This window comes from Rhizobium sp. SVR5-2C, assembly GCF_056755115.1.
In genome coordinates, this window is the sequence record NZ_JBNDHT010000042.1 from 1 (window position 1) to 47,712 (window position 47,712).

Sequence of the window (47,712 nt, forward strand, 5' to 3'; positions counted from 1 at the left end):
GAGAGGATACAAAATCTTGCCCTTGGCCATCGGCCAAGGCTTAGATTTTGTTGGTGAGGGGGAGCGACCCCGCGCATAACAAACGCCGAAAACCAAGCAAAATCAATCAGCACACCGCCATTTCATCATCGCCCGCAAAATCTGTGACATCATCGTCGTCGTTCCGTCACGGATACACCGCGAGGCGTCGCGGCGAGACGGGACCGGCGCCGGTGCAGGAGAACGACGTAAGCTCCTACATTCGGGGTCCGCAGAAAATGGTCTCCCTCCGGGACGGCGGCCGGGCGCAAATGCCGGCCGGATGATTTCGGACGTGCCTGTGGGGCACACAGACGGACCGGCGGTGCCGGTACCCGAGCAGAGAGACCGGAGTTGCGGATAAAAACCGCCGAACGGGGCGCTGGGAAGCGCCATATACTTCTACTCAACGCGGCAATTTCCAGCGCCCCGTCCGAGTTGAAATGCAGATGCAAAGCACGGGTGGAATCCATCGCGTGAACGGTGCGCCATGGCCTTGACGCATCGGCGGAGCTAAATGTCGTCGTCACCATCCCCGACGCGGGCCAGCGACCCGAATACAACTTCCTGTTATGGATATCGCAAGCTTCTATAGGAAGGCAACGACTCCGAATCTTCTTACGCGCGCCGAGGCAATGGTTATGACTGACACCAACAACAGCTCTTTTCCGATAAAATTCGACGTAGGTGCGAAGGCTGAGCTAAAGGCAGAAATACCTCCTGCCAGCTCTGGCCGATTGCTTGATGCCTTAACAGACATGCTTCGGCCATTTTCAGAGGCGCGCGGCTTAAGGGCCGATCAGATAAGGCTTCAGCGGGAAGATGTTCTAATAGAGATTGCGAAAAAAGTTCGTGAACGAATGATTATCGAAGAGCAACGGCCTCATCCTATCCCATTGCGCATCATGGTGCCCCTTCTGGAAAAAGCTTCCCTGACTGATCCGGGGAGTGACGCACTTATGGATGCATGGGCGCGCTTGCTGCAGTCCGCTTCCCAAGGAGACGGGGCCAACTATGGGCTCTTTGTCGACATTCTTGCGAAACTCGATCCCGTCCATTTGCGCTTCCTAGAGCTTCTGGCGAGAGTAGGTAATAACCCTCCAGATATGTTCGCCCAACGGGAAGTCTTCTTCGTGGAGGAATTCTTGGGCGGTCTCATTTCTAACCTACAAGAGGACCCCACCCTCATCGATAGCGAGGACAAATTCGCAGAGCAGTTCGGCGTGTCGCTGTCGGAGTATTTTAACGTTGCTGGATGTGGCCTCGTCGCTGCAGGGTTGCACTTCCGCCCAGACCGAGAAGATGACGCATACTACGAAGTCGGTGAGGGCATTTCGATTTGGGAGTATCCGGAGGCAGTGCGGGATGCTCTCGAAAGTCTTAACGTCGTCCGCACACACTATGTCCGATTTGAAGCGGAGGACGTATTTGTCTGGATCAGTTACTGCGTTCTAACCTACTTCGGGCTTGAATTTTTCGACCATTGCCATCCGCCCCGCCTCGGGTCCACCGAATTGAAGAGGGAACTAGGGGAGCTGGAGAGAGGAGATTGATATTAGTTTTCGTGCGTCGACGGCGGGCGAGGCGTGCCGTGGTAGCAAGCGCCTTCAGCCTTACAAGCGAGCGCTAAGACAACGACATTATCTTGGTTTCTATTTCCAAATGAAGTTGCGCGCCGTGCCATCCGATTTTGCAGGCTACATGCCTATGCAACGTATCGAGATGACACAAATCTCGTGCTTGCAGTTGATCGCGATGGACGAACGCGGCATAGCTGCATTATGTACGTTAAGACAATCTCCGCTAAGGCCCGTCAATGGTGAACTATATCGAAGCCTCCTCCGCGCCGCCGAAGAATACCGGCGCCATCAGGCTCTACGGCCCCGAGGCCTTCGAAGGCATGCGCAAGGCGTGCCAGCTTGCAGCGCGCTGCCTCGATGAACTCGCCGCGGTCGTCGAGCCGGGTCTTCCGACCGACGCGATCGACCGGTTCGTCTTCGAATTCGGCATGGACAACGGCGCCTATCCGGCGACGCTGAATTATCGCGGCTATACCAAATCCACCTGCACCTCGATCAACCATGTGGTCTGCCACGGGATTCCCGACGCAAAGCCGCTGCGCGAGGGTGACATCGTCAATATTGACGTCACCTACGTGCTCGACGGCTGGCATGGCGATTCCAGCCGCATGTACCCGGTCGGGCAGATCAAGCGTGCCGCCGAACGGCTCCTCGAAGTCACCCATGAGGCGCTGATGCGCGGGATTGCCGCCGTCCGTCCGGGTGCGCGTACCGGGGCCATCGGCGAGGCGATCCAGACCTATGCCGAAGCGCAGCGCTGCTCGGTCGTTCGCGATTTCTGCGGCCATGGCGTCGGCCGCCTCTTCCACGATTCGCCGAACATCCTGCATTACGGCCGCGCCAACGAGGGCCCGGAGCTTCGCGAAGGCATGATCTTCACCATCGAGCCGATGATCAATCTCGGCCGGCCGCATGTAAAGGTCCTCGCCGACGGCTGGACGGCGGTGACCCGCGATCGGTCACTCTCGGCGCAATATGAACACACGGTCGGGGTCACGGCCAATGGCTGCGAAATCTTCACGCTTTCGCCCGGCGGCCTCGACCGGCCGGGCCTGCCGCTGAACGGGTGAGTGCCGATGGCGAAGGGTCCTGTTTCTCACACGAACGACGAACTGCCTTTCGACCTGGACCACTCACCTGCCGACGAGCGGCAGTTCTTTGCCGATCAGCCGGTCAAGCCCTCCGCACTGAGGAAGCAGGCGCTTCCTGCGGCACTGTCGAAGGAGGAGCACTATCACGGCCATCGCGAGCGGCTGCGCGGCCGCTTCCGCGATCATGGCGACACCGCGCTTGCCGATTACGAAGTGCTCGAACTGCTGCTGTTCCGGCTGATCCCGCGGCGCGACACGAAGCCGATCGCCAAGGCGCTGCTCGATCGCTTCGGTTCGCTGGCTGGCGTCTTCGGTGCTCCGGCGTCGCTTCTGCAGGAGGTCAAAGGCGTCGGCGAGGCCGTCGCGCTGGACATCAAGCTGATTTCCACGGTCGCCCATCGCACCTTGAAAAGCGAACTCAAGGGCAAGCAGGTACTAGGCTCCTGGTCCTCGGTGATCCAATACTGCCATGCCGCCATGGCGCATGAGGCGCGCGAGCAGTTCCGCATCCTGTTCCTCGACAAGCGCAACGCCCTCATTGCCGACGAGGTTCAGGGCCGCGGCACGATCGACCATACGCCGGTCTATCCGCGTGAGGTCGTCAAACGTGCGCTCGAACTCTCGGCGACGGCCATCATCCTCGTCCACAATCATCCGTCTGGCGATCCGACGCCATCGCGCGCCGACATCGACATGACGAAGCTGATCGTGGAAACGGCCAAGCCGCTCGGCATCGCAGTCCATGATCACATCATCATCGGCAAGGATGGCCACGTCAGCCTGAAGGGTCTTCGGCTCATGTAAGCGCTGGGAGAGCCACCGTTCAGGTGGCTGTCAGCTTCGGCTCGCAAAGAGCTGATGCTGCCTCACCGGCAGCGTTTGCGAGCCAGAGGCAGCCGATGACCACAACGCTATTTCCGCGCCGATTTCGCCTTTACGGCAAGGCGGCGCTACGGCTCTTCGGGTTGTTTTTGCTGATCATTGGCGGTTACTACGTCTTTCTGCAGGTGACCAACAACTTTGCAACGGTGGTTGCCGGCGAAGTCTACCGCTCGTCGCAGCCGTCGGCCGAGGCGATTGCACAGTTCGAAAAGCAGTACGGCATCAAGACGATCATCAACCTGCGCGGCGAATCCGGCAAGTCAAAATGGTATGTTGACGAAGTCGAGCAGGCAAAGGCGTTGAACATCAGCCATATCGATTTCCGGATGTCCGCCGGACGAGAACTGACTGCCGAACAGGCTGAAGAACTCATCGCCATCATGCGGAATGCGCCGAAACCCCTTTTGATCCATTGTCAGGCCGGCGCCGACCGGACGGGGCTCGCCTCCGCTCTCTACCTTGCCGCCGTGGCCGGAAAGGGCGAAGCCTCTGCCGAGAGCCAGTTGTCGCTCCGCTTCGGACACGTGCCCTTCTCGTTCAGCCGCGCTTTCGCCATGGACCGGACTTTCGAGAAAATGGAACCTTCCCTCGGGTTCGGAGTTCAGGACACGAACTCATAAGACAATTTGTAACGTTGACCAGCTACGCTTGGACGACATATTGCGCTGCAATATGATTCCAAACTCCAATCCAGGGCTGAGCGATGTTCCCTTATGATCTCATTGTTGTAGGCAGCGGCCCGGCGGGGCGGCGCGGCGCCATCCAGGCCGCGAAGCTCGGCAAGAAAGTCCTGGTCATCGAACAGGGCAAGCGCGTTGGCGGCGTTTCCGTGCATACCGGCACCATCCCTTCCAAGACGCTTCGCGAGACGGCGCTTAATCTGTCGGGCTGGCGTGAGCGCGGCTTCTACGGAAGGGCCTATCGCGTCAAGCAGGAGATCAGCGCCGAGGACCTGCGCCGCCGGCTGTTGATCACGCTCGACCACGAGGTGGAGGTTCTCGAACATCAGTTCGCCCGCAACCGGGTCCAGCATATCAGGGGCAAGGCAAGCTTCATCGATGCTTCAACGCTGCAGGTGATCAAGGATGACGGCGAGGTCCTCCAGGTGACCGGAGCGAGCATCCTGCTGGCCGTCGGCACGAAGCCATTCCGCCCGGACTATATCCCGTTCGACGGCAAGACGGTCATCGACAGCGACGAGCTTCTCGACCTGGAGGAGCTCCCACGTTCCATGATCGTCATCGGCGCCGGCGTCATCGGTATCGAATATGCGACGATCTTCAGCGCTCTCGATACGGCGGTTACAGTGATCGACCCTAAACCGACCATGCTCGACTTCATTGACAAGGAGATCGTCGAGGACTTCACGTACCAGCTTCGCGACCGCAACATGAAGCTTCTGCTCGGCACCAAGGCTGACAAGGTGGAGAAGCTCGACAACGGCAAGGTGCAGCTGACGCTGGACAACGGCCGGCACATCGCCACCGACATGGTACTCTTCGCCGCCGGACGCATGGGCGCCACCGACACGCTCAATCTGCTGGCGATCGGCCTCGAAGCCGACAGCCGCGGGCGTCTCAAGGTCAATCCGGAGACGTTCCAGACATCCGTGCCGCATATCTACGCGGCAGGCGACGTCGTCGGCTTCCCGAGCCTTGCCTCCACTTCCATGGAACAGGGGCGCATTGCAGCACGCGTGGCCATCGGCGCGGTTGCTAAGGAGCCGCAAAAATATTTCCCCTATGGCATCTACGCCGTTCCCGAGATTTCAACCTGCGGTTTGACGGAAGAGGAAATGAAGGAGCGTGGCATTCCCTACGAATGCGGCATCGCCCGTTTTCGGGAGACGTCACGCGGCCACATCATGGGCCTCGACACCGGCCTGCTGAAGCTGATCTTCTCGCTGAAGACGCGGCGGCTGCTCGGTGTTCACATCGTCGGCGAAGGCGCCACGGAACTCGTCCACATCGGCCAGGCCGTGCTCAACCTCAAAGGCACGGTCGAATATTTCGTCGAAAATACCTTCAATTATCCGACACTCGCCGAAGCCTACAAGATTGCCGGCCTCGACGCCTGGAACCGCATGGGCGACATCAAGTCCGAGTTGTGATGGTCGTCGCTCAGGAGGCTTTCACGGCATACCTGCGAGACGGTGCGGCAGGTCCCGCGCCCTTAAGACGTCGAGATCCCTGAGGCGGCGCTATTGCTGTCCAGCAGAGAGCTGCTGTGGAGCAGAGATGGTCGCGGTTTTGAGCAGCACTGCGACTTGCAGCGTATCGAGGAACTCCACCACCTCAATCACCTTGCCATTGTCAAAGGTGATCTTGTCCATGATCTCGGTGTCGAAGTCCGTGGAAACATGGCGCATATGCCCCTCGCGATGGACGAGTGCGACATCGCCGTCGATATGGACGTCGACGAACTTCAGGTCCTTCATCTCCCACGTGTCGATGAAGTGCCGCATCGCCTCGCGAAGGGCAGCACTGCCGACAACCGGATCCGTCAGTTGCGCCAGATGCCGGTTTCCGGCGACGCGGAAGACGCAATTGTCACCGAAGAACGACATGAGCCTGTCGAGGTCGCCCTCACCTCTCGCCTCGTAAATCTGCTTCACAATGTCCTTTAAGTCAGCGCCGGAAGTCATCGCCAAAACCCTCCCCTGGCAGCATCCCTCAGCTTGCATCCGATTTCCCTAAAATGCAACCAGATGGTGAGTCATGCATGTGGGCCGGAACTCTGACCGCCATTCAGTTTGGCAGCACCCCTTCCGGCGCCAACCAATCCAGTTCGGTGAGCGCCGCCAGCAGATGTTGGGCGACCGCTTCGTTGCCTTCCTGCACGGCAATTTCATAGGCTGTGAGGCAGTAACGGACGAGCGGCTTGGTCAACGCCGGTTCGTCGGAAACGGGACAGATTATGCCCGCATAAAGTTTCGGGAGGCCGTTACGATCGCGGAAGCAACGGCCGAAGACCATGACATAGGAGTAGCAGCCATCGGCTTGCGCAACACGATAGCTCTGCTGCTCCGGCTGTGCAGTGTCGATCGCCTTTTGGATCTCGGCTGCGACGCCCGCGCGGTCTTCAGGGTGGATTCGCTCCAGATAAGTTTCCAGCGGCAATCCGCATTCCGTCGCCTTGCGATAAAGGCCGAACATTTCCGCGACGGCGGGATCCGCATAAACCTGATCGGTAGCCATTTCCCACGTGAAAAATCCCGATTCCGCTGCGTCGTCGTTCGGGGAATCCGATGCAAAAGCGCTGCTCTGGAACGTCAAGTGCTTCTCCCAAATCGATAAAATTTATAGCTGCAACCGAGGGGGCTGCGAGCGGTTAAAATGGCAAATCAAAAACAGCCCCGGTACGAGGTACCGGCGGCCAACAAATAAAGGCAAACAAAAAGCCCTGCCGAAAACCAGCAGGGCCGTGCTTTTTAATCGAGGCTAGCGATTACTCGGCGGCGCCTTCGGCGTCCTTCTTCTTCGAAGCAGCCTTCTTTTTCGGAGCTGCTTCCTCGCCTTCGGAAGCTTCAGCCTTGGCGGCTGCCTTCTTCTTCGGAGCAGCCTTCTTGGCGTCCTTTTCGGAGCCTTCGCCTTCTTCGTCAGCGAGCAGCTCTTCCTTGGTGACCTTCTTGTCCGTGACGTCAATCTCGGTCAGCAGGTGATCGATGACCTTTTCTTCGAAGATCGGCGCGCGGATCGAAGCAGCAGCACCAGGCTGGCTACGGAAGAACTCCATGATCTGCTTTTCCTGGCCCGGATACTGACGCAGCTGCTCGTAGATCGCGCGCTGCATCTCGTCTTCGCTCACTTCCACGCTGGCCTTTTCGCCGATTTCAGAGAGGACGAGACCGAGGCGGACACGGCGCTCAGCGAGCGTCCGGTATTCTTCCTTGGCCTTCTCTTCGGTCGTGTCCTCGTCCTCGAAGGTCTTGCCGGACTGGGCGAGATCGTTGGTCACCTGGCTCCAGATGCCGTTGTATTCGGCTTCGACGAGCGACTTCGGCGTTTCGAACTTGTACATCTCGTCGAGCTGGTCAAGGATCTGGCGCTTGACCTTCTGGCGGGTCAGCGAGCCGTACTGGGATTCGATCTGGCCGCGAACGATTTCCTTCAGCCGGTCAGCCGATTCCAGGCCGAGCTTCTTTGCCAGCTCGTCATTGATTTCCACGTCGGCCGGGGCAGCGACGTCCTTCACGGTAACGTCGAAAGTGGCTTCCTTGCCGGCCAGGTTCTTCGCCGGATAATCGGCCGGGAAGGTCACGGTGATGGTCATTTCGTCGTCAGCCTTGACGCCGACGAGCTGGTCTTCGAAGCCAGGGATGAAGCGGCCGGAGCCGAGGACGAGTTCGGCGCCCTGATCGGTGCCGCCTTCAAAAGCTTCGCCATCGACCTTGCCGACGTAATCCATCGTGACGCGGTCGCCGTTTGCAGCCTTGCCCTTCTTGCTTTCGTAGGACCGGGCGCTTTCAGCGACCTTGAGAACCTGTTCGTTGACTTCCTCGTCGGAGATATCGACGACTTCGCGGGTGATCTTGATGCCCTTGACGGACTTCAGTTCGATCGGCGGCAGAACTTCGTAGGAGAGCGTGAATTCGAAGTCCTTCTGAGCGGCGAGGATCTGTTCTGCCTCGTCCTTGTCTTCGGTCATCGCGATTTCCGGCTGCGTGGCGGACTTTTCGCCGCGCTCGGACAGGATGGCAGTTGGCTGCTCGCGAACGATCTCGTTGACGAGGTCGGCCATGATGGACTTGCCGTAGACCTTCTTGAGGTGGGCAACCGGAACCTTGCCCGGACGGAAGCCATTGATGCGCACCTTGTCCTTTACGTCGGCAAGGCGCTCGTTCATCTTGGTTTCCATGTCCTTGGCCGGGATTACGACCTTGATTTCGCGCTTCAGCCCTTCAGCGAGCGTTTCGATAACCTGCATGTCTTCCTACCTTCATTTCATGGCGGCCGTGCCCAGACGCCGTTCGTTTCGATGAGCACGACGCCGGAAAATTGCCGGGCGTGGCTTGTTCTCAATTCTTATTCATTCCACCCGAGGCGGAACGGCGCTTTTCTGCCGGGTAATCGAGGGACACCTGTTTCCGGTCCCCCGCCTGCAAGCCAGCTTTGGTGCGGGTAGAGAGACTTGAACTCCCACGCCTTGCGGCACCAGAACCTAAATCTGGCGTGTCTACCAATTTCACCATACCCGCGTTCTCAAAAACCGCATGCATATGCCTGCACATGAGGCCTTCCGGAGCGCGGCGTCTCTATATCACCCGATTTGGAGGAGGCAAAGGAAAAATGAAGGGCAAATGACAGGGATTTTAAGGGTGCACAGCGGCTTTCAGCGAAGTTAGTAGAGCGGCTCCTCATAAGATGGCTTGCCGTCCACAAGCAGGCTGCGGATCTGTGCCGTGCCATCGCCCGATACGCGGGCCGCAATCGAAACGTTGCCGTTCTGCCGGGCCTCCTCCAGCGGCTTGCCCTGGCCCTCCGGCACATAGTAGCGCTCGATCCCGTATTCGAGGCGAATGTCGTCCGTTGCATTCACAGCGTAGTTATAGAAAGGACGGCTCTTGAGCACGACGCTTTCGGCTCCTTTCGGAAGCGGTTGGAACGACGATTCGGCGATCCCCCAGAAGCCATCCGGCTGCTTTCTCAACCGGACCCACATCGTTTGCTCGCCCGCTTCGGCAGGCAGCGGGCCAACAACCGTTCGCGCCGGCACCGACGAAATTTCGTAATTTAGCACGACATAGTCGCCGCGCAGGAAATCGCGCGGATCGACAGGAGCGGTTTTCAGCAGCACTTCGGCGCCGCTGCGCAGGATCTCCGCGCGGCTTTCGATCACATAGCCCAGAATGATCGTTTGAAGCGACGCAGCGATGACTGCGGCGATGAGATAGCCCCTGGCCAACCGAAGCTTATACGAGAATTCGCTCATTGGACCACCTCGGCGGAGTTCGCGGCGAAGCGCCGCTCAAGCCGGATCACCACCCAGGCGACAACGGCCACGAGCAGCCCGGACAGGAGGAAGAGGCTTGATGTTCCGAGTATGGAGCCGACCGTCACCGAAGCAAGGTAAAAGATCTCGCCAGCGAACATGGCGTAGGCAAGATAGCGCACCGCGCCGTTGTCCCGCCCCTGAAATGCGATCGCGAGCACGGCCGCGGCAAGCGTCAGCACGCCGAGAAGCACGAGCCTCCAGCCGTCATCCGCCTGCATATGAAGCAAAAGGAGCCCGATGGCGGCAATCAGGAAGGCGTAGAAGGCTGGGGCAGCGCCGGCACTTCTGACAATACGGGAATTGCGCAGTGGCGGCACGCTGAGTGCGAGGAAGACGGCCATTCCGCAAATTGCGAAGGCAAGCGCGACGGCGATACGCTCATCCAATGTATGAAGCCAGGTGAGCCAGCCGACGACGAGCAGATAGGCCAGATGCCGGGCGCGATCAGCTCCGGTGAAGCGGACCAGCGCGATGGTGATCAATGCCATGATCGGTGGCGCCCATGGATCGACGCCAACCCAACGCGTGTCGAAGGCCGATAGATAGACCGCAAAGGAGCCCCAGGACAGAAAGCCTGCCGTGGCGGTGACGGCACTCGACCTGAACAGTGCGGCGGTAACTGCCGCAACCGCGAACCATAGATACATGACCGTCTGCTCGTCGCCCGACAGATGATACATCTGCCCGATGAGCGAGATCGCGCCGCCGAAGCTCAAGGCGCCGATAACGAGCAGGCCGCTCGCTACAGCCGACGCCCCGCGCGCCAGGAAGTACGCAGCACCGAGATAAACGGCCCAGATCAGAGCCAGGATCGCGCCGACGCGGATCAGTCGCGGGATCGCCTCCCAATTGGACGCGACAAGCAGCAGGACCGCAGCAGCCAGAAGGATTGCGGCGAGCACCATCAGCACATTGCCGAGACTGAAGCTCGCGGGGCGACTGTCATACTCCCCAAGCAACAGTTCGACCGTCGTTTCGGTTAGAAGACCCTTCTCGACCCAAAGCGAAAGATCCCGCTCCAACCGGCCCCGATACATTGCTACCTCCGTCCCAACGGCTTCCTAAATACCGTTATAAATGGCGGAGCGTCTTTCGCAATCTCCCTGCCCGAACACTCAGGACTTGCCCATGCTAAGTTGGGAGCGATTATTCATTCTGCGTTAACGAGACCGGAGCTAATATTACGGCGTAAGCTAAGGCATGCGCAGAGTGCATGACCACCATGATGATATTGCACTGCACAATAATGACTGACGCTATTATATAGATAGCTAACAAGCACGGGCGTGGCGGCCCGGCCCGGTTTACCGGAAGCCTGCGGACATAAGTCCGTAACGAAATTCGGAGAGCGCCCTCCTCCTCCCAGCGCTCCCGATAGACTGGCAACACTCCTCCTCCCAGTTGTCAGTCACTCAAACGAGCCCACCGGATCCTCCCCGGTGGGCTTTTTGTTTGGCCTCCAGGAGGGTTTTCAAGCACCACTCGCCCCAAGCCTCGGGATGGCCATTCTGCCTATTCATTGACCAGCAGGCCGCGAAACACTTCAATTCTTCTGCAGAGAATTGCGCGCCATGCATAGGTGGAATGAAATCTTGTCTCTGTTAGGTCTGTGCGGCGCAACATATATACCACTCATCCAATAGAGGTCAGCGCCGATCGGCGGCAGCTGGCAGATCGCAAGCCCTAGGAAAGGGGACCCAAAATGAACTTCGCACGCTCTTTCAATAACTGGCGCAAGTACCGTCAGACGGTTACTGAACTCGGCCGCATGACCAACCGCGAATTGCATGACCTCGGCATCGACCGTTCGGACATCCATCGCGTTGCTCGCGAGGCAGTGGCCCGCTAATTCAGGCGATCAGGGTCCTCCCAAGCTGATCTCCTTTTTCAAAAACGCCCGGTGCTTCGGCAACGGGCGTTTTCTTTTGCCGAGATTTCCGCTTCCTCGATGGTTGCGGCGAAAATTCTCCGCATGTCTACGGCTCAAGAAATGCCTCTTGCGTATTTATCGTGCACATCCTGCACAAATGCATAGCAGATGCATTTTCTTTGCACTGCACAATATCGCAGAGAGCTACTATATGAATGGCAAGCGCAGAGACGGCGATGGCGCCGTCCGCGAAGCAACATTCTAAGGAAGACGACAATGAACCCGATCCGCATTGCAAAGAGCTGGATTAGCTATCGCCGTACGATCAGCGAACTCGGCAACCTTTCGAACCAGACGCTTGCCGATATCGGCATCACCCGTTACGACATCCGCAACATCGCATCCCGCTCGTTCCGTTAATCGCTTCGAGCGTGATACATCAAAAACGGCGCCGCTTTGGCGCCGTTTTCGTTTAGACACTGCCGCGGTATATACCTTGCTATACTCTTGATGGGGCGGAGAATTACTCCTGACCAAAACATCACACTTTTTAATATACTTAAATCACTATGACTCTCTCAACGCATCCAAACTATTTAAGGTTGATGATATAGCGCATCGAGCATCATCCCCTATGCCAACGATGGGTTATTTCTAACTGATTACCCTGCTGGACCCAACGAAGTAGGTGTTTAATCCGGGTAGCAAGGGTTGTATTTCCATCTGCTTGAGCTTCGGCGCAGTCCGCCCCACGTCGGGATGGCAGGCGGACGAGAGGGTGGCTGCCGGGTTCCCCGCACGAGCAATATCCGTGGCTGTGGACGCCGGTGGCAAAGCGCCGGCATCGGTGAGCGCGGACCCTGAAATTGTTTGGATTGGACCGGTGGATCACCGGCGGGTTTGATGAGGTCGCCCGTTTCGCACGACCAGCGCTGATGGCGGAAAGACCGACGACTTAGTTCCGCCACCTGCCCGAGCCGTTAGCCTCGTTGTTGAAGAAGCGCGAGGCGGCCTCTGTACGGTTTCGTACATTCATCTTCTTGTAGATGTTTCGCACGTGCACCTTCACTGTATTCTCAGAGAGATGCAGCTCATCGGCGATAATCTTGTTTTGCGTGCCCTTGCAGATCAGATCCAGGATCTGTACTTCGCGCGTGGTGAGCGCGGAGAGATCGCCCTGGCGAAGCTTGAGCGCACCCGCTCCAGCCGCCGCAACGGACTTTGTCTCGTAGAGCGACTTCTCCGGTTGCCCGGCCTGGTTGGTGAGCCGGTTGAGCAATGCCGAAGGGAAATGCTCGCCGCCCTTCATCAGAAGGTCGACCGCCGCCATGAAAACGTCCAGGCGAAGATTGAGCGGCAGCACGCCGTCGATAACTCGCGCCTCAACAAGCCGGTTGACATAGGGCTCCAGCATGTCGATCGCTTCAATGACCAGGCCGATCGATGTCGAGGGGTGACTTTGCCGTACGATCTGAAGCGCCTCGTTAAGCTCGGAACCCGGTATATGGTAGAAGAGCACGAGCTTGGCTTCGTTGGCTTCATTCTCCAGCATGGCCTTTGAATAGCCTTTGCTGACGACTTCGCAGTCTGCAAATTTCTTTGCCAAAGCCTCTGCCAGACACTCAGAGAACAAATCTGCGTTCGCAATAACCAGTATGATGTCTCCGGCCGGGCCGAACTTTCGGCTTTGGTCGGCATCCCCCGTCTTTGACGCCGTCATGAACATTTACGCCTCCCCTGGCGCTACACGTTACAGATGCCTCTGAGCAATCGCTGCGAAGATGTTCCAATTGGTGTGGTTTCAGGTTTCTGCGGTAGTTAGTTAGACATTTCTTAATTATCGTAATATGAACAGGCCGGGAAGGAAATGGCCCAAAAGTGTTAGTTTTTGTGAATCATCAGTAATATTTCTTAGTGTTACGGTTGCATTTTGCTTATTTAAGACTGAAATCCGCGTATGTCTCTCAGTATTCTTACTAAGAAATGGTATCCGTACTGTGATAATAAATCAAAAGCTATTTTGGTATTTCGCTTGCGTCTGCATGAATTGAAGATCTTCTTACTGAAGAAGCGGCTCGCAATGTTGAGCATGTAAAACTGGCGGCTCAGCAAGGGCGCCCCTTAGAGATAACAAGAAGGTTCTGGGGTATTCCTCATCGAAACGGCACACATGCCGACGGCGTCCTCACGGAGACCAGCAGGCAAAAAACGGCCGCCCTGAGCCCTGCTTTTTTACTGCGGGAGTTTCCTGTTTTCGCCAGGCGTGATATCAGCCGCGCATGAACAAGACCTCTTCCTATACTCCCATCCATGTCGTCGGCGGCGGGCTTGCCGGCTCCGAAGCTGCGTGGCAGATCGCAACGGCCGGCGTGCCGGTCATCCTGCACGAGATGCGCGGCGTGCGCGGCACGGATGCCCATAAGACCGACGGCCTTGCCGAACTCGTCTGCTCCAATTCCTTCCGCTCCGACGATGCGACGAGCAATGCCGTCGGTGTCATCCATGCGGAAATGCGCATGGCGAATTCGCTGATCATGGCGTGCGCGGACAAGCATCAGGTGCCGGCCGGCGGCGCGCTCGCCGTCGATCGCGACGGTTTTTCGGACGCGGTGACGAAGGCGATCCATGAGCATCCGCTCATCACCATCGTGCGGGAGGAGATAACGGGACTGCCGCCGAAGGAATGGGACCTGGCGATTGTTGCCACCGGGCCGCTGACGGCCCCGTCCCTCGCTGCTGCAATCCAGGAAGAAACGGGTGCGGACGCGCTTGCCTTCTTCGATGCGATCGCCCCGATCGTCTATCGCGACAGCATCGATATGGATATCTGCTGGTATCAATCGCGCTACGACAAGGTCGGTCCCGGCGGCACCGGCAAGGACTATATCAACTGCCCAATGAACGAAGAGCAGTACAACGCCTTCGTCGATGCGCTGATTGCCGGCGACACCGTGGGCTTCAAGGAATGGGAAGGCACGCCCTATTTCGACGGGTGCCTGCCTATCGAAGTGATGGCGGAACGCGGCCGTGAGACGCTGCGCCACGGCCCGATGAAGCCGATGGGACTGACGAACACGCACAATCCGGCGGTGAAGGCCTATGCGGTCGTGCAGTTGCGCCAGGACAACGCGCTCGGCACGCTCTACAACATGGTCGGCTTCCAGACGAAGCTGAAATATGGTGCCCAGGCTGAGATTTTCCGGATGATTCCGGGCCTGCAGAACGCCGAATTCGCCCGCCTCGGCGGCCTGCACCGCAATACCTACATCAACTCGCCGACGCTGCTTGATCCGTCGCTGACGCTGAAGTCCCGGCGCGGACTGCGGTTTGCAGGACAGATCACAGGCTGCGAAGGCTATGTCGAAAGCGCCAGCGTCGGACTGCTGGCCGGGCGCTTCGCCGCCGCCGAACGCAGGGGCGAGGCGGTTTCGCTGCCTCCAGCAACGACCGCTCTCGGTTCGCTGCTCGGCCACATCACCGGCGGGCATCTCGTCACCGACGAGGAACCGGGCAAGCGTTCCTTCCAGCCGATGAACATCAATTTCGGTCTCTTCCCGGAACTGCAGCCGGGCTCCATCGTCAAGCCGGAAGGCGTCAAGCGCTTCCGCGGCAAGGACAAGACCATCATGAAGCGGCAGCTGATCGCCAAGCGGGCGCTTGCCGATTGTGCCGCATGGCTCGGCCAGAGCGTGCCTGTTGCAGAGAGCGCTTGAACGTTATTGAGTGTTGGCTGCCGGCTTTTCTGCCGGCGGCAGCGCAAGATCGGCATCGGCGACGTAGTTGCCGAGCAGCCAGAGCGCCACTTCTGAGGCTTCCTTGGCGGAAGCGAATTCCAAGGCGCCGTTGTGATGCGGGTGATCGAGGAAATCGATGACCAGCCCCCTGCCCGTTTCAGAACTGACTACCCGCACCCTGCCCGGCTCGAGCACGTGGCAGGAAAAATGCCGGTGCATGTTGCGCATGAAGCCCGCCTTGTTGTCATGCAGGCGAACGAAAACCACCTGGCCGTCGGCGGTCGCCTGGAGTTGGCGGATTGCCTCGTTTGGAAAGGCGCGGTTGAACTCCAGAATGGCGAGGCCGGTGTCTCGAAAGCCCTCCTCATCCTTGTTCCGGACAGCCATTCGGGTGGCGACGAAGGCAAGGAGAACCACGAGGGCGAACAGAATGCACCAGACGATAATGCTCAACGCCGTTTCTCCAATTCCAGCTTAGCGGTCATTCACCCCTAGCACTCCAGGCTTGCGCGAGTGTGAACAGGCTAGGGCCTGACCCTAGATCTTCCTGCGCATCAGCGCCAAGGTCATGCTCAGCTGCCGGCGCCATTGCGGCGGCTGCAGCGACTGCTCGAAGACCGAGGCACCGGCCTTTTGGGCCTTCATCAGGACCGGCCCGGCAAGCGTAGCTGGCAGGAAGGCCGGGACAACGGCCGGTGGGAGCGCGACAGCGCGGGCTCTTGCCAGATGATCGCGGCCGAGACCTGCGAAGGCTTCGATCGCGGCCGAAATGCGTGCTTTATCCTTGCCTGCGAGGAAGCTGTCGCGGTCGAGCCCCGTGGCGCTCAGGATTTCGAGCGGAATGTAAAGCTGCCCCCGATGGCGGTGCAGCGGCATCAACAGCAGCATGCCGGCGACCGCCTGCGCAACGCCCGCATGGCCCGCCGCCTCGGCAGATTTCGCGGCCTCTTCCGCTGACAGGACAAGGCTCGCAAGCTGAATCAGCGCCGATGCCGTTTCCCCGGCATAGCCTTCCAGCGACGTGCGTGTTTCCATCGGGTCGTCGTAGAGATCGAAGATGCGGGCATCGACCATGTCGACCAGCGTCTGGCGTGGCAGGCGGTGTGCCTCGATCGCGCTCAACAAGGCTGCGCCGACAGGATTGGCCTGCGTGGAGCCGTGGGCGCTACCCTCCAGGAGATCGCGCCAGTATTGCATGCGGACTTCGCCGGGCAGCGGCTCGTGCACCAGATCGCGAACGCGCGCGAGTTCGGCATTGAAGGCGTACAGGGCTGCAAGCGCACCGCGCTTGTCCTCGGGAGACAGCAGGCAGGCCAGATAGCGGTCGCGATCGCTGTCTCGCAGCATTGCCAGGCAGATGTCCTGGTTGCTCATCGGCTTGTCCGTCATTGGTCAGACCGCGATCAGAGCCGCTGCGACGGCGCGGGATTCTGCAAGCATGATGTTGAAGGTGCGGACAGCTGCGCCAGTGCTCATCGGGTCGGAAGAGATGTCCAGAGCCTTCAGCCTATCCTTCAGCTCCTGCGGCAGCCGGCGGAGCTCTGTGCCCGTGCCGACCAGCAGAACTTCAATGTCTCCAGCCTCTGCCAGCACCTTCTTGAAATTCTCGACCGAAAGCGGCTTCGACATGTCCATATCCCAGCCGTAGACGCCGGAGGGAAGGCATAGGATGGAGCCGCGATGGGACATGTCGGCAAAGCGAAAGCCGCCGTTGCCGTATGCGTCGATGGGAGCGCGGCCGGGGAAATGCGCCTCGCGGATTTCTATGCCTCTAGCCATGACTACACTGGGGCCTTTCCGGATCTTTCGTCGGCTGCCGCGTCCTCATCCTCATCGAAAGCTTTCGGCCGAAGCCTGAAGAGGATCAACACCGGCGCGGCAATATAGATGGAGGAGAAGGTGCCGACGGCAACGCCGAAGAACATGACCAGCGAGAAGGATCGAATGACCTCGCCGCCGAAGAGAACAAGCGCAAGCAGCGCAAGCAGCGTCGTAGCCGCCGTCAGGATCGTGCGCGACAGCGTCTGGTTGATCGAGGCGTCGATGAGGATCGGCAGCGGCATCTGCGGGTAGCGCCTGAGGTTCTCGCGCATGCGGTCGTAAACGACGACTGTATCGTTCAGCGAGTAGCCGACGATAACAAGCAAGGCTGCGATACTTGTCAGATTGAATTCAATGCCGGTGACGACGAAGAAACCGAGTGTCAGAATGACGTCGTGCAGTGTCGCGACGATCGCACCGATCGCGAATTGCCATTCGAAACGGAGCCAAATGTAGATGACAATGGCGGCAAGCGCGGCAAGGATGCCGAGTGTTGCAGTCTTCGTCAGCTCACCGGAAACCGCGGGGCCGACAACTTCGACGCGGCGGAAATCATATTGATCCGCGAGCTCGCTGCGCACGAGTGTTATGGCCGACTGCTCGGCATTTTCGCCGCCGCCCTGCGCTTCGATACGGATCATGGCGCCTGAGGCATCGCGGAGGCGTCTGACCTGGACTTCACCGAGGTTCAGCTCGCTCAGCCGGGCACGGATATCCTCAAGATCAGCCGGCCCCTGCTTCGACTTTACCTCTATGAACGAGCCGCCGGTAAAATCGATGCCGAGATTCATGCCGATCGTGGTCACGGCCAGCATGGCCGCGAGCGAGAGAGCCGCAAGCGCGGTGAAGCTGTAGCGGCGGATGCCTATAAAGCGGATGCGCGTGCCATCGAAGACGTCCGCGTGCACGCTCTTAGGCAAATGCCTCAAACGCCGGCGGCGCACCCAGGCAAGGACCAGACGACGCGTGAAGGCGAAAGCGGTGAATGCCGTGGTCAAAATGCCGATTGCAAGCGTCACGGCGAAGCCACGGATTGCGTCACTCCCAAGGTAGAAGAGGATTGCCGCGGCCAGGAGGGTCGTAATGTTGACATCGACGACCGTCCTAAAGGCTCTCGAATACCCCACCCGAATCGCCTGATCGACGCGCGTGCCGCTTCGGGCCTCCTCGCGGATGCGCTCGTAGATCAGGACGCTGACATCGACTGCAATGCCGATCATCAGCACGATGCCCGCAACCCCGGGCAAGGTCAGCGGTGCGCCGAGCAGCGTGAGGACGGCGAAGATCATCATGAGATTGATTGCGAGAGCGGCAGCGGCAATCACGCCGAGAACGCCGTAAAGCGCCACCATCAGGCCAACGACGAGAACGGCGCCGATAATCCCGGCGATGAGACCGGAGTGAATGGACGAGGCGCTGAGACCCGGATCGATCGTCCGTTCTTCGACGATGGTCAGAGTCGCGGGAAGTGGGCCGGAACGGAGCATCGCGGCAAGGTCCTCTGCCTCCTCCGTTGAATAGTCGAGTGGTATCAGGCCGGTATCAACTGTGATGGGTTCGCGGATAACCGGTGTCGCGATCACCTGATCGTCCAATAGAACTGCCAGCGACCGCCCGGCATTGTTCTGCGTCAGTTCCGCGAATTGCTTCGCGCCCTCGGGACTGAAGCGAAAGGTGAGGTTGGAACTGTCTTCGCTGGCTCCCGGTTGGATCTGGAAATCGCGGAGATCCGCCGACGACAGGACTTGCGCGCGCTCGACCAGATACGCGTCCGGCGGGTCATCCCCCGAATAGACGATCCGCGAACGTGCCGGCATGTTGCCGCCCATCGCATCCTCGGGTGACATGCTGCTGTCGATCAGGTGAAAGGAGAGCCGGCCTTCCTGACTTAGCAGATCCTTGAACCTCTGCGGGTCGGCAAGACCCGGCACCTGAACGGTCAACCGATCCGGCCCGCGAGTTTCGATGACCGGATCAATCCCGCCGGCCTCGATGGCGCGATGGCCGACGATATCGATCGATTGCTTCAAGGCTTCCGCGAGGTTGCGGTCGATTGCTTTGCCGGTGATCTGCAGCGTCAGCTGCCCGTCATTTGCTTTCGAGAGGGTGACATCCGGATCCCCGCCGCCAGCGGCCGGACGCGTCAATGGCGTCAAGACGCCGACGGCCTGATCGAGCTGGCTCGGATCGGTGATACGGACCTGGATGGTCTGTCCGGTGCCTGCAAGACCGGTATAGCGGATCCCGGCCTCGCGCAGTTTGCCGCGCACGCTTGCTACGGTGCTTTCGAGCCGCTCCTTGACAAGATCGGAGCGCTCCACCTTCAGCACGATATGAGAGCCGCCCTGAAGGTCGAGACCAAGCGTTACCCGCTTGTGGGGCAGCCAGCTCGGAAGCGAGGCATCCGGGACAAAATTGGGGGCGGCCACGACCGCCGCCGCCAAGACAATCAGCCAGATCAGAACGATTTTCCAACGGGAAAAATGGAGCATTATGGTCTCGACACTCTGATCCGGCTTTTCTGCCTGCCGGAACTACGCGGCGTCGGCCTTTACCGGTTCGCCCTTCACGCGAACGTCGGCGATACCGCTGCGGACCACCCTGACGCGGACCCCTTCGGCGATTTCGACCTCAACTTCCTTATCGTCGACAACCTTCGTCACCTTGCCGACGAGGCCGCCGGCCGTGACAACCTGATCGCCGCGACGGATGGCGTTCAGCGTTTCCGCACGCTTCTTGGCCTGGGCTCGCTGCGGGCGGATCAGCAGGAAGTACCACACGACCATGAGCGGCACGAACAGGATGATCATTTCGAAGCCGGAGCCGAATGGCGACGCCGCGGAGTCCGTAGCGGCCTGGGCAAATGCCGGGGTGATAAACATGATAAGCTCCTCAGATGCGTGGCGAGTATATCCGCCTATTCAGGTGGCCGGACTATAGTTGCGGCAAGAACGAATGCAACAAAAACAGCCTGAAGCCGTACCGATTCCCCTGTGTCATAACCTTTCCGCTGTGGAAAGGCCATGCTACCTCGCGTCGAAACCCCAAGGCTGGCAACCGCAACGGAATTCAGGAGACATACGATGGCCGAGGAACTGAACAGCGTCATTTTGCAGGAGCTGAAGCGGCTTGCTGATTCCGTCGAGCGGCTGGCAGGTCCAAGACCTGGCATCAACGACTGGAATGCCGCCGACTGTTTCGTATGGTCCCCCGCCCGTCTCCATCTGCAGCCCGTCCCGCGGCCGAACAGAGTGGCGCTGAAGCTCATTCGCGGCGTCGACCATGTGCGCGACATTCTGCACGAAAATACCGTGCGCTTCGCGGAGGGCTTTCCAGCCAATAACGTGCTGCTCTGGGGTGCCCGCGGCATGGGCAAGTCGTCGCTGGTCAAAGCGGTGCATGAGGATGTCCGCCGGGAAAGCGGCGTTTCCCTGAAGCTTGTCGAAGTGCATCGCGAAGACATCTCAAGCCTGCCGACGCTGCTTGACCTTCTGAAGGAAACGCCGCATCGCGTCATCGTTTTCTGTGACGACCTTTCCTTCGATCATGACGATACTGCCTACAAGTCGCTGAAGGCGGCGCTCGACGGCGGCGTCGAGGGGCGGCCGGACAACGTGGTCTTCTACGCGACATCCAACCGCCGTCACCTGCTGCCGCGGCATATGATGGAAAACGAGCAATCGACGGCGATCAATCCGTCGGAGGCGGTCGAGGAGAAGGTGTCGCTTTCCGACCGTTTCGGCCTCTGGCTCGGCTTCCACAAATGCAGCCAGGAAGACTATCTCACAATGATCGACGGTTACGCCGATTACTTCAAGCTGACGCTCGATCGCGAGAAGATGCATGCAGAGGCGCTTGAATGGGCAACCACGCGTGGCGCGCGCTCCGGCCGCGTCGCCTGGCAGTACATACAGGATCTCGCTGGGCGCATGCGCATCATCCTCGCCCGCGACTAGGCAGCCGCCACAGGCGTAGCAAAACGACAAAAGCCCGGCGGCAAGCCGGGCTTTTGCATGTTCCCGAGACGCTTGACCTACTCGAGGAATGTGATCGGATTGACCGGCGATGCGTCCTTGCGGACTTCGAAGTGGACCTGCGGCTGCTTCACGCTGCCGCTCATGCCGGAGACGGCAACGGTCTGGCCGCGCTGCACCTTCTGGCCGCGAGCGACACTCAGCGTATCGGCGTTGCCGTAAACGGTGACAGTGCCGTCGTCGTGGCGAACGAGGACGGTATTGCCAAGTTGCTTCAGGCCGTTGCCGGCATAGATGACCACACCGTTTTCAGCGGCCTTGATCGGCGTGCCCTGCGGCACCGATATGTCGATGCCGTCGTTGCGGCTGCCGTTGACGTTGGCGCCGTAGGCAGCGATGACCGCGCCGCGGACCGGCCAGCGGTATTTGCCGATGCCGGTCGATTCCGGTGCGGCGGAGGCGACATCCGCCTTCTTCTCGACTTCATCGACCGTCTGCGTGGCAGCCGGGGTGTAGGAGGCGGGCTGGGCGGAAGCCGTCTCGGCCGCAGCGGATGCCGCGGGCGAAACAGGCTTCGGTTGCGCCTTGACCGGGATAGAGGCGGTTTTCGTCTGATCGGCAGATGCGGAGCCGTTCGGAATGGTCAGCGTCTGACCGATGCGGATCGAGCTTGCGGAAAGGTTGTTCGCCGCCTTGATGTCGTCGACCCTGGCGCCTGTCACCTTGGCGATCTTGGCGAGCGAGTCGCCCGGCTTTACGGTATAGGTACCGCCACCGGCATTCGGCCCCTTGCCGGCACCGGAAGCGACCTTTCCGGTCGCGGGATCCGCTCCGGTCTGCGACTTGTCGCGCGCAGAGCCTGTGCCCGGCAACACCGCAACGTTCTGTTCGGGCACCTTCGAAGGCTGCGGAAGCTTGCCGCCCTTGGAGAAATCAGCCACCTGCGCGGAAGCCTTGGCGGCGTTGCTGCCGCCATTGAAGGTCGGAATGAGGATCGTTTCGCCCGGCTTGATGGCCGCGGCCGACTTCATGTTGTTGGCGCGGAGAATTTCCTTTTCGGGAACGCCGTAACGTCTTGCAAGCGACGCGAGATTTTCTCCCGGGCGAACCATGACGGAGGGCGCATTGGACGCAGACCAGCCGGAGGCCTTCGGAGTCGTGCCTGTTGTGATCGGATCGGGCGCGGCAAGCTTCGGAGCCGGCTGAGTGCGCCGCGGCGCTTCGGTGACCGACGGAGCGGCCGGGAACGGCTGTGCCATAGCGACCTGCTTTTCCCGAGAAGGCATCGATGGCGATGCTCCCGTCGGCGGCGCAAGGTCGGAGCGCTGGACCGAGACGGGGGCCGAAGCCATTCGGGCGTTGGACTGAACCGTTCCGGTGCTCGCTGGATAGGGCTGGTTCATAGCGACATTGCTGGAATTGTAAGACGGCTGCGTCATGCCGGGTTGAAGATCAGCGGTTGGGACTGGGTCGCTCTGCAGGCCGCTCATGCTCCGGCGCGGTACCGACCCTGTCGTCATCTGATCCTGACCAGAGCCGGCGAATAGGCCGCCGAAACGTGTCACATCTGAGCTGCAGCCGGTCGCGGCGCTCGCCAGCAGGGCCACAAACATAAGATTACCGGCCGACTTTCCGAATCTCGGCGAAACGCTGTAACGCATGACACGACCCACTATTTACTCAACCATTTGTGGGTATATTAAAGCGCGTTAGTGTTACCACCCGGTTAAGGCGCTCAAATCAAGCGGATATTTTTGAGGAATTGATAACCATAGTTTTGCGGGTGAAAACTCGCAGCTGCTGACGTCCTTGGAAACGCCGGCGTGGAAGGCTTCAGAGCTGGGACGCGAGCCGTGGGACAATCGGCAGATAAGGGACCTCGAAAAGCTCTTCGCGTTCGAACCGGCTGCCGGTCTTGGTCAGCCGGACCATACGGCATTGATCCTCGGTGATCATCAGCGGCGCGATCATCGAACCGCCCGAAACCAACTGGTCCGCGTAGAAGCGGGGCATGGAATTGAAGGCGGCCGTCACGAGGATGCGGTCGAACGTCCCCTCGCCCTGCAGGCCGTTGCTGCCATCGGCGTGGCGCACGATGATGCTGCGCAGACCGAGCTGGTCCATGCGGCGCTGCGCGTTCGTCGTCAGGGTCTTGTAGCGATCAATCGTCAGGACGCGCTCGGCCATGCGGCCAATGACGGCAGCCATGAAGCCGCTGCCGGTGCCGACTTCGAGCACGCGCTGGCCGGGCTTTACCTTGAGATGATGCAGGATGCGGATGGCGAGATCGACGCCTTCCAGGAACGAGCCGCACTCGATCGGAATCGTGCGGGTGGAATAGGCATCGTCGGCAAATTGCGGCGGTACAAACAGCGCGCGCGGCGTCTGCTCGACGGCCGTCAGAAGATTAATATCGGAAATGCCTTCGGACCGCAGCCTCAAGACGAGCGCTGCGAAACCTTCCTTCTCGACCTGCCGTACTGTCAAAGCGTTACTCCGTACCAGAAAGCGCCCGCGCCACGCGGTCCCTTACGGAATAATCGGTCAGATCCAGTTTCAAAGGTGTTACCGAAATCTTGTTATGCTTGAGCGCGTGAATATCCGTGCCGTCGGAAAAGTCGCCGGCGCGCTCGCCGAACTTCAGCCAGTAGTATGGGAAGCCACGGCCGTCGGAGCGTGCATCGACCTGCAGGTTGAAGGCGAGCTTGCCCTGGGCGGTGACTTCGACGCCCTGCACGTCTTCCGGACGGCAGTTCGGGAAATTGAGATTGAAGAAGGTGCCTTCCGGCAATTCGACATGCATCAGCTTGTCGAGAAGGGCCGGCGCATGCGCTTCGGCGACTTCCCACGGCACGATGCGCGCGCCATCGGAATAGACATAGGCCTGGCTCAGCGCAAAGGAGCGCACGCCCTGCATCGTGCCTTCGATGGCGCCGGCTATGGTGCCGGAATAGGTGACGTCGTCGGCGACGTTCGAGCCGGAATTCACGCCTGACAGCACGAGGTCCGGCTTGATGTCCATGACCTGCTTGATGCCCATGATGACGCAGTCGGTCGGCGTGCCGCGCAGCGCGAAGTGTTTCTTCGAGACCTGGCGCAGGCGAAGCGGTTCGGAGAGGCTCAGCGAATGCGCCAAGCCGCTCTGGTCCGTTTCGGGCGCGACGATCCACACGTCGTCAGACAGAGTGCGCGCAATCCGCTCAAGTGCCGAGAGACCTTCGGCATGAATGCCGTCGTCATTGGTGAGCAGAATGCGCATCGCTTCAGGCCGCCCGTTCGATCTTCGTCAAACCGCCCATATAGGGCAACAGCGCGTCCGGTATAGTAACCGAGCCGTCCTCGTTCAGGTAGTTTTCGAGGACCGCGATCAGGCAGCGGCCGACGGCGACACCGGATCCGTTCAGGGTGTGAACGAACTTCGTGCCCTTGTCGTCCTTGCCGCGGTAACGCGCATTCATGCGCCGCGCCTGGAAATCGCCGCAGACGGAGCAGGACGAGATTTCGCGGTAGGTGTTCTGTCCCGGCAGCCAGACCTCGATGTCGTAGGTCTTGCGGGCGCCAAAGCCCATGTCGCCGGTGCAAAGCGTCATCGTGCGGAAATGCAGGCCGAGGCGTTTCAGCACTTCCTCGGCGCAGGCAGTCATGCGCTCATGCTCGGCGATCGAGCTTTCGGCGTCGGTGATCGACACCAGCTCGCATTTCCAAAACTGGTGCTGGCGCAGCATGCCGCGCGTGTCCCGGCCAGCGGAGCCCGCCTCCGAGCGGAAGGACGGGGTCAGCGCCGTGAAGCGAAGCGGCAGCTTTTCCTGCTCCAGGATTTCGCCGGCGACAAGGTTCGTCAGGGTTACTTCCGCTGTCGGAATCAACCAGCGGCCATCAGTCGTTTTGAAAGAGTCTTCCGCGAACTTCGGAAGCTGACCGGTGCCGAACATTGTCTCGCTGCGCACCATTAGCGGAGAGCTGACTTCGGTATAGCCGTGCTCGCCGGTGTGAAGATCGATCATGAACTGGCCAAGCGCGCGCTCCAGCCGGGCCAGCTGGCCGGTGAGCACCGTGAAACGCGAACCGGAGAGCTTGGCGGCGCGCTCGAAATCCATGTAGCCGAGCGCTTCGCCGATTTCGAAATGCTCCTTCGGCGTATGATTCCACCGCGGCTTGTCACCGATCGTGCGCGTCAGGACATTGTCGTGCTCGTCCTTGCCGACCGGCACGTCATCGAGCGGCACGTTCGGAATGCGCGACAGTGCATCGTTGAGCTCGGCCGTCAGCTGGCGCTCTTCCTCTTCGGCCGCCGGCAGCGAGACCTTCATCTCGGCCACTTCGGCCTTCAGCTTTTCGGCAAGCTCGCTGTTCTTCTGGGCCATCGCTGCGCCGATCTCCTTGGACGCGGCATTGCGGCGGGACAGCATGTCCTGGGCCTTCTGGATGGCCGAGCGGCGCCTTTCATCAAGCGCAACCAGGCTTTCGGACAAGGGCTCGGCACCGCGCTTGGCAAGGGCCGCATCGAGCGCTTCGGGATTCTCACGGATCCATTTGATATCGAGCATTGTCGTTCCGGGGTCGTTACAAAAGACATGATCCGGCCAAAGCCTGACCGGGCCTCGACCGGATATTCTACATGCGTTCAGGAGGGAATTCCGGAGAACCGTTCAGACGCTGTCCGTCTTGGCAACATCTGCGGACCCATTCGCCTCTTCGACCGCCCGCGCCACACGTTGGCGCTCCACGAGTCGCGCCGCGTAGATGGAAATCTCGTAGAGAAGGATCGTCGGCAGTGCAAGGCCGATCTGGGACATCGGATCGGGCGGCGTCAGTACCGCGGCGACGATGAAGGCGAGCACGATCGCGAACTTGCGCTTTTCGGCGAGCCATTGCGAGGTGAGCAAGCCGACGCGGGCGAGCAGCGTCGTGACGACCGGAAGCTGGAAGACGAGGCCGAAGGAAAAGACGAGCGTCATGATGAGGCTCAGATACTCCGAGACCTTCGGCAGCAGCGAGATTGCGACATCACCCTCCCCCGGCGCCTGCTGCATGGTCAGGAAGAACCACATGACCATCGGCGTGAAGAAGAAGTAGACCAGCGCACCGCCCATCAAGAACAAGACCGGCGAAGCGATGAGGAACGGCAGGAAGGCTGCGCGCTCGTTCTTGTAGAGGCCGGGGGCGACGAACTTGTAGATCTGCGCGGCAATGATCGGGAAGGCGATCACAAGGCCGCCGAACATCGCGACCTTTACCTGCGTGAAGAAGAACTCCTGCGGAGCCGTGTAGATCAGCTGCGCCTTCGTGACATCGAGACCTGCCCACTGGACAGCCCATTTGTAGGGGTAAACCAGAGCATTGAAGAGATGCTTGGCGAAGATGAAGCAGACGATGAAGGCGACGAAAAACGCACCGATCGACCAGATCAGCCGCGTGCGCAGCTCCATCAGGTGTTCGATCAATGGCTGCGGCTTGTCTTGGATGTCACCGCTCATGCCTCGTCCTTCTTCTTGGTGGCCGTCTTCTTCGGAGCGGCTGCTGTCTTCTTTGCCGAAGCAGTCTTGGCTACCGAGGCCGGCTTTGCGGCCGCAGCGCGCTTCGGCTTTGTGACGGCTGCTGAAACGACAGCAGCGGGTGCCGGCTTTTCAGCGGCGGCAGCCGCACGCGGCTTGCGGACGGCCTTCGGCTTCTCGGCAGCAACCGGTTCTGCCGGCACAGGCGCGGCCGACGCTTCGGGTGCAGGCACGATCGGCGGAGTTTCCGGAAGGCTGAGCGATGGCGCTGGCGCCGCCACCGGCACTTCCGTCTTGTTCTCCTCCGCGGGCTTGTCGACCCTTGTCGCGTTCTGCAGGTCGGCCTTGATCTCGTTACCCATCTCGCGAAGTGGGTTCATCGCTTCGCGCAGGCTGTTGACCGGGTTGAGCCGCTGCGCGTCGCTGATCGTCTTACGCACGTCGTCAAGCTCCGCTTCCCGCAGCGCCTCGTCGAACTGGGCGCGAAACTCGCCTGCCACCTTGCGGGCACGCTGCGTCATCTTGCCGAATGCGCGGAGCATAGGCGGCAAATCCTTAGGACCGACAACCACGATCAAAACGACCGCGATGACAAGCAACTCGGTCCAGCCAATATCGAACATTCAAGGCTCCTGACGGGGAAGTGGGGCAACCACCCGTTCCCAGGCTTATTACTTGGTTTCGTCGGCCTTGTGATCGACGGTCTTTGCCGTTTCCGGGGCGTCGTCGTCGTTCATGCCCTTCTTGAAGCTTTTGATGCCCTTGGCGACGTCGCCCATCAGTTCCGGAATCTTGCCACGGCCAAACAACAACAGCACGATCGCCAGGACGATGAGCCAGTGCCACATGCTAAAGGAACCCATTCCGCATACTCCTATTGCGTTATCCGTTCGATGTAAGAGTTTCCAACACCGTTTCCAACATCGAACCTCCCTAAATTGACGCTTAATGTCATGGGTTCGCCCATGATGACAAGTCATCTGGGCCTCGAATTATGGCAATCGGCATTGTTTTCGCCCTCGGTGTCAAAACAAAGACCGAATCACATTAATCTTGAGAGGCGCCGCCAGGGGTCAGAAGGCCCAGTTCTTCAAGGTCCAACTGCGTAATCGGATCTTCGTCCTCGGCCAGTTCGTCGCTCATCAGCGGCGATGGAACATTGAAGTTTGCGGGGATACGGCCGGAGAGCAGGCCCGCCCCCTTCAGCTCTTCGAGTCCAGGCAGATCGCGAATTTCCTCGAGGCCGAAATGATCGAGGAAATCGCGCGTGGTGCCGAGCGTCACGGGCCGGCCGGGGGTGCGGCGGCGTCCGCGGAAACGCACCCAGCCTGCTTCCATCAGCACATCCAACGTGCCGCGCGAGGTCTGCACGCCCCGGATATCTTCGATCTCCGCGCGAGTCACCGGCTGGTGATACGCAATGATCGCCAGAACCTCGAGCGCGGCCCGCGACAGCTTCTTCACCTCGTTTTCGTCACGGCGAATGATGAAAGAGAGATCGGCAGAGGTGCGGAAGGCCCAGGCGTCATCCACCTGGACGAGATTGACGCCCCGCGACGCATATTGCTCCTTGAGCCTGAGCATAATGGCGCGCACGTTGAAATGCCGCGGAAGGCGATCCGCGATGAAGCCCTCCGAAACGGGCTGCGATGAAGCAAAGACCAGAGCCTCGGCGATGCGCTCCGCCTCTACCTCCGCCTGGTAATCCTCACGGGACGCGACCTCGTTGCGCATATCTTCGCTCAAATCAATCAACTGGCCTCTCCTGCTCGACCACCTGCAGGGTCGCGTGCTTCGGTCCCCGGCGCATATAGAGCGGCTCGAAGGCGCCTTCCTGGCGGATCTCCAGCTTGCCCTCGCGCGCGAGTTCAAGGGAGGCCGCAAAGGCACTGGCGATTGCGGTGACGCGCTCTTCAGGCGATGCCATGTAACGCAGCAGGTAATGCTCCAGGGCCGTCCAGCCGGCAATCTCCCCGATCATGCGTGTCAGCAGATCGCGGGCATCGGTCAGAGACCAGACATTGCGGCGCGCGATCGTCACCTGCGTCACCGCCTGGCGCTGGCGAAGCGAGGCGTAGGCGGTCAGAAGATCGTAGAGGCTCGCCTCGTAGGCGGATCGCTGCCGGTCCGGAATATGCTCGGGTGCTCCGCGGGAAAAGACATCGCGGCCGAGACGGTTGCGGTTCGTGAGCCCGCTTGCTGCCTCGCGCATGGCTTCCAGGCGCTTCAGGCGGAAAGCCAGCGTTGCGGCCATCTCCTCGCCGGAGGGGCCGTCGTCCTTGACCTGCTGCGGGATCAGCAGGCGGGACTTCAGATAGGCCAGCCACGCCGCCATCACGAGATAGTCCGCGGCAAGCTCGATACGGATGCGGCGGGCGGTTTCGACGAACTGCAGATACTGTTCGGCAAGCGCCAGCACCGAGATCCGCGACAGGTCGACCTTCTGATTGCGGGCGAGATAGAGCAGAAGGTCGAGCGGGCCTTCGAAACCGGCAACGTCGATCACCAGCGCGGGCTCATGGCTCGCGCGCTCGCCGCCGTTATCCTCCCAGAGCTTATCCATCGGCGTTGCCGCCGTCGGTGTCTGCTCCGTGCCCTTCACCGTGTTCAAGCCAGTTCCTCTTCTTCGCGCTCAGACCGATGCAAACATTCCGTCGAATTCGGCGCGGATCGCCGCCTCGTCCGCCGCATCGGCCTTGGGGAAGCCCGCCAGCACGGCATCTGCCCGTTCAAGCGAGGCGCCCACCAAGATGGGCGTGTTTGCCACGACCTGCTGCATCTCGTCCATATGGCCATTACAATGCAGCACGATATCACATCCGCCTGCAATGATATTCGCCGCCCGCTCGCCGATTGTTCCGGCCAACGCATTCATGGAGGTATCATCGGAAAGCAACAGGCCCTTGAAGCCGATGCGCCCCCGGATCACGCCGTCGATCACCTTGCGCGAGGTGGTTGCCGGATTGTCGGGATCGATCGCCGTAAAGACGACGTGGCAGGTCATCGCCATCAACTCGTCCTTCATGGCAATGAACGGCGGGAAGTCATGCGCTTCCAGCTCATTGCGCGAAGCGGCGACGACCGGCAGTTCGTGGTGGGAATCGGCGAAGCCGCGGCCATGGCCCGGCATATGCTTCATGACCGGCAGCACGCCGCCGGCCTTCAGCCCCTCAGCAGCCGCCTGCCCCATATCGGCGACGGTTTTCGGATCGCCGCCGTAGGCGCGGTTGCCGATGACGCTGCTGCTTCCCTCCACTGGCACGTCGAGAACAGGCAGGCAATCCACGTCGATGCCGAACTTGAGAAGGTCGAAAGCGTGCAGTCGCGACATCAGCCAGGCGGCGCGAAGCCCCTGCTCCCGATCCCGGCGGTAGATATCTCCGAGCGCTTCGCCAGAGGGATAATGATGCAGGATCGGCGGGCGGATGCGCTGCACGCGTCCGCCCTCCTGATCGATCAGAACGGGTGCATGCCAGCCGACGCTCTCACGCATTTCCGCGACCAGGTCGGCAATCTGCTGCGGTTCGGAGATGTTGCGCCCGAAGAGGATGAAGCCCCAGGGGCGCTCAGCCCTGTAAAAGGTCTTCTCTTCGGAGGTCAGGGACAGGCCGCTACAGCCCAGGATCATCGCTTTTGATTCGGTCATATGCGAATCATAGATGCTGGCACCGAAAAGGCGAGTAAGGTCAAGCGCCATTCACAGGAAAGCCGGCAATAAAAAACGGCGGGAGTTACCCGCCGCTTTTTTATCGAAAAGTCGACCGCTTATTTGGAAATCAGACAACTTCCACCGGCGGCACGGTACTGTCCGCAAAGAGCTGCCGCTTCGTCCTTGGAGCCGGCCGGGATACGGAGGCGGTAGAACGTCCCCTTGCCAGCTATGTCGGCCTTGCGAACTTCGAAGCTGCGGCCAGCAAGGACGCTCGAAAATTTCTTCGACAGGCTCGCAAAGGTCTTGTTTGCCTCGGCCTCGGACGGCAGCGAGGCGATCTGCATGGCGTAACCACCGCTCGGGGCGGCCTGCTGCGGCTGGGCGGCGGCAGGCTCGGCCGATGCGACCTCGGCGGGCTTCGGCTGCTGCTCGGCCGGGCGCACGTTGCCTCTCTCGGTAACGGTGCCGACAACGTTCACCGGCTGCTCGGTCGGACGGGCGGAGGGAATCGGCGCCGTATCGGCCGGCTTCTCAGCCAAAGGCGCCGACTGAGCCGGGCTGGCCGGCTGATCCTCGAAACTCGCCGCATCCGGGGCGGCAGCCTTCTGCAAACCAGACTGAGAAGCCTGCTGTTCGGGAGGCAGAGGAGCAACCGGGGTCGTCTGGACCGGGGTCGCACGGATGTCGGCAGAGGCAACCTCGTTGCTCGCCGGGAAGCTTGCCGCCGAGCCGCCAGCTGCGGCCGCAGGCGCAGGGGCCTGAGCGACGGGCTGCTCGACCGGTTCGGCAGGCTCGTCGCGAGCCACGAGCGTTCCGTCCGGCTTGACGATCATCGTGCGAACCTTGCGCGGGGCAATGGCCAGCGGCCGATCACCATTTTCCGCGCCGTCCGTCGCAGCTGTATTGTCCGCCGCGGTTTCGCTCGGCAGCAGGCGCGGATCCTGCGTATCCTCGACCGGGGTGCTCACCGCAGCATCGTCGATGACGCTGTCGTTATCTTCCGGCAGAGCGTCGGGCGCCAGCGTGCGCTGAACGACATCGACCGGCTCTTCGTCTGACGAAACCAGCGCTTTCTGCTTTGGTGCCTCGGTCGCGCCCGCAACGCGATCGTAGACCGCCTTGTCCTGGTTCGGCACAGTCTTGCCACCCGGATTTTCCGGCACGACCTTGACGGGATCCTTGTCAGCCATAATGACCGGCGGTTCTCCGCCAGCAATGCCGAGGCCGCCGTCCGTGACCATGGAATAGACGCCGTAGGCGCCACCCGCGAAGATGACGACGAGCGCTGCGACGGCAAGCAGCCGCTTCATGCTACGGGCGCGGCTCATGTCCTCGGCTTCGGTCGCCGATTGGATACGGACCTCGGCCGGCGCTTCTGTGCGGCGGATGGGCTCGCGAACGCTGCGACGGAAATCCTCCTCGAGCGCACGCTCAAATTCGTCCGGGCCACCTGCCGGCTGCGGCCTGGCCGAAGCCACCGGAGCAACAGGAGCCGCTGCGACGACCGCCGCGGCAGCGGAAGTCGTCCAAGCAGCTGCGGGAGGCGCCCAAGCCGGTGCGGCCGGCGTCGGCGCCACCGGGGCCGGCGTTTCGAACAGGCTTGCAATCTCCACATCGACATCGAAATCGAAATCATTTGCCGCAGCAACCGGCGCAGGCTGCTCCACCGGGGGCAGCGTCGGCACATGCATGTCTTCGACCGCCTCGGGATGCAGGTCAGCCTCGGCGATCATCGCCGCATCGAAGGGCAGCTCTTCGTCCGTGTCTTCCACAACGGGCAAGCTTCTCACGGCGGCAGGAGCCGGCGCTTCGTAAACCGGAGCAGCGGCCGCCTGGGGGGCGGGCCGCGCCGCAGCGGCGAACGAAGGCGCCGCAACGGCAACTGGAGCGGGCGCCGGCTCCGGCGCCTGCTGCTTTGCCGACTCGGCGAAATCGAAATCGGCGAGTTCGAGTTCGATGCCCTCAAGATCGAGTTCGAAGTCATGGCCGGCAAACGGATCTTCGCTGTCGTCCGCCTGCGATGCCACGGGCTCGGCGGCTGCTTTGAATTCGGCAGCGGGAGCGGGAGTTGCAACAGCGGCAGGTGCGGCGACCAGAGGCTCCCACCGCTCGAACGCCTCGGCGGGTTCGGCCGCAGGCTCCATGGAGCTGCGCTGAGGCACAGGGTAACGCGATACATCCGCCAGCAGGTCATCGAGATCGAAGGCGATGGACTCTTCCTCGGGAAGAGCTTCCGTCAGTGCGGCGTCCGCTTGCACGGCTCCTTCCGTGGCCGCAGCAACGAGATCGAAAGGCTCGACCTCAATGGGCGCTTCTTCGACAACGGGCGGCTCCACGGGTGCCTCGTGCGCCGCCACTTCCTCGTGGCGATCGAGTTCGGCTGGAAAGCCCTGAGTGGCCGCAGCTGCGAATTCCTCGGCGGGATCAAAGGCAACTGGCTCCGCGACGAGTTCGGGCTGGGCAACGGGCTCCGGTTGCAGCGGGGCAGCGGCAGCTGCGGGCTCCGGCTCGGGAGCTGCAAAGGCTTCCACCGAATGCGCTTCAACTGGCGCCTCGCGGCGAACCGCGTGGAAGTTTGCGAGAGGCAGCCTGATGCTGGCAGCGGCCCATTGCGGCGCCTTGGCGGAAGGCTGTGGATTTTGAACGGCAGTACCACCGATCGAAAGCTCAAGCTCCTCGATCAGATCGCGGGCACCACCGGAAACGGGTTCGGGACGCGCGGGAGCCGCCCAATCGGCAGCAGAAAGGAGGGCAGCCTCCTCCGAAACCGGCGAGGTCGCGGGCGACGGCTCGACAGGTTCCGGCTCGACGACGGCGTCAGCGGCGGGATAGTCATACTCCTCGACGGCGGGCTCAGCCGGGCGATCGAGAGCGGCGAGCGGACGGGGCGCATCGAAACGCTCGAATTCGCGAAGCAGCTCGTCCTCGAGATTGAACGCCGGCTCCTGCCGGGGCACGTCCGGAATCGTATTTGCGGCTACACGCGGCTCAAAGCCGACGATTCGCGCAAGCTCGGCAAGCGGATCATCCTCATCGAAATGATCCGTCTTCTTTCGCGCATCATACGCCAGTTGTTTGTCAGCCATACCCATCCCACTCGTAAACCAACGCGGTCAAATGCCAGCGCATTGTGGGGAAATGGTGACGTTATCGCATCTCATCCGGCGCGGCAGTGCCTGTAATGGCAAGTCCAGCCTTCAAAACCGCAGCGACAGCATACACCAGCCCAAGTCTGGCAATACTCGATTCTCGGTCCTTATCGTTAACAAATCGTAATTCCGTTTGATCTTTGCCTTTGTTCCAGTGGGCGTGGAAGAAACTGGCCAGATCATAAAGGTAAAACGCGATGCGGTGCGGCTCGTGGGATTGGGCCGCGGCTTCCACAACCCGCGGGAACTCCGCAGCCTTCGCAACAAGCTGCAATTCCGTGGGATCCGAGATTCCGGAGACTGCTTGCGCAAGTTCCGCGGGCGACACATCGAGGCCCGGAAACGCCTCTTTCGCCTGCCGGAAAACCGACATGCAGCGGGCGTGCGCATACTGCACGTAAAAGACCGGATTATCTTTGGATTGCTCCGTTACTTTGGCAAAATCGAAGTCAAGCGGCTCGGAATTCTTGCGGTAAAGCATCATGAAGCGAACCGAATCGCGGCCGACTTCTTCAACGACGTCGCGCAGGGTCACGAAGTCGCCGGAGCGCTTCGACATCTTCACCGGCTCGCCGTTGCGATAAAGCTTTACGAGCTGGCAAAGCAGTACGGTGAGCGTCGACTTGCCTTCCGAAATGGCGCGGGCGACCGCCTCCAGGCGCTTCACGTAGCCGCCGTGGTCGGCGCCGAGCACATAGATCATCTCGTCGAAGCCGCGGTCGAACTTGTTCTTGAAATAGGCCACGTCCGCGGCGAAATAAGTGTATGAGCCGTCGGACTTGATGAGCGGACGGTCCATGTCGTCGCCGACTTCCGTCGAGCGGAAGAGCGTCTGTTCGCGATCTTCCCAGTCTTCCGGCAACTGGCCTTTCGGCGGCGGGAGCGCGCCTTTGTAGACGTAACCCTTGAAGGTGAGGTCGTTGATCGCGGTGCGGATTGCCGCGGAACCGGCGTCGTGAAGCGTCCGCTCCGAAAAGAAGACGTCGTGATGCACGTTGAGTGCCGCGAGATCCTCGCGGATCATCGCCATCATCGCATCGATCGCCCGATCCTTGACGATTGTCATCCACTGGTCTTCGGGCATGTTGTGTAGCCGCACGCCATAGTCACTTGCCAGTGACTGGCCGACCGTGATCAGGTAGTCGCCCGGATAGAGGCCAGGCGGAATCTCGCCGATGTCCTCGCCAAGAGCCTCGCGGTAGCGCAGGAAGACCGAGCGCGCCAGCACATCGATCTGCGATCCGGCGTCGTTGATGTAATATTCCTTCTCGACAGCAAAACCGGCAAAGGCCAGGAGATTGGCAAGCGCGTCGCCGACAACGGCGCCGCGGCAGTGGCCGACATGCATCGGACCGGTCGGATTTGCGGAGACGTATTCGACATTGATCTTCTTGCCAGCGCCGAGTGCGGAGCGTCCGAAATCGGCTCCTGCCTCAATTATCGATGCGAGCAGGCGCTGCCAATAAGCGACCGAAAGCCTGATGTTGATGAAGCCGGGACCGGCGACGGACACCTCGGCGACGTCGGCATCTTCCTTCAATTTGGCGATGATGATTTCGGCGAGCGCCCGCGGGTTGGTGCCGAGCGGTTTTGCAAGGACCATAGCGGCATTGGTCGCAACATCGCCGTGGCTTGAATCGCGCGGCGGCTCAACGGCGATGCGGCCAAAATCGAGCTCAGATCGCTTTTCCTTGATAAGATCAATCTGTTCAAGGGCATTCTTAATCCTGGCTTCGAAATCGGTAAAAAGGTTCATCGCACTCTTCCATGCATAGGCTCTGCCGCAGGCTTGCTGCGGGCGCCCGCTGCCTATCGCAAATCCGGGGTGTGGTCAAACAAACGCCTGTGGGCGCTGATTGCATAGGTGTCCGTCATGCCGGCGAGATAATCGCCAACGTGACGGGCTTTCGGTGCATCGGCGAGGCCTGAGATGTGGTCGACCCAGTAATGGCTCTGCATCTCCTTCGGGTTAGCCACGTAGGCGGCGAAGAGATCGGTGACTATCTGGGCAGCACCTGCGCGAATCCGCATGATTTCCGGGTGACGGTAGATACGCTTGAAGAGCATCTGCTTGATCTGCTTGTCCGTTTCCGACATCTCCTTGGAAAAGGTTGCGATCGCTCCGTTCGCCGCGCGTATGTCGTCGACGCTGCGCGGCTTCAACCGTGCCAGGCGTTCTTGCGCCACGGCGATGACATCCTCGACCATTCGCGTGATCTGCCGGCGCATGATTTCATTCGTAAAGCGGCTTTCCTCAAGATTGGGATAACGGTCGCGGACCTCGGCCATCAATCCGGCTAGGAACGGGATTTCCTCCAGCATGTCGAACGTGAGGTAGCCCGCGCGAAGACCATCATCGATGTCATGCGTATTGTAGGCGATGTCATCTGCGATCGCCGCCACCTGCGCTTCGAGACTGGCGAAGGTGGCGAGTTCGAGATCATGGATTTCGCAGTAGTCGAGGATCGGCTGCGGCACCGGCCCACGCGTGCCCTGCCCGTCCTTGGTCAGCAACGGCCCGTTGTGCTTCACCAGGCCTTCGAGGCTTTCCCAGGTCAGGTTGATGCCGTCGAATTCGGCATAGCGCCGCTCGAGCTTGGTGACGATCCGGAGCGACTGGGCGTTGTGGTCGAATCCGCCATAGGGCAGAAGCACCTCGTGCAGCGCGTCTTCGCCGGTGTGGCCGAAAGGCGTGTGGCCGAAATCGTGGACGAGCGCCACGCCCTCTGCAAGATCCTCGTCGAGTCTCAAGGCACGCGCCAGCGCACGGGCGATCTGGGCGACTTCGATCGTATGCGTGAGGCGCGTGCGGTAATGATCTCCATCCTGCGCGATGAAGACCTGCGTCTTGTGCTTCAGACGACGGAAGGCCGTCGTATGCACGATGCGATCGCGGTCGCGCTGAAATTCCGATCGCGTCGGGCTGGAGCTCTCGGAGTAAAGCCTTCCACGCGACTTCCAGGCGTCAGAGGCGTAGATTGCCCTTTCGCCATTTCCGAAACCCAGTACATGCCTGTCGATCGTCATTTTTCACCGTCATTCAACATCGCGCAGCGCCAAGGCCATTGACGCCGCTTTGCGCTCTTCATACCTATAGCCGGTATAAACGGCAAAGAAGCGCTTTCTTAGCCGCCTTGCCGAAAATGCATTTCGGCAACGCATGTGATGAATTCTTTTGATATCAGCCGTTTGAAGGTTCATCGGCCAGTATCAATTCTCTCCGGATCTTGACCCCGGCAGGAGGAAACATGACGGACGTAAGTGTAACCCTTTCCGACGCGGCGGCAAAACGAATCGCGGCGATCGTCGGCGCCGAGGCCGGCAAAAACGCCCTGCGCGTTTCCGTCGAAGGCGGCGGCTGCTCGGGCTTTTCCTACAAATTCGATCTCGCCGACAGCGTGCACGACGATGACGTCGTCGTGGAAAAGGACAACGCCAAGGTCCTGATCGACAGCCTGTCGCTGGTTTACATGGCCGGCTCCGAGATCGACTTCGTCGACAACCTCCTCGGCCAGTCCTTCCAGATCAAAAACCCCAATGCGGTTGCGAGTTGCGGCTGCGGCACCAGCTTCTCGATCTAAGCTCCCTGTCTGTCCACATCGAACCGGCCGAAGAAACCTTCTCGGCCGGCTTAGTGTCTTGTCCGCATACGGTAAGCCACGGTAGAAGATCGGCTACGAAGCGGCAGAGGAAGAGCCTATGAAGATCGCGACCTGGAACATCAACGGCGTCAAGGCGCGCATCGACAACCTCATGCACTGGCTCAAGGATTCCGATCCGGACATCGTCTGCCTGCAGGAGATCAAGACAATCGACGAGGCTTTCCCGCGGCTGGAGCTCGCCGGCATGGGCTATCACGTCGAAACCCACGGTCAAAAAGGTTTCAACGGTGTTGCGATCCTATCGAAGACCAAGCCGGACGAAGTGAGCCGCGGGCTGCCTGGCGATCCGCTCGACGAGCAGGCCCGTTTTCTGGAAGCCGTATTTTCCATTCCCGGCAACCGCGCGCTGCGCGTCTGCTGCCTTTACCTGCCGAACGGCAATCCCGTCGACACGGAAAAATATCCCTACAAGCTCGCCTGGATGGAGCGCCTGCAGCAATTCGCGATCCAGCGCCTCGCCTATGAGGAGATCTTCATCCTTGCGGGCGACTACAACGTCATCCCCGAGCCGCACGACTGCTTCGATCCGAAGGTTTTGGAAAATGACGCCCTGTTCTTGCCGCAGACCCGCGAGGCTTTCCGCCGGCTGGAAAATCTCGGGCTCACCGATGCGGTTCGCGCTGCGACCGACGCCGTCCAGCTCTATTCCTTCTGGGACTACCAGGCCGGCGCCTGGCAGAAGAACAACGGCATCCGGATCGATCACCTGATGCTTTCGCCGGAGGCCGCCGATCGCATGACGTCGGCAGCAATCGAAAAGCATGTGCGCGCCTGGGAAAAACCCTCCGACCACGTCCCCGTCGTCGCCCATTTCGACTTCACGGCGTAAAACTTCAGTTCAGTCGCCGCCGGTTGCGATGTTGTGAGAGAGCGAGACGGCCGCGCGGCGATCGCTTTCGGTGGCAACGGAGAAGGCCTGCTCCTGAAGCGACTCCATCCAACTGCAATCCTTAGGCTTGCAGCGATCGAGCGCCGCCGTCATCAGAGCCAGACCACGCGCCGACTGGCCCTCCTGGAAAAGGATGTTGCCGAAGACCGACATTGCGCCGGGATGCCCGCTCTTGCGGGCCTGGTTCAGCCACTTCTTCGCCTGCTGCGGCGCGCGATTTCCGCCGTCGCCCGATAGCATCATCTGTGCGAGCTGGAACTGCGCTTCGGGAATGCCAAAGGTCGATGCCACCTGGAAATAGAGCTGGCGGGCCTGATTGAGATCGATCTTCACCGGGCTGCCCGGAATGCCGTGCTTGTAATAGTTGGCGAGCGACAACAACGCGTTGATGAAGAAGCCGGTATCTTCCGAACCGGGCTCCACGCCCTGCTGGGCAATTTCGCTGTAGATCTTGAAGGCTTCGAAATCGTCCTGAGCGACGCCATCGCCATCCGCGTACATATTGGCGAGCGCCCAGCGAGAGCCCGTATGGCCCTTTTCGGCTGCGTACTTGTAGGCTTCGACGGCCTCTTCCTTCTGACCGCTCTTATAGGCCTTGAACCCGAACTTGAAGAGATCGAAAGGCCCGGACTCCTTGGTGACGCCTGCATTGATGTCGAATGCGCATGCCGGGGAGCATACCGCCGCCGAAAGTGCGATAGACAGCCCTATAAGCGTCAACCTGAATAGTCTGAACTCGGATGTCAGCATTTCACTCGGCTTCTCTCGCTTCCATCGCAGACCGCCACGGCAGCAAATACGCTGCTGCCCGGCTTCCCGGCGTATTCCTCCAGGCGAGCGATCCCGCGGCGGGCTCAACGGCCCCTTTGCCCGCGTCGCATCCAGCCTTTGGCCCGTTCTTCGGAGCCTGAATTTCCTGCGCATCGCGATCGGCCACCCGCTTTCCGGCTCGGCCCGCCTGCAATGCCTGCGGCGTCATTCCTGCGGAGCGAACAAACGCCTTTCCGCCCCTTGAATATTCGTACTCGTAAAATGTGACCAAACCGGTAGCGGCTCGGTCGCGCTGCCGGTCACCCCCTGCAGAGGCGGCCGTCGGCGGGAAGAAAGGACAGTTCCATGAGGCGGTATTCGAATGATGGTTTCGACGGGAAAAGTATTGAGGAGCAAGCTCGATGGCGACTGAAGAAGCCGCACCGCCGAAGCTCTCGTTCACTTTGCCCGTACCGGAAAAAATCCCACCCATCGTACTTCTAAAAACGCACCTTACGCCTGCCATTTCCTCGCCCGTGAATATCGCTGCGCCCTGTTTGTGGCGGGAAATGGACAATTTCGCCCGGCGGCCACCATATGTGAACTGTCGTAAAAATCTGTTGCGGAATCGTCACAAAATGGGAGGAACTTACGCATGATTAAGTGATGATTAAATACAGTGCAGCAAACGAAAAGCCCGGCGATGTGCCGGGCCTTCTGGTTATTGGTGCAGCGTCAGAATTTGACTTTGATACTGGTCGAAAGTGCCGTCACCAGATCATTCCCAAAACTGTAGGTGACATCATTGCCATAGGTCACGCCATCTTTAGTGATGGTGCCGGACTCCCCGCTCGTCAGAACGCCGATAGCGCCAGCGACGCGCCATTCGATATTTTCGGTCGGGGTAAACGAGGCCCCGACACCGAGGGTCCAGCTATCGGTCTGGCTGCCGTAGCCGTCGCTCGTGCCACGATCCCAGGTCAAGCTCACCGCGCCCGCCCACTTGTCATTGAACTTGTGACCAACGCCACCGGTGATCGTCCAACCGTCGCGGTAGCCGAGGTCGAGGGAGGCCAAGCCGCCAGAAGGGCACACGCCGGATGTCGGGCAAAGGGGGATCGACTGCAACAGGCTCCAATTCGTCCACTTGACCGAACCAAATGCGAGCCAATCGGGGGCGATGCCGCTTTGAAGCTTCAACTCAAGCGAGTCTGGCGCCTCCGCCGAGCCGGAGACGTTTGTTACCTTTCCACCGTATCCCGGCGTCAGCGGCGCGTCGGTCAGGTCCACCGTCCCTGTCAAGTTGTCGTATTCAACGCGGCTGTTGTAGACCAAGCTAGCGCGCAGAGCATACTCCGGAATCTCGTAAGCAACGCCAGCGCGCCAACCCCATGCCTGATCTTCGAGATCGAGACGACCGGTTCCGACCGTCGAGAAGCCCGGCGGGGCGGCAGGAAGCGAATACACGAGCCTCTCCTTGAAGCCCTCGACCTCCTGATAGAACGTACCGCCGATGAGCCGCAGTTGGCCGGGACCGACATCAAATTTATAGGAGCATGTTGCTCCATAATTATGAGTCGTAATCTTCGTCTCAATATCGTTGTTGGCTCCGGCCCAGTTTATGCCCGGGTTGGTATGCGCACCAAATGGCTCCGAATAGTCGAGCAAGCAGTCGATGTCTTCGTAGCCTGCTTTCAAGCCAATGTACGGAACCGCGTAATCTTCGACAGCGTCCGCAGAATGAGAACGCCCGGTCAGGTCCCCCCCGCTCGACAGAGACGGATTGTCCTGCACATTCTTCAGCTTCCGCTGCGGCATGACATAGGTCACGCCGGACTGAAAGGAAAACGGGCTGGTATCAAACAGCTGATCAATATTATAGCCACCCCGCTCCAAGCCGCCCGCAAAGGACGGCGAAGCCAGGGTAGACAGGATGGCGAGCGACGCTACCCCTTTGGAAAACATGCGAGATACCAATGTGTCTCCCCCACTCGAACATGCTAATGATGGAGGCACTGTTAAAGCGATTGTCACAATTGGCAACTGGTGCCTTCTTGCCGCCACAATGCGTGAGAGCTGTTAAGCTGACGTAAGAAATTGACGAGCACGTCAATGTTTCCGGATTGGACAATTTTATCCTAATACCCCTAACCATTTAGGGTTATTTTTGGATCATCGTACCCTCGACCGCGCAAACTGTATCTATCGCACAACAGTCGCGTTTTTCGCCTCGGGAAAGCGGCGCATTGAAGGATTCGAGAGGCTGGATGCCTCCGGAGTTGGTGTGTTCAGCCGAGACGACCGAATCACTCCAACGCAAAAGGCGCCCGGCTGGCCCGAGCGCCTTAAGACAATCCCCGCTAGGCGAATTGCTTACGCTTCAATGACGCGCGAGAGTGCTACCTTGAGACTTGCGATCTGGCTCTGGAATTCCGCCAGCCGCTCGCGCTCTGCTTCCACCACCTCGGGGTTGGCATTGGCAACGAACTTCTCGTTGGAGAGCTTGCCGTTGATGCGCGCGATCTCCCCTTCGGTCTTTGTAATCGCCTTCTCCAGACGGGCCTTTTCCGCAGCAAGATCGATCAGGCTGCCGAGCGGCAAGCAGATGGTCGCTTCGGCGATGACAATCTGAGCCGCACCTTTCGGCGCCTCGTCAGCGAGCGAGATTCCATCCACGCGCGCGAGACGCTTGATTGCAGCATCGTGTCGAATCAGCCGTTCGCGCGTCAGGCTGTTGGCGCCGACAACGACCAGCGGAGCAACTGCAGAGGGCGGAACGTTCATCTCGGCGCGAACCGATCGAATGCCGGAAACGAGGTCGATCAGCCAGTTGATCTCGTCGGCAGCGGCGTTGTCGGCATAGGACGGCGCCGGCCATTCGGCATGGCAGACCAATGTATTGCGCTTGACGCCCTCACCCGCCGTGTGCGCCCAGAGCTCCTCGGTCATGAACGGCATGAAGGGGTGCAGCAGCTTATAGATCTCTTCGAGAACATAGGCGCTGCAGGCCTGAGCCTCCTTCTTGGCACCTTCGTCCTCGCCGCTGAAGACCGGCTTCAGCAGCTCCAGGTACCAGTCACAGACCTGGTTCCAGACAAAGCGATACAGCGCCGCCGCGGCATCGTTAAAACGGTAGGATTCAATGGCTTCCGTTACGTCACGTTCCGCACGGGCAAGTTCCGTCAGAATCCAACGGTTGATCGTCAGACCCGTCGCTTCCGGTACGAAGTGCGGATCGCTCCTGGCGCCGTTCATTTCGGCAAAGCGGGTGGCGTTCCAGAGCTTGGTGCCGAAGTTGCGGTAACCGGCGATGCGGGCCGGATCGAGCTTCACGTCGCGTCCCTGCGCCGCCATGATCGCCAGCGTAAAGCGCAACGCGTCGGCGCCGTACTCGTCGATCAGTTCGAGCGGATCGATGACGTTGCCCTTCGACTTCGACATCTTCTGGCCGTGCTTGTCGCGGACGAGCGCGTGGATGTAGACGGTGTGGAAGGGCTCCACCGGATTACCGTCCTCGTCCTTCATGAAGTGCAGTCCCATCTGCATCATGCGAACGACCCAGAACGGAATGATGTCGAAGCCGGTGACGAGGACGTTGGTCGGATAGTAGCGGGCGAGTTCCGGCGTCTTGTCCGGCCAGCCCAGCGTCGAGAACGGCCAGAGCGCCGATGAGAACCAGGTATCAAGAACGTCTTCGTCGCGCGTCAGGATCTCGCCCGGCTTGAAGTTTTCCAACTTCTCCTCGACCCATGCCTTCCAAGGCCCTTCATGCGCAAGATAATGCTGGATTGCAGCATCAAGCGCTTCCTCCTCCGTCTTTTCGACGAAGACCTGGCCGTCCGGCCCATACCAGGCAGGGATCTGGTGTCCCCACCAGAGCTGGCGCGAAATGCACCACGGCTGGATGTTCTCCATCCACTGGAAGTAGGTGTTTTCCCAGTTCTTCGGCACGAACTTGGTGCGCCCCTCTCGGACCGACGCGATGGCGGGCTTGGCAAGCGTCTTGTTGTCGACCCACCATTGCTCTGTCAAACGCGGCTCGATCGGCACGCCGCCGCGGTCGCCATGCGGGACCGCATGCGTGTGCGGCTCGATCTTGTCGAGCAGGCCGGCCTCTTCGAAGATGCGGACGATGATCTTGCGCGCCTCGAAGCGGTCCTTGCCTTCCAGCTCATCCCAGGCGCCATGGAGCGCCGCCGGATGATCCAGCCCTTCCAGGAAGTCCTCGTTGTCCTTGATGGTCACCGACGCATCGACGTTCAGGACGTTGACGGCGCGCAGGCCCGTCCGCTTGGCGACGTCGAAATCGTTGAAGTCGTGGGCGGGCGTGATCTTGACGGCGCCGGTGCCAGCCGTCGGATCGGCATAGCTGTCCGCGACGATCGGGATCTTGCGGCCGACGATCGGCAGAATGACGTGTTTGCCGATGATCGATTTGTAGCGTTCGTCTTCCGGATTGACGGCAACGCCGGTGTCACCGAGCATGGTTTCGGGGCGCGTCGTCGCGACGACAAGATAGTCGCGGGTTTCGAATTCGGTGGGCTTGCCGTCTTCGTCGAAGGCGATCGGGTATTGATAGGTGACGCCTTCCTCCAGCGGATAGCGCAGGTGCCAGAGGTTGCCCTTGACCTCGATCTGCTCGACTTCCATATCGGAAATCGCCGTCAGCAGCTTCGGGTCCCAGTTGACGAGGCGCTTATCCTTGTAGATGAGCCCCTGCTTATAAAGCGTTACAAACACTTCGAGAACAGCTCTCGAAAGGCCCTCGTCCATCGTAAACCGTTCACGCGACCAGTCGCAGGAGGCGCCGAGACGCTTCAGCTGATTGAAGATCAGGCCGCCCGATTCAGCCTTCCACTCCCAGACTTTCTCGATGAACGCGTCACGGCCCAAGTCGCGGCGGCCGGGAAGCTTCTGTTCCGCTAGCTTGCGCTCGACGACCATCTGTGTGGCAATGCCCGCGTGATCCATACCCGGCTGCCAGAGAACGTCCTTGCCGCGCATGCGCTCGAAGCGGATCATGATGTCCTGCAGCGTGTTGTTCAAAGCATGACCCATGTGCAGGGAGCCGGTCACATTCGGCGGCGGAATGACGATCGTGAAGGTCTCGGCGCCGGGCTTCTTGTTGGCACCCGCGCGGAACGCATCGGCTTCATCCCATTTCGCAGCGATTTTCGGTTCGACTGCGGCGGAATCATAGGTCTTGTCGAGCATTTTATGACCAAACTTCGGGGTTTTAGGATGAGGGTTTGTAAATAGGATGGCTGGCGTCAAGTCAATAAAAAAGCCGCCCCGGAAACCGGAGCGGCTTGCAGCGAAAAGTCGAATCCGGTTAGCGGCGCGGGCCGCGAGCCACGCGTTCGATCTCTTCGCGCACCAGTCTTTCGACAAGTGTCGGGAGATTGTCGTCCAGCCACTCGCGCAGCATCGGCCGCAGCATGTCCTCGGCGATCTCGTCCAGCGACCGCCGCTCGGCGCCGTCGATGGCGAGCGCAAGCTCCTCGAACGAGCGGGCGATCTGCAGGCCCGCGCTTTGCGAAATCAGGCCCTGGGACTCTTCGACGGCAGCTGGCTGCTTGAGGTTTACTGCCGGTTCGGCTGCCGGCTCGACGACAGGCTGCGGCGCAGGCTCGGCAGCGAGCGTCCGCGGAAGTTCGGCGGGGTTGGCCTCGGGAACGGCCGGTGCCGGCATTGCGGCGGGGGGCGGCGCTACGACAGGCGCCGAAACGGCTTCAGCTGGACGGCGGATCTCCTCCGGGCGCAAGGGCGCCTCCGCCCCGCGGAAGAGCGGCGGAGCTTCGCGCTGCGGCGGCGGGGCGCCGCGCTCGGAGGCGGCACGAACGCGGGCAGCGACATCGGCAAGCGACATGGCGCGCGCCGGCGTTTCCACTTCGGGGATTCCTGCGGAATTTGCCGCGACGAAGCGCGGATCGGACGGAGTCATCGGCTCAGGGAACTCGACGCCTGCGTAGGTCTCGTCGACCGTCAGGCGGATATTGGAGTCGCTCTCGTCATCATCGGCAGCGTAAACGGGCGGCAGCGATGGCGAAATCCCCCTGCCCGCGCCCGGCTCGTTGCTCTCGATGATCTGACGGATCGACGCCAGAATCTCTTCCATGGACGGTTCACGCACTACACTTGGCTGAGCCATATCTATCCCCGTTATTCTCAAAACAACGATCGGATTGCGTGAGCGGGCATCCGAATCACCCAGAGCTTAGAATACCCCAGGAATGAAAAAAATCATCTCGAATCAAATGAATGCGTCCATGCACAGCTTTTGTTGGCCGGTCTGTGGCGGGCCTGAAACGCGGCATTTGACAGCCGGATAACAAAACGGGCGCCCGAGGCGCCGCTGTACAAAATCCCGGAATGCGGCTCAGAAAACGAATTGGCGAGCCTTGGCAAAGCCCGGCAGCGGCTTGATGGACGCGTTGAAGAATACGTTTTCAGAAACGGCACCCTGCTCCTTCACGAAGATCGCGGCGCGGGCGGCATTGCCGTAGCCCTGGACGGTGACAAGGCGGCCACCTTCCGCGAGCTGTTCGACAAGGGCAGCCGGCACTTCCTCGACGGAACCATTGACGAAGATCAGATCGTAGGGGGCGCCAGCGGCGTGGCCGAGCTCTAGCGGCCCGGTGACGACGGAAACATTTGCGTAGCCGGAAAGGTTCTTCCTTGCCTCGGCGGCAAGTGTTTCGTCGCATTCAAGCGCCACCACCGAACCGGCAAGCATCGACAGCAGGGCCGAGGCGTAGCCCGTACCACAGCCGACGTCGAGAACGGAATCATCGTTGGTGACCGCCGCGAGCTGCAACAGCTTCGCCAGCGGCGAAGGCTCCATCAAAAAGCGGGCCGGCTTGCCGTCGGAGGCCGGAGCGATCTCGATATCATTGTCGACATAGGCGAGAGCCCTGGATTTCTCCGGCACGAAAAGCTCGCGCTGCACCGTCAGGAAGGCCGTCAGCACGGAATGGGACGTGACGTCCGTCGTGCGGATCTGGTTGTCGACCATCTTAATTCGTGCTGCTTCGCAATCCATCATACCCTCTCGCCCGTTGAACGCGACATTGTCTCCCGTCTCTTAATCTCCGCGCCGTATGCTTTCAAGGCATCGCGAGCAGCGGCGGCAAGAATCCTCCTGAGTAATGGACGACTCTGCGCGGCGCTGCAACTCTCTCGTGGATCAGCGAGGCGGCTCGTGGTATTCTTGTATCAGTGGGGAACAGAGGAGGAGCGGACGATGTCTGCCTTTTTCGAGTATTTCACGCTGTTCGACTTCTTCATCATTGTAGCGCTTGTCGGCCTGTTCTGCTGCGGGCTGCTGGATCGCGGGAAGATGCGATAGCTTTTGCGCCCACGATCAGGCCGTCGGCGCTGCCGGCAGGCGATCTCGGCTCACAGACAATTGAAACGGATACGATCGACAAATTCGCCACATCCGGGCCATCGACCCGGCGCTCGCTGGAAAGCAAAGACGTCAAAATAGAGGAGAATTTGGAGGCCTCGCCCGGAATTGAACCGGGGTACAAGGATTTGCAGTCCTCTGCGTCACCACTCCGCCACGAGGCCTCACCTGTGACCGATAGCTAAATATCGTGTGGTGGCGCGGATTTAGAATGATCCTAACGGAAGCGCAAGACCTTTCATTCTGAATTGGTCCTTTTTTCAACCTGAATAAACCGTTTTCCAAACGTTCCAGAAAAAACGACCGATCACTCCTCGATCTCGTAGATCGCCGTGTTGGCCTGCTCCTCCCGCAGGCTCCTTATACGACGCGTGCTACAGCTTCCGTCATGCGTCCAGGCGCGATAATCGATCTCGGCGATGCGCCGCTGCGCCTTCCGCGCCGATCAGCTCGCGGGATTGCGCCGTCTGTGCCACCAGACGGAGAAGCGGCGGCGCCATCTGCGCATGATGGGCAGTTCATTTGACAGAATGATGAAGCCGAGCGGCAGCATCCAGAAGCCGAGGATCGGAAGAAAACCGAGAATCCCGCATACAATCAGCAAGAAGCCAGTGAGGAGGCGGGCCAAGCGCGAGCGCGGCAGCGGGATGCGGAGCGAACCAAGAACGAGCCTTCCCGTTGTGTGATCAATGCCGAAGCGCTTTTCGCGTTGGTTTTTGCTGCTGTTTTTGCCGTCAGTCATCCACAGGAGATGGGGACAAACATCGCGAATACAAGCAGATGTCATTTTTTTGAAAAAACCCCTTGGCAAATCGAACAAGCATTTGTATTAGCCCACTCACACCGCGCCAAGCAGTGATCCCTGGTAGCTCAGCGGTAGAGCATTCGACTGTTAATCGACAGGTCGCCGGTTCGAATCCGGCCCGGGGAGCCAGTTTCAAAGGCCTGCATTGAAAGATGCGGGCCTTTTCCGTCTTAATCAACTATCTGGCCGGCGGCGGACGATCTTCAAAACATGTGGCGCGTAAGCGAGCGCCCTGGCGGCGGTAAGAGCATCTGCTCGCGGCAAGTCGCCTCCCGCGAACGAAGGTCCCATGGGCCCGGTTTTAAAGCCCAGCCCCCCCGAGTAAGTGAGAAAGGCCGTTTTCTATATAATCCTCTAGATTCCGGTCGGATCAATCAAATGCTATCGGGATAGTCCTTGGTCCCGTGCCTTAGGGAGCATGGCTCGCATTGAGGGGTCCATGGAAATTCGGAAGCCGTTTACGGTAAGAGAACTGCGAAACGCAGACCGCGGCCATCTCGTAAAGATCAGCAGCGGCTATGCCGATCATGATGACCTAGCATTCATCTATGAGACCGACCCAAAGTTTGCGCACGTCATCGTCCTCAAGACGACTTCAGTGAGCGGGCATGTACCCTACGCAGATAAGTTCCCAAATCATTGCCTCTGCGTGGACTACGGGGATAGCTGGGTTATCGAGCCGATCGAGGACACCAGGAGTTCGACTGTGTACTCTCCCAACGAGTTCGGCGCCTTGGTGTTTGCGCCTGAGCGGATAATTTTGACTTTGGGGATGCTCAAACAAGGTGTGCAATTTGAGCCTCGTTTGTTTGATCTATCGACTTTTGCACTCACTCGGGAAAGACCTAATGAGGCATATATTGGAGTAGCCCCCAAAAGACCGGACATGCTCAGGTTTGAGATTGCGAGCTGATGAACTCGCGCGGCGATTGATATCC

General features: G+C 60.1%; 43 protein-coding genes and 3 tRNA genes. 14 read left to right on the plus strand and 32 right to left on the minus strand.

What is annotated here, in order from left to right; genetic code table 11:
- The first annotated feature begins 659 nt into the window (after positions 1–659).
- The 5 genes from ACPYOI_RS14290 (at position 660) to sthA (ending at position 5,681) form a co-directional block, all read left to right on the plus strand.
- Complete coding sequence (locus tag ACPYOI_RS14290) at positions 660–1,571, plus strand: Abi-alpha family protein (protein ID WP_481416166.1); 912 nt, start codon at positions 660–662, stop codon at positions 1,569–1,571.
- 263 nt (positions 1,572–1,834) lie between these two features.
- Positions 1,835–2,668, plus strand: a complete 834-nt coding sequence (gene map / locus ACPYOI_RS14295) for a type I methionyl aminopeptidase (protein WP_168829489.1) — start codon at positions 1,835–1,837, stop codon at positions 2,666–2,668.
- A gap of 6 nt (positions 2,669–2,674) precedes the next feature.
- Positions 2,675–3,493, plus strand: coding sequence for a RadC family protein (gene radC, locus ACPYOI_RS14300; RefSeq protein WP_481416165.1), 819 nt, complete (start codon positions 2,675–2,677; stop codon positions 3,491–3,493).
- 95 nt (positions 3,494–3,588) lie between these two features.
- Positions 3,589–4,191, plus strand: coding sequence for a dual specificity protein phosphatase family protein (locus ACPYOI_RS14305; protein ID WP_481416164.1), 603 nt, complete (start codon positions 3,589–3,591; stop codon positions 4,189–4,191).
- A gap of 83 nt (positions 4,192–4,274) precedes the next feature.
- Positions 4,275–5,681: a Si-specific NAD(P)(+) transhydrogenase gene (gene sthA, locus ACPYOI_RS14310; RefSeq protein WP_481416163.1), complete on the plus strand. Its 1,407-nt coding sequence runs from the start codon at positions 4,275–4,277 to the stop codon at positions 5,679–5,681.
- 90 nt (positions 5,682–5,771) lie between these two features.
- On the opposite strand, the gene ACPYOI_RS14315 is transcribed toward sthA, so the two are convergent.
- The 6 genes from ACPYOI_RS14315 to ACPYOI_RS14340 all read right to left on the minus strand — a co-directional run bounded on the left by ACPYOI_RS14315 (position 5,772) and on the right by ACPYOI_RS14340 (position 10,602).
- The gene (locus ACPYOI_RS14315; RefSeq protein WP_481416162.1) at positions 5,772–6,215 is read right to left on the minus strand and encodes a nuclear transport factor 2 family protein; all 444 of its coding nucleotides are present in this window, start codon (positions 6,213–6,215) and stop codon (positions 5,772–5,774) included.
- 103 nt (positions 6,216–6,318) lie between these two features.
- Positions 6,319–6,846 carry a PAS domain-containing protein gene (locus ACPYOI_RS14320; protein WP_481422967.1) on the minus strand — a complete coding sequence of 176 codons (528 nt, stop codon included), beginning with the start codon at positions 6,844–6,846 and terminating at the stop codon, positions 6,319–6,321.
- A 172-nt stretch (positions 6,847–7,018) separates the two neighbouring features.
- The gene (gene tig / locus ACPYOI_RS14325) at positions 7,019–8,497 is read right to left on the minus strand and encodes a trigger factor (RefSeq protein WP_481416160.1); all 1,479 of its coding nucleotides are present in this window, start codon (positions 8,495–8,497) and stop codon (positions 7,019–7,021) included.
- 186 nt (positions 8,498–8,683) lie between these two features.
- A tRNA-Leu gene (locus ACPYOI_RS14330) sits at positions 8,684–8,768 on the minus strand.
- A gap of 143 nt (positions 8,769–8,911) precedes the next feature.
- Positions 8,912–9,502, minus strand: a complete 591-nt coding sequence (locus ACPYOI_RS14335; protein ID WP_481416159.1) for a GDYXXLXY domain-containing protein — start codon at positions 9,500–9,502, stop codon at positions 8,912–8,914.
- The gene (locus ACPYOI_RS14340; RefSeq protein WP_481416158.1) at positions 9,499–10,602 is read right to left on the minus strand and encodes a DUF2157 domain-containing protein; all 1,104 of its coding nucleotides are present in this window, start codon (positions 10,600–10,602) and stop codon (positions 9,499–9,501) included. Before ACPYOI_RS14340 ends, ACPYOI_RS14335 begins: the two co-directional genes overlap by 4 nt.
- Positions 10,603–11,267: 665 nt before the next feature.
- On the opposite strand from ACPYOI_RS14340, the gene ACPYOI_RS14345 reads away from it, so the two are divergent.
- Both ACPYOI_RS14345 and ACPYOI_RS14350 read left to right on the plus strand, forming a co-directional pair.
- The gene (locus tag ACPYOI_RS14345) at positions 11,268–11,414 is read left to right on the plus strand and encodes a DUF1127 domain-containing protein (RefSeq protein ID WP_168829481.1); all 147 of its coding nucleotides are present in this window, start codon (positions 11,268–11,270) and stop codon (positions 11,412–11,414) included.
- 297 nt (positions 11,415–11,711) lie between these two features.
- Complete coding sequence (locus tag ACPYOI_RS14350; RefSeq protein WP_168829480.1) at positions 11,712–11,855, plus strand: DUF1127 domain-containing protein; 144 nt, start codon at positions 11,712–11,714, stop codon at positions 11,853–11,855.
- A gap of 535 nt (positions 11,856–12,390) precedes the next feature.
- Here ACPYOI_RS14350 and ACPYOI_RS14355 read toward each other — a convergent pair.
- Positions 12,391–13,161 carry a helix-turn-helix transcriptional regulator gene (locus ACPYOI_RS14355; protein ID WP_481416157.1) on the minus strand — a complete coding sequence of 257 codons (771 nt, stop codon included), beginning with the start codon at positions 13,159–13,161 and terminating at the stop codon, positions 12,391–12,393.
- A 553-nt stretch (positions 13,162–13,714) separates the two neighbouring features.
- Here ACPYOI_RS14355 and trmFO point away from each other — a divergent pair.
- Positions 13,715–15,148, plus strand: coding sequence for a methylenetetrahydrofolate--tRNA-(uracil(54)-C(5))-methyltransferase (FADH(2)-oxidizing) TrmFO (trmFO, locus tag ACPYOI_RS14360; RefSeq protein WP_481416156.1), 1,434 nt, complete (start codon positions 13,715–13,717; stop codon positions 15,146–15,148).
- Between the two features lie 3 nt (positions 15,149–15,151).
- Here the strand turns inward: trmFO and ACPYOI_RS14365 are convergent, their stop codons facing one another.
- The 5 genes from ACPYOI_RS14365 to yajC form a co-directional block, all read right to left on the minus strand.
- Positions 15,152–15,622: a hypothetical protein gene (locus ACPYOI_RS14365; protein WP_481416155.1), complete on the minus strand. Its 471-nt coding sequence runs from the start codon at positions 15,620–15,622 to the stop codon at positions 15,152–15,154.
- 84 nt (positions 15,623–15,706) lie between these two features.
- The gene (locus ACPYOI_RS14370; protein WP_481416154.1) at positions 15,707–16,543 is read right to left on the minus strand and encodes a phytoene/squalene synthase family protein; all 837 of its coding nucleotides are present in this window, start codon (positions 16,541–16,543) and stop codon (positions 15,707–15,709) included.
- An 18-nt stretch (positions 16,544–16,561) separates the two neighbouring features.
- The gene (locus ACPYOI_RS14375; protein ID WP_481416153.1) at positions 16,562–16,948 is read right to left on the minus strand and encodes an Mth938-like domain-containing protein; all 387 of its coding nucleotides are present in this window, start codon (positions 16,946–16,948) and stop codon (positions 16,562–16,564) included.
- Positions 16,949–16,950: 2 nt separating this feature from the next.
- Positions 16,951–19,482: a protein translocase subunit SecDF gene (gene secDF, locus ACPYOI_RS14380; RefSeq protein WP_481422968.1), complete on the minus strand. Its 2,532-nt coding sequence runs from the start codon at positions 19,480–19,482 to the stop codon at positions 16,951–16,953.
- Between the two features lie 42 nt (positions 19,483–19,524).
- Entirely contained in the window at positions 19,525–19,872 is a 348-nt protein-coding gene (yajC, locus tag ACPYOI_RS14385; RefSeq protein WP_168829473.1) for a preprotein translocase subunit YajC, read from the minus strand.
- A 201-nt stretch (positions 19,873–20,073) separates the two neighbouring features.
- On the opposite strand from yajC, the gene ACPYOI_RS14390 reads away from it, so the two are divergent.
- A complete protein-coding gene (locus ACPYOI_RS14390) occupies positions 20,074–20,946 on the plus strand; it encodes an ATP-binding protein (RefSeq protein WP_481416151.1) in 873 nt (290 codons plus the stop codon).
- A gap of 77 nt (positions 20,947–21,023) precedes the next feature.
- On the opposite strand, the gene ACPYOI_RS14395 is transcribed toward ACPYOI_RS14390, so the two are convergent.
- From ACPYOI_RS14395 to ACPYOI_RS14455, 13 genes are all read right to left on the minus strand, one after another.
- Positions 21,024–22,625, minus strand: coding sequence for a peptidoglycan DD-metalloendopeptidase family protein (locus ACPYOI_RS14395; RefSeq protein WP_481416150.1), 1,602 nt, complete (start codon positions 22,623–22,625; stop codon positions 21,024–21,026).
- Between the two features lie 172 nt (positions 22,626–22,797).
- Positions 22,798–23,451, minus strand: coding sequence for a protein-L-isoaspartate(D-aspartate) O-methyltransferase (locus ACPYOI_RS14400; RefSeq protein ID WP_481416149.1), 654 nt, complete (start codon positions 23,449–23,451; stop codon positions 22,798–22,800).
- 4 nt (positions 23,452–23,455) lie between these two features.
- The gene (gene surE / locus ACPYOI_RS14405) at positions 23,456–24,223 is read right to left on the minus strand and encodes a 5'/3'-nucleotidase SurE (RefSeq protein ID WP_481416148.1); all 768 of its coding nucleotides are present in this window, start codon (positions 24,221–24,223) and stop codon (positions 23,456–23,458) included.
- A 4-nt stretch (positions 24,224–24,227) separates the two neighbouring features.
- Positions 24,228–25,511, minus strand: a complete 1,284-nt coding sequence (gene serS / locus ACPYOI_RS14410) for a serine--tRNA ligase (RefSeq protein ID WP_481416147.1) — start codon at positions 25,509–25,511, stop codon at positions 24,228–24,230.
- Positions 25,512–25,613: 102 nt separating this feature from the next.
- Complete coding sequence (gene tatC, locus ACPYOI_RS14415) at positions 25,614–26,441, minus strand: twin-arginine translocase subunit TatC (protein ID WP_481422969.1); 828 nt, start codon at positions 26,439–26,441, stop codon at positions 25,614–25,616.
- Positions 26,438–27,082 carry a Sec-independent protein translocase protein TatB gene (tatB, locus tag ACPYOI_RS14420; RefSeq protein WP_481416145.1) on the minus strand — a complete coding sequence of 215 codons (645 nt, stop codon included), beginning with the start codon at positions 27,080–27,082 and terminating at the stop codon, positions 26,438–26,440. Before tatB ends, tatC begins: the two co-directional genes overlap by 4 nt.
- Before the next feature lie 48 nt (positions 27,083–27,130).
- Positions 27,131–27,322, minus strand: a complete 192-nt coding sequence (locus ACPYOI_RS14425; RefSeq protein WP_168829465.1) for a twin-arginine translocase TatA/TatE family subunit — start codon at positions 27,320–27,322, stop codon at positions 27,131–27,133.
- 184 nt (positions 27,323–27,506) lie between these two features.
- Positions 27,507–28,193 (minus strand): SMC-Scp complex subunit ScpB, encoded by a 687-nt coding sequence (gene scpB, locus ACPYOI_RS14430; RefSeq protein WP_481416183.1) that lies wholly within the window; start codon positions 28,191–28,193, stop codon positions 27,507–27,509.
- A gap of 13 nt (positions 28,194–28,206) precedes the next feature.
- Entirely contained in the window at positions 28,207–29,070 is an 864-nt protein-coding gene (locus tag ACPYOI_RS14435; protein WP_481416144.1) for a segregation and condensation protein A, read from the minus strand.
- Between the two features lie 21 nt (positions 29,071–29,091).
- Entirely contained in the window at positions 29,092–30,105 is a 1,014-nt protein-coding gene (nagZ, locus tag ACPYOI_RS14440) for a beta-N-acetylhexosaminidase (protein ID WP_481416143.1), read from the minus strand.
- 119 nt (positions 30,106–30,224) lie between these two features.
- A complete protein-coding gene (locus tag ACPYOI_RS14445; protein WP_481416142.1) occupies positions 30,225–33,197 on the minus strand; it encodes an SPOR domain-containing protein in 2,973 nt (990 codons plus the stop codon).
- 61 nt (positions 33,198–33,258) lie between these two features.
- Positions 33,259–35,016 carry an arginine--tRNA ligase gene (argS, locus tag ACPYOI_RS14450; RefSeq protein ID WP_481416141.1) on the minus strand — a complete coding sequence of 586 codons (1,758 nt, stop codon included), beginning with the start codon at positions 35,014–35,016 and terminating at the stop codon, positions 33,259–33,261.
- A 53-nt stretch (positions 35,017–35,069) separates the two neighbouring features.
- Positions 35,070–36,287, minus strand: a complete 1,218-nt coding sequence (locus tag ACPYOI_RS14455; RefSeq protein WP_481416140.1) for a deoxyguanosinetriphosphate triphosphohydrolase — start codon at positions 36,285–36,287, stop codon at positions 35,070–35,072.
- Positions 36,288–36,508: 221 nt separating this feature from the next.
- Here ACPYOI_RS14455 and erpA point away from each other — a divergent pair, with 221 nt between their 5' ends.
- Complete coding sequence (erpA, locus tag ACPYOI_RS14460) at positions 36,509–36,841, plus strand: iron-sulfur cluster insertion protein ErpA (RefSeq protein ID WP_481416138.1); 333 nt, start codon at positions 36,509–36,511, stop codon at positions 36,839–36,841.
- Between the two features lie 118 nt (positions 36,842–36,959).
- A complete protein-coding gene (gene xth / locus ACPYOI_RS14465) occupies positions 36,960–37,751 on the plus strand; it encodes an exodeoxyribonuclease III (RefSeq protein WP_481416137.1) in 792 nt (263 codons plus the stop codon).
- A gap of 9 nt (positions 37,752–37,760) precedes the next feature.
- On the opposite strand, the gene exoR is transcribed toward xth, so the two are convergent.
- Entirely contained in the window at positions 37,761–38,561 is an 801-nt protein-coding gene (gene exoR / locus ACPYOI_RS14470) for an exopolysaccharide production regulator ExoR (RefSeq protein ID WP_481416136.1), read from the minus strand.
- Between the two features lie 422 nt (positions 38,562–38,983).
- On the opposite strand from exoR, the gene ACPYOI_RS14475 reads away from it, so the two are divergent.
- A complete protein-coding gene (locus tag ACPYOI_RS14475; protein ID WP_481422970.1) occupies positions 38,984–39,220 on the plus strand; it encodes a hypothetical protein in 237 nt (78 codons plus the stop codon).
- Between the two features lie 76 nt (positions 39,221–39,296).
- On the opposite strand, the gene ACPYOI_RS14480 is transcribed toward ACPYOI_RS14475, so the two are convergent.
- The 6 genes from ACPYOI_RS14480 to ACPYOI_RS14505 form a co-directional block, all read right to left on the minus strand.
- Positions 39,297–40,538 carry an OmpP1/FadL family transporter gene (locus tag ACPYOI_RS14480; protein WP_481416135.1) on the minus strand — a complete coding sequence of 414 codons (1,242 nt, stop codon included), beginning with the start codon at positions 40,536–40,538 and terminating at the stop codon, positions 39,297–39,299.
- Between the two features lie 396 nt (positions 40,539–40,934).
- Positions 40,935–43,775, minus strand: a complete 2,841-nt coding sequence (locus ACPYOI_RS14485) for a valine--tRNA ligase (protein WP_481422971.1) — start codon at positions 43,773–43,775, stop codon at positions 40,935–40,937.
- 118 nt (positions 43,776–43,893) lie between these two features.
- Positions 43,894–44,712: a PopZ family protein gene (locus ACPYOI_RS14490; protein WP_481416133.1), complete on the minus strand. Its 819-nt coding sequence runs from the start codon at positions 44,710–44,712 to the stop codon at positions 43,894–43,896.
- Positions 44,713–44,940: 228 nt separating this feature from the next.
- Positions 44,941–45,606 carry a protein-L-isoaspartate O-methyltransferase family protein gene (locus tag ACPYOI_RS14495; RefSeq protein WP_481416132.1) on the minus strand — a complete coding sequence of 222 codons (666 nt, stop codon included), beginning with the start codon at positions 45,604–45,606 and terminating at the stop codon, positions 44,941–44,943.
- A gap of 453 nt (positions 45,607–46,059) precedes the next feature.
- Positions 46,060–46,133, minus strand: a tRNA-Cys gene (locus tag ACPYOI_RS14500).
- Between the two features lie 281 nt (positions 46,134–46,414).
- Positions 46,415–46,711 carry a hypothetical protein gene (locus tag ACPYOI_RS14505; RefSeq protein ID WP_481416182.1) on the minus strand — a complete coding sequence of 99 codons (297 nt, stop codon included), beginning with the start codon at positions 46,709–46,711 and terminating at the stop codon, positions 46,415–46,417.
- A 117-nt stretch (positions 46,712–46,828) separates the two neighbouring features.
- Here ACPYOI_RS14505 and ACPYOI_RS14510 point away from each other — a divergent pair.
- Positions 46,829–46,903, plus strand: a tRNA-Asn gene (locus ACPYOI_RS14510).
- A 310-nt stretch (positions 46,904–47,213) separates the two neighbouring features.
- Positions 47,214–47,687, plus strand: coding sequence for a hypothetical protein (locus ACPYOI_RS14515; protein WP_481422972.1), 474 nt, complete (start codon positions 47,214–47,216; stop codon positions 47,685–47,687).
- Positions 47,688–47,712 lie beyond the last annotated feature (25 nt).

What these genes read in the sequence shown, in the direction of transcription:
- ACPYOI_RS14390 (WP_481416151.1), top strand. Translation starts at nt 20,074, where the DNA reads ATGGCCGAGGAACTGAACAGCGTCATTTTGCAGGAGCTGAAGCGGCTT.
- trmFO (WP_481416156.1), top strand. Translation starts at nt 13,715, where the DNA reads ATGAACAAGACCTCTTCCTATACTCCCATCCATGTCGTCGGCGGCGGG.
- ACPYOI_RS14395 (WP_481416150.1), bottom strand. Translation starts at nt 22,625, where the DNA reads ATGCGTTACAGCGTTTCGCCGAGATTCGGAAAGTCGGCCGGTAATCTT.
- map (WP_168829489.1), top strand. Translation starts at nt 1,835, where the DNA reads ATGGTGAACTATATCGAAGCCTCCTCCGCGCCGCCGAAGAATACCGGC.
- yajC (WP_168829473.1), bottom strand. Translation starts at nt 19,872, where the DNA reads ATGTTTATCACCCCGGCATTTGCCCAGGCCGCTACGGACTCCGCGGCG.
- ACPYOI_RS14345 (WP_168829481.1), top strand. Translation starts at nt 11,268, where the DNA reads ATGAACTTCGCACGCTCTTTCAATAACTGGCGCAAGTACCGTCAGACG.
- nagZ (WP_481416143.1), bottom strand. Translation starts at nt 30,105, where the DNA reads ATGACCGAATCAAAAGCGATGATCCTGGGCTGTAGCGGCCTGTCCCTG.
- ACPYOI_RS14425 (WP_168829465.1), bottom strand. Translation starts at nt 27,322, where the DNA reads ATGGGTTCCTTTAGCATGTGGCACTGGCTCATCGTCCTGGCGATCGTG.
- tig (WP_481416160.1), bottom strand. Translation starts at nt 8,497, where the DNA reads ATGCAGGTTATCGAAACGCTCGCTGAAGGGCTGAAGCGCGAAATCAAG.
- ACPYOI_RS14485 (WP_481422971.1), bottom strand. Translation starts at nt 43,775, where the DNA reads ATGCTCGACAAGACCTATGATTCCGCCGCAGTCGAACCGAAAATCGCT.
- ACPYOI_RS14355 (WP_481416157.1), bottom strand. Translation starts at nt 13,161, where the DNA reads ATGTTCATGACGGCGTCAAAGACGGGGGATGCCGACCAAAGCCGAAAG.
- surE (WP_481416148.1), bottom strand. Translation starts at nt 24,223, where the DNA reads ATGCGCATTCTGCTCACCAATGACGACGGCATTCATGCCGAAGGTCTC.
- ACPYOI_RS14315 (WP_481416162.1), bottom strand. Translation starts at nt 6,215, where the DNA reads ATGACTTCCGGCGCTGACTTAAAGGACATTGTGAAGCAGATTTACGAG.
- exoR (WP_481416136.1), bottom strand. Translation starts at nt 38,561, where the DNA reads ATGCTGACATCCGAGTTCAGACTATTCAGGTTGACGCTTATAGGGCTG.
- argS (WP_481416141.1), bottom strand. Translation starts at nt 35,016, where the DNA reads ATGAACCTTTTTACCGATTTCGAAGCCAGGATTAAGAATGCCCTTGAA.
- ACPYOI_RS14505 (WP_481416182.1), bottom strand. Translation starts at nt 46,711, where the DNA reads ATGACTGACGGCAAAAACAGCAGCAAAAACCAACGCGAAAAGCGCTTC.
- erpA (WP_481416138.1), top strand. Translation starts at nt 36,509, where the DNA reads ATGACGGACGTAAGTGTAACCCTTTCCGACGCGGCGGCAAAACGAATC.
- ACPYOI_RS14290 (WP_481416166.1), top strand. Translation starts at nt 660, where the DNA reads ATGACTGACACCAACAACAGCTCTTTTCCGATAAAATTCGACGTAGGT.
- ACPYOI_RS14305 (WP_481416164.1), top strand. Translation starts at nt 3,589, where the DNA reads ATGACCACAACGCTATTTCCGCGCCGATTTCGCCTTTACGGCAAGGCG.
- ACPYOI_RS14370 (WP_481416154.1), bottom strand. Translation starts at nt 16,543, where the DNA reads ATGAGCAACCAGGACATCTGCCTGGCAATGCTGCGAGACAGCGATCGC.
- ACPYOI_RS14495 (WP_481416132.1), bottom strand. Translation starts at nt 45,606, where the DNA reads ATGATGGATTGCGAAGCAGCACGAATTAAGATGGTCGACAACCAGATC.
- radC (WP_481416165.1), top strand. Translation starts at nt 2,675, where the DNA reads ATGGCGAAGGGTCCTGTTTCTCACACGAACGACGAACTGCCTTTCGAC.
- tatC (WP_481422969.1), bottom strand. Translation starts at nt 26,441, where the DNA reads ATGAGCGGTGACATCCAAGACAAGCCGCAGCCATTGATCGAACACCTG.
- ACPYOI_RS14340 (WP_481416158.1), bottom strand. Translation starts at nt 10,602, where the DNA reads ATGTATCGGGGCCGGTTGGAGCGGGATCTTTCGCTTTGGGTCGAGAAG.
- ACPYOI_RS14350 (WP_168829480.1), top strand. Translation starts at nt 11,712, where the DNA reads ATGAACCCGATCCGCATTGCAAAGAGCTGGATTAGCTATCGCCGTACG.
- serS (WP_481416147.1), bottom strand. Translation starts at nt 25,511, where the DNA reads ATGCTCGATATCAAATGGATCCGTGAGAATCCCGAAGCGCTCGATGCG.
- ACPYOI_RS14515 (WP_481422972.1), top strand. Translation starts at nt 47,214, where the DNA reads ATGGAAATTCGGAAGCCGTTTACGGTAAGAGAACTGCGAAACGCAGAC.
- ACPYOI_RS14335 (WP_481416159.1), bottom strand. Translation starts at nt 9,502, where the DNA reads ATGAGCGAATTCTCGTATAAGCTTCGGTTGGCCAGGGGCTATCTCATC.
- scpB (WP_481416183.1), bottom strand. Translation starts at nt 28,193, where the DNA reads ATGCGCAACGAGGTCGCGTCCCGTGAGGATTACCAGGCGGAGGTAGAG.
- xth (WP_481416137.1), top strand. Translation starts at nt 36,960, where the DNA reads ATGAAGATCGCGACCTGGAACATCAACGGCGTCAAGGCGCGCATCGAC.
- tatB (WP_481416145.1), bottom strand. Translation starts at nt 27,082, where the DNA reads ATGTTCGATATTGGCTGGACCGAGTTGCTTGTCATCGCGGTCGTTTTG.
- ACPYOI_RS14455 (WP_481416140.1), bottom strand. Translation starts at nt 36,287, where the DNA reads ATGACGATCGACAGGCATGTACTGGGTTTCGGAAATGGCGAAAGGGCA.
- ACPYOI_RS14375 (WP_481416153.1), bottom strand. Translation starts at nt 16,948, where the DNA reads ATGGCTAGAGGCATAGAAATCCGCGAGGCGCATTTCCCCGGCCGCGCT.
- secDF (WP_481422968.1), bottom strand. Translation starts at nt 19,482, where the DNA reads ATGCTCCATTTTTCCCGTTGGAAAATCGTTCTGATCTGGCTGATTGTC.
- ACPYOI_RS14475 (WP_481422970.1), top strand. Translation starts at nt 38,984, where the DNA reads ATGGCGACTGAAGAAGCCGCACCGCCGAAGCTCTCGTTCACTTTGCCC.
- sthA (WP_481416163.1), top strand. Translation starts at nt 4,275, where the DNA reads ATGTTCCCTTATGATCTCATTGTTGTAGGCAGCGGCCCGGCGGGGCGG.
- ACPYOI_RS14490 (WP_481416133.1), bottom strand. Translation starts at nt 44,712, where the DNA reads ATGGCTCAGCCAAGTGTAGTGCGTGAACCGTCCATGGAAGAGATTCTG.
- ACPYOI_RS14445 (WP_481416142.1), bottom strand. Translation starts at nt 33,197, where the DNA reads ATGGCTGACAAACAACTGGCGTATGATGCGCGAAAGAAGACGGATCAT.